Source organism: Streptomyces sp. NPDC058469, assembly GCF_042721125.1.
In the GTDB taxonomy this organism is placed as follows: domain Bacteria; phylum Actinomycetota; class Actinomycetes; order Streptomycetales; family Streptomycetaceae; genus Streptomyces.
Window position 1 is genome coordinate 1 of record NZ_JBHXME010000063.1, and the last position, 55,191, is coordinate 55,191.

Below are 55,191 nucleotides of genomic sequence, written 5' to 3' on the forward strand. Positions count from 1 at the left end.
TGGTTCGGGGTTTTGTCCGCGCCCGCTGCCGGTGGGCGGGGGAGGGGCAGGTTCGACCCCGCGGCCCCCCGCACGGGAATGTCCCGGTCCCTGCAGGGGGCGGCGGGTAAGCGCACCCGCCCCGCGCTTCACTCATCGGTGTTCAGCTACAGGCGGTCAGCCGAGCAGCTTGGTCGCCAGGGTCGCGGCGTTGTACGAACCCCAGCCGCTGGTGAAGTCCCAGCCGGTGGCGGTGGAGTAGGCGCCGTTGCTGCCACTGGTGATGTCGTGGAAGCCGGTGCCCTTCGCCGTGTAGAGCGCGGGGTTGGCGAAGCCGAGGTTGGCCTTGCCGGCCGCCGCGGCCTGCTGGTTGTAGAGCGCGCCGAAGGCCGCCCACTCGGGCGCGGCGGCGCTGGTGCCGCCGACCGTGCCCCAGCTGCCCTGCGAGTAGATCGAGACGCCGGGGCTCGGGTTCGCGAGCGCCGACACGTCGGGGACCTGCCGGTAGCCGCCGCCCGCGGTCTTCTGCACCGCGGTCTGCCAGCTCGGGATCTTGAAGACGGAGGACTTGCCGCCGCCACCGCCCGACCAGGCCGTTTCCTTGCTCCACGCGTTGGCGGAGGTGACGGTCAGCGTCGTACCGCCGACGCCCGTGACGTACGGGTCGCTGGCCGGGTAGTCGACGGTGGTGGTGCCGTCGCCCGCGTCGTCCGATCCGTCGTCGCCGGAGGCCGCGTAGAAGCCGAGGCCCTCGGCCGCGCCCGCCTTGAAGACGGCGTCCACGGCGTTGATGTTGGAGGTGGTGCGCTGGCTCTCGGAGGCACCCCAGCTGATCGAGGTGGTCGGGATGCCGCTGTCGACGATGGCCTGGTAGGTGTCGACCTCACCGGCGTCGGAGTTGGGGCCCTCGAAGACGGTGACGTTCGCCTTCGGGGCGATCGCGTGCAGGACCTCGATGTCGAGCTCGACCTCGACCTGACCGTCACCGAGCGCGCCGGAACCGCCGTCCACCTTCGACACGGTCGGAGTGGGCGAGCCCAGGCTGTAGTTGGTGTCGTACTTGGTGATGTTGGCCTGCTGGAAGCCGTCGAACTCCAGCAGCGCGATCTTCTGCCCGCTGCCGGTGTACGTACCGGAGACGCTGTAGCCGCCCTTGATCTGGGCCGGGGTGTAGCCGCCGCCGGGGCCGTTGTGCGGGTTGACGGCGGAGGACGCCTGGTGGTGCAGCTGGGCGCGGTTGTTGAGGCCGGTCACGTCGCTGACGAGGTCGGCGATGCCGGTCGGCAGGGTCGGCGCGGTCTCGTTGGCGTAGAAGGCGCGGCCCGACTTGGCGTCCTTCCACGTCGACAGCTTGGTGCCGAAGGCCTTCTCCAACTGGGCGGCGGTGCCGCTGGCGTCGACCAGCAGGTTGCCCGAGTGGACCTTGCCGACGGTGAGACCCTGGGCGCGCAGGTACTCCTTGACCTGCTTCACCTCGGCGTCGGTCCGGCCGAACCGGGCCGCGAACTGGGCCTTCGTCAGATAGTGGCCGTAGGAACTCGACCGCGGATTACTGACGTTGGCGACGAAGGTGTCGAGCGTCTTGTCGCTTCTCGGGGTCAGGCTGATGGCCACCGATATGCGCTTGGCGGCGGAGACGGCGCCGGTGCGGGCCGCGTCGTGGTTCAGGCCCTTGAGGACATCTCCCGCGATGGCGGCGCGAGTTGTGTGCGGCTGGGCGGCGGCGTAGGCGCTGGGGACGGCGGCGGCGAGCAGAGCCGGTACGGCGACCAGGCCGACCAGCTTCAGGCGTGACGTCACGGAGATCCTCCGAGGAGTGGGGGGTTGCTGTCCCGGAAGGGAGCGGCTTCACCGTAGGAACATCAGCCCCACCCGCATAAGCGGGGGAACCCTTGCGTTACGTGTTAACTACGCGTGTCACGTGAACCGCGGATTGCATGCAAAACCGCGGACGACAGGTCAGCGGCGGTTGTCGAGCGCGCGGGGAGTCCGCACCCGGCCGGGCTGACTGATCGTCACCGCCTGTGCGGTGAGCTGCTGTTGGTCGTCGTCGCCGACGCTCACGGTCGCCGCGCCGGACGCGATGACGGCGACCGCCATCGCGTGGGCGAGCGCGGTACGCGAGCGGACGCCGACCTTGCGGTAGACCCGCGACAGGGTGCCCTCGACCGTCTTGACGCTGATGAACAGCTCGGCGGCGACCTCCCGGTTGGTGGCCCCGCCGCCGACCAGTTCGGCCACCCGCGCTTCTGTGGGCGTGAGTTCGGGACGCCCCTCACCGTCCCGGTCGCCGGCCTCCAGACGGGCCAGTTCGTCCCCGGCCCGCGCGGCCAGCGGAACGGCGCCGATCCGCGTCGCCGTGTCCCATGCCTCGCCGAGAGCGGTGCGTGCCGCGTTCCGGTGACGGGCCCGGCGTTCGACCGCGCCGAGCGCGATCAGAGTGCGCACCAGGTCTACGGGCAACGGGAGTTGACGCAGTCGGTCCACGGCGGCCCGCAGCCGTACCGCCCCCTCCTTCGCCCGGCCGAGCCCGGCCTCGCGCAGCCCTTCCGCCCGTTCCAGAGCGGCCAGGACACTGCCGGGCGCATCGACGGACACCCGCTTCCGGGCCTCGTCGATCACGGCCCCGGCCGCGTCTGTCTCGCCCAGCACGACCAGGGCCTCGGCCAGATCGCTGTACCAGTGCAGCAGGGGCGGGTCGGCGGCGGACATGGCCGCGCCGAGTTCCTTGGCGCGTTGCAGCGCCTCGACCGCTGCCGCCGCTCCGCGCGGGTCGCCGGCGAGCAACTCGGCCTGCCCCAGCACCGCCAGCGCCCGCAGCAGGAACAGCCGGTCGCCGTCCGCATCCGAGGCCCGCACCGCCTGCCCGGCGAGCTGCCGGGCCTCGTCGGCGGTGCCGCCCGCGGTCGCGGCGAGCGCCGCCGCGTACAGCGCCGGAGCCGTCTGTACGCCCGTCTCGGCCACGGCGCGTGTGCAGCGGGCGGCGGTGTTCAGGGCCTCCCGGCAGTGTCCGGCGCGTACTTGGATCCGGGTCAGGGCCACCAGGGTCGCCATGACCTCCTCGACCCCGGCGAACTCCCCGATCTCCGCGAGGAGTTCGGTGACCCGTTCCTGGGCCTCGGTGACCTTGTCGGAGTCCAGGGCGAGGATCGCCCGCATCCGGATCAGCCCCCAGCTCTCCGGCCCGGCGCCGGCGCCACCGGCCAGCGCGAGCGCCTCCTCCAACGCGACGTCGGCGGCGACCGGTTCACCGCCCAGGGAACGCACCCGGGCGAGAGTGGCGAGCGCCCCGATCCGGGTCTCCGTGTCACCGGCCAAGGCCGCCTGCCGGGCGGCGCGCCGGGCATGCCGGGCCGCGTCCTCCAACTCCCCGCACAGCAGGCCCCGTACGGCTGCCCAGTGGTGCAGCCATGCCTCGGCCTCCGGGTCGCCGGCGGCGTCCCGGAGCCCCTCATCGATCAGGGCATGGGCACCCTTCAACGCCTGCCCGGCATTGCGCAGCAGGACCAGCCGCGCCCGCACCCGCTGTCGTGCGGAGCCCGACCCGGCCAGAACGGTCTCGGCCGCCTGCCCCGCCTCCTCCAACTGCCCGGCGTCACACGCGTATTCGGCCGCCGCCAGCAACCGGTCGGCGCGCTCGGTGAGACGGTCGCCGGGCGTGCGCCGGGCCGCGAGCCCGGCCAGCTCGAAGGCGGCGTCGGGCGCGCCGTCCCGACGGGCGCACTCGGCCGCGGACATCAGCGTGCGGGCCGTGGTCTCGTCCTCGTACGGGTGGGCGAGCGCCAAGTGCCGGGCCTGCTCCACGGGTTCGGCGACCGCACGGGCCAGCAGCGCGTGCGCCTGGCGGCGGTCGTGCTCCGGAGCGTCGGCGTAGACGGCGGCCCGCATCAGCGGATGCCGGAACCGTACGGTCCCGTCGGCGTGGGCCGTCGCGACGCCGAGCCGTTCCGCCTCCGCGAGGTCAGCGGCGGGGTCGTGCAACCCGGCGGCGCGCAGCAGCGTGAGGGTGGGGCGAGCGGCGGCGCTCGTGACGAGGAGGGTGCGGCGCGCGGACTCGGGCAGCGTGCGCACCTGGTCCAGGAGCAGGGTGCGCAGCCGTCGGGGTACGGGCAGTGGCCGGCCGAGGCCGACGGCCGCACCGTCGCGCGGGGCCGCCCGCCCCAACTCCAGTGCGTACCAAGGGTTTCCGGCGGCGGTGTCCTGGACGGCTCGCAGTACCGCCGGTGGCAGGTCGGCGTGCAGAAGCCGCGCCACCTCGTCGTCCGTCAAGGGCGGAACCGGCAGTTCGACGGCGCCGGGCGGGCAGCACTGCGGCCGTTCGGGCTGCTCGTCCTCGGCCACCCGCTCGGCCGCCACCACCCGCACGTCGAGGCCCTCGACACGGCGTACGGCGAAGGCGAGCACCTCGGCGGTCGGCTCGTCGAGCCACTGGAGGCCGTCGAGGACCAGCAGCACGGGGCCGGTGGCGGCGAGGGCGCGCAGCACGTCGAGAACGGCGACGCGGATCGCGAGCCGGTCCCGGTCGCCGTCCGGTTCCAGGCCGTGCAACAGGGCTGCCCGCAACGCGATTCGGGGTTCGGGTGCGAGGGCCGCCAGGCAGCTGTCCGGCACCCGTGCGAACAGGTCGACGAGACCGGCGAACGGGAGCCGGGCGTCCCCCTCGGCGGGGGAGCAGTACAACACCGTTCCGGCAGGCTGGACATGAGCGGCCGAGGACGCCACGAGGGCGGCCACCAGCACGGACTTGCCGATCACGGCGGGACCGTACAGAAGCACTCCGTGACGGATCGTCAACTCTGCCCGGGCGGTGTCGAGCAGCTCGCGGCGCCCGGTCAATGACCGTACTTCCACGACGAGTCCAGGGACGGAGCACAACGGGAGCCGAGGGCGGGGCAGGTGGATCGGTGGGTGAGGCGGGTACGTCGGGGCCCCGGATATTTCGGCATGTGTTCATGACAACCGGTGCGGAATCGGCTTGTCAATGACGGCCGGTGTGTCGCCGGTCAGCGAACGAGCTGCGGCCGCGATCCGACAGTCTGCTTCGTCGACCGCCTGGTGGAGCGCCTGGTCCCGGCGCCGGACCGGGCCCAGCGGGTCGACGGACTGCGCCTGGCGTCCGCCCAGTACGCCGCCACCGGCATCGGCACCGTCCGCGACTGCGCGGTCACCCCCGAGGACTACGCCGTTCTCCTCGCCGCCCGCGAGGCCGGCGCCCTCAGCACCCGGATCCGCGCCCTGATCTCGGCGCTCGGCATGACCAGCGCGGCCCAGGTGGAGGACCTGCTCGACGTCATGGAGGCCTGGCGTGACAGCTCCGATCCGTGGCTGCGGGTGTGGGGCGTGAAGTTCGGGCTCGACGGCGGCCTCGAAGCCGGCGCCACCGAGGAGCCGTACGCCTGTGACCACGCCTTCTCCGGGACGCTGATCTGGGAGCCCGACGCGCTGGTCGAGGCCGTCGAGGCCGTGGTCCGCCGCGGCTGGCGGGTCGGCACCCACGCCTACGGCGACCGCGCGGTCCGCACCCTCCTGGACGTCTACGAGCGCGTCCTCGCCCGCAACCCCGGCCTGCCCGCCGGCACGCTGGTGATGGAGCACGGGGGCCTCGCCGGTCCCGAACAGCGCGCCCGCGCCGTCGAGTTGGGCATCCCCGTCACCATCCAGCAGCCGCTGCTGCACGACACCGCCGAGGTGGAGGAGGGCTTCTGGGGCCCGGAACGCGTCGCCCGCCTCTTCCCCGCCCGCGGCTGGATCGACCTGGGCGCCCAGGTCAGCGCCGGATCGGACTTCCCCGTGGGCCGGTTCGGCGCGATGCGCTCCGTCTACGGCATGACCACCCGTCAGACCGTCATCGGCGTCAAGGGCCCCGAACACGCCATCACCTACGCCGAGGCCCTCACCCTGCACACCGTCAACGCGGCCCGCCTGTGCGGCGATCAGGACCTGCGCGGCGCCCTCGCCCCGGGCCGCCTGGCGGACCTCGCCGTCTGGGACCAGGACCCCGCCGACTGTCCGAGCGACGCCCTGCGCGACCTGAACCCCGTCCACACGATCGTCGGCGGCCGTCTCGTCACCCGGTAGGGGCACCGCACATCGCAGTACGAGGAAACACACGACTCGCCCGGCACGCAGCGACACGGCGTCCGGGCGAGCAAACGTTCCGTCAGGCGGCCGGCATCGTACGGATCGCCGCGATGTCGAACTGGAGCCGCACCTTCTCGCTCACCATCGCACCCCCCTCGGCCAGCCGGGAGTTGTAGGTCAGACCCCAGTCGGAGCGGTCGATGGTGGTGGTGCCGTCGAAGCCGACGCGTTCGACGCCGAACGGGTCGGTGACGTGACCGATATAGGTGAGTTCCAGGACGACGGGACGGGTCGTTTCCTTGATGGTGAGGTCGCCGAGCATGCGGTAGACATCGTTGCCCGCCATTTGCACCGCGGTGCTCGCGAAGCGCATCCGCGGGAAGGTGGCGGAGTCCAGGAAGTCGCGGCCGACCAAGTGGCCGTCGCGTTGTTCCACGCCGGTGTCGACGCTGCCGGTGGACACCACGATCTCGGCTTGCGAACGGGCGGGGTTGCGGCCGTCGAAGTACAGCCGGCTTTTGTATTCGGCGAAAGACCCGCGCACGGTCGTCACCATCGCGTGCCGGACGGAGAAGCCGATCCGGCTGTGCGCGGGGTCGATCATCCACTCTCCGGTCAGCGCCGCCAGGGCGGGATCGGGCAGGCCGGAGGAGGTGAAGGCCGGTGGGGCGGCGGGGCGTTGCGGGGCGGTGGCCGGGGGTGCCGGGCGGCGGAGGGGCGCAGCACGGTTGAACAGGTTCATGTGTCACGTAGTTACTGCACGCCTGATATCGCCGCAAGCCTTCATCGGGAACCGACAGCAGCGCGAATCGGCACTGACACGGTTAAATACCGCCACCTCGCGGGCCGTTACCACATTTCCCACACATATTCGTCACCCGAAAAACGGCGAACGCCAATTCAGCGCACGGTTCAGCGCACAGTTCAATGCACCGTTCAGCGCACCGGGAACCCGAACGAATAGCCCTGCTGCTTCAGCCACGGCAGGATCTCGCGCAGCGCGGCCACGGTCTGCGCGCGGTCGCCGCCGGCGTCGTGGAACAGGATCGTCGGCCCGTTGGACAGTTCGCTCTTGACGGTGGCGATGATGGCGTCCGTGCCCGGGAGTTCGAAGTCCTTGGAGTCGACGTTCCAGCCCAGCGGGCGCATCCCCTGCGAGGCGGCGAGATGCCGGCTGTACGGCGTGAAGGCGCCGCCCGGCGCACGGTAGTACTGCGGCCGGACACCCCCGGACGCCTTGGTGATCATGCTCGCGGCGTTCAGGATCTCCTGCGACTGGTAGGCATCGGACTTCTTGTCCATCGTGGTGTCGTGCGAGACCGTGTGGTCGCACAGCCGGTGCCCGGCCGCCACGACCGCCTTGACCAGGTCGGGGTGGGCCTCGGCCTGCGTGCCCACCATGCAGAAGGTGGCCTTCACGCCGTTCTCCCGCAGGACCTGGAGCACCTCAGGCGTCCAGGTCGGGTCCGGCCCGTCGTCGATGGTGATGTTGACGCCGTGGGCGCCCTTGTCGGAGGCGTGCACGATCTCCTCCGACACGGTGGCCCGGGCGGGGGCCGAACCGGAGGCGGAGGGATGCGCCGCGCCCCGGGCGTCGACGACACCGGCCTGCGCGGTCCACACCGAGGTGGCCGCAGCCACCGCAGTCACCCCAACTGCCGCCGTGAGTACCCGGCCGTACCATCCTCGCCCGCTGTGCCGCGCCATGTCAGCCCTGTTCCTTGTGCTGTTGATCGACTCCGTGCACTCGTCAGGACGGTGTAAAGGCGCGGAAGGATCCGGCTGTTACTGATCACGGACAATTTCGCGGGAGTTCCGAGACGAAGGCTCAACGAGCGGACGCCGCAGAGGTTTCGCTACCGCAGGGCGAGACGCCCGCGGAAACCCTCCGGGACCGGGGCGAAGCGGAGCGCCATCGTGAGCTTCTCGGGGTGCTCGACGGTCAGCCGGTAGCGGGTGCACAACAGATGGCACAGGCCCATCAGTTGGACGGTCCCGATGTTGGCGCCGACGCACTTCTTGGGCGCCCAGCCGAACGGCACATAACAGGTACGGTCCGCCGGCCCGTGCGGCGCGCCCGGCAGGAAACGGTCCGGGTCGAAGACGTCCGGCCGCTTCCAGACCCGTTCGTCACGGTGGATCAGATGCGGGCTCAGCAGATACCAATCGCCGGGCTCCAGGCGGGTCTTGCCGAAGTCGAAGGGGAAGTCGTTCCGTCGGACCAGCAGCAGCGGCGGGCTCCACAGACGCAGCACCTCTTTGACGAACCGGTGGGTCACCGGGGCCGCGTGCGTCGGCGTGGTACGGAACTCCACCGGGTCCACGGCGCCCAGTTCCTCGGTGAGCCGCCGCTGCCAGTCGGGGTGCCGGACGAACTCGTACAGCAGGCTCGCGGCGGCGGTGCCCGGCGGCCCGCCGATCGCGGTCAGCACGGTGGTCACCACGTCGAGCGCGCGGTCCATGCCGAGTTGGGGCAACAGGTCGACGAACGGATCGGCGAGATCCAGCTCACGCCCCCGCTTCCCGTGCGCGCGCTGCCGCAGCACCCGGCGCACCACGAGCCCGGACCGCAGCTGTACGACGACGAACCGCAGGTGGTGCCACGTGCCGGCCGGCTCGGGCGAGACGAGCCGCAGCAGCTTCATCTCCAGGTCACGGCGGACCAGTTCGGACTCGCCGGAGGTGAGACCGGACAGCGCGACCGGCAGCATGGACCGCAGCGCCACGTCCTGGGTGAGCATGACCAGGTCCACGTCCTCGCCGAGCCGCTCGTCGATGATCCGCTCCATGCGGTCGATCAGGCTGCCGTGGTGCTCCGCCGTGGCCAGGGTGTGCAACTGGGTGAGCCAGGCGGAACGGATCTGGCTCCACCGCACCTCGGGACTGCGCCGCCGCCGCAGCATGTCGATCAGCCGGTCGGGCAGGACGAACCTGCGCCAGTTCGTGGCGCTGACCCGGCGTGCCGCCTCCGGCTCGAACACGCCGAGCCGGGTGTCGTCGACCCAGAAGATCCCGTCCTCGGCGGCGCTGCGCGTGCGGATGGCGTGCAGGAAGTCCTCGGGGTGCTGCGGGGTGGTCATGATGAGCGTCCCCTCATGGGGCGCGGGGAGCCGGCCGCTCGGTGGTTCCCCGCGCCGGGCCGGTCAGATGTGGTGGTACAAGTACCAGAATTGTCCGTACGAGCCTCGGATGTTGAGGACGGACTTCGCCTTGAGATACAGGGCGTGCATACGCGTTCACCTCCTTCCAGGACAGCCGGTGCGGGTGCTCAGCACCGCGGTGAAACGCGGTGGAGCGAGCGCCGGGCCCACCTGGGGACCGGTGCCGTCATGGGTGACCGACAACCGCCAGTCACGGGTGATCAGTTCGACGACGTCTTCGAGGAGCCGCATCGTGACGGTCGCCCCGGCGCAGGTGTGCGGCCCGTGCCCGAACGGCAGATACGCCGCGTCCGGCACCGTCTCCGCCCAGCGCTCCGGCACGAACTCGTCCGGCCGCTCCCAGTACCCGGGATGCCGGTGCACCAGGTAGGTGCATACGGCGAGGAGGTCCCGCGGGGTCACCTCCGCCCCGCCGAGCGTCTGCACACGGCTCGGCGTCCGAGCGAACAACCACGCCACCGGCCACAGCCGCAACGTCTCCCGCACCGTCCAACTCGGTTCCGCCGCAAGGGAGTCGGGATGCGTGCCGAGCAGGTACACCGACCAGCCGAGCGCGAAGCCGACCGAGCCGACGGCGGCGAACAGGAAGGACAGATACACCTCGGCGAGATCCTTCGGGTTCGCCCCGGGCTCGCTCTCGTCCACGACGACGTCGAGCAGGTCACGTGCCTCGTGGGTGGGGTCCAACTGCCGCTGCCGGGCGTGTATTTCGGTGTGCAGGAAGCTCAGCGCGCGGCGCCGGAAGAGCAGTCGGGACGGCGGCGAGTGGCGGTGCCGGGCGCCCGCCAGGACCGCCCGATGGACGATCTGCCCGACGGTGGCGTGCAGTTGGGGCGGTGCGTCCCGGTGCAGCAGGACGTCTCGCAGGTGGCGCAGGACGAACAGGTTGCCCGCGTCGGGCCAGACGGCAGTGGGCGCGAGGAGTCCGGCGACCAGACCGGGCAACTCGGCTCGCCGTGCGTCCAGATGACGCCTCATCAGGGCCCGGGCCGAGCGCCCGATCCGGACCTGCGCCGCACGGGGCCCGAAGTCCCCGTGCCGGGTCCGGTAGAAGTCGGACGCCTCGACGACGACGGCGTCCCGGTTGCCGAGCACCGCCCGGGCGGACTCCGGACCGGCCACACACACCGTGCCCGCGGCCGAGCGCCACACGTCGTGCACCCCGTCGAACTCCGCGCTCAGCAGGGCCAACGTGTCGCGGGTGCGGGGACGGACTCCGCGGGGAGTGTGGGCGGCCTCGCCGTGCCCCTGACGTGTCCCGGATGACTCCATGGTGGCCCCCTTCGAGATCACGCAAGCGCGACACCCGTGGTGCGGTACGTGTGACGCCCCGACCGATGGGAACAGCCTGCGGACGGTTCGCCGACGTGTCGCCCGCTGTGCCGGTGAGCGGAACAGCCGGACAGAGCAAGGCGCCGCGATGAGTTTCGGTCGTCCCGGGAGTCTCATCCGATGAGCGCCGTAGTGCGTCGTACGACGCTGCCCGGAACAAGACCTCACGGAGGACCCCATGACGACCCCGCCCGGCACCGCGAACAGCGACCTCCCCGGCAAGCCACCCGTCGTAGACCTGGCCGCCTGGAACGCGGCGCGCGACGAGCTGCTGATCCGCGAGAAGGCGCACACCCGTGAGGGCGACGCGATCGCCGCGGCCCGGCGGCGGCTGCCGATGGTCGAGCTCGACGGGAAGGTCGAGGTCGTCGGGGCAGATGGACCGGTCCCGTTCCTCGACCTGTTCCAGGGGCGCGACGAACTTGTGGTGTACCAGCACATGTGGCACGACCACGCACCGCACCAGGGGCAGTGCGAGGGCTGCACCACCACGGCCTGGCACATGAAGGACGCGGTCTACCTCAACGCCCGCGGCGTCTCGTACGCCGTCCTGACCACGGGCGCGTGGGACGAGGTCGCTCCCTTCGTCGAGTTCATGGGCTACACCGAGCCCTGGTACTCGGTGCGGGGCCTGGACGCGCCGATCGGCGGAGGGATGGGGCACATCATCGCCTTCCTCCGCGACGGCGACCGCCTCTTCCTCACCTACTCCACGACGGGCCGCGGCAACGAGCCCGTCAACGGCTCCCTCGCCCTGCTCGACATGACGCCCCACGGCCGCGGCGAGGCATGGCAGGACAACCCCGAGGGCTACCCGCCCGGCCGGGACGCCTGCTGGTACTGGCGCTCGGACGCCGACGGGAACGCCACCTGGGGCGGGACCAGCCGGCCCGTACCGCAGTGGACCCGCCCCGGCGCCATCCCCGTGGAGACCCTGGGCCGCCACGGCGACTGCCACTGACAGGGAGCGGTCCGCCCTTGACGCCCCTCACCGCCCCGCCTAGCCTCGACTGAACACGTCTAGACAGGTAGGTCGACGATGGCGGATTCCCAGACTTCCCAGTCCCGGCAGCTCCAGGTCGAGACACACGGCCTCGACGTGATCGGCGACGCCGAACGCAAAGGCACTCCACGCACCCTGTTCTGGCCGTGGTTCGGGGCCAACGTCTCGATCCTGGGCCTGAGTTACGGCGCCTTCGCGCTCGGCTTCGGGATCTCCTTCTGGCAGGCGCTCGTCGCCGGTGTGATCGGGATCGTCTTCTCGTTCCTGCTCTGCGGCTTCATCGCGGTCGCCGGCAAGCGCGGCTCCGCGCCGACGATGGTGCTCAGCCGCGCCGCCTACGGCGTGCGCGGCAACCGGCTGCCGTCGGTGATCTCCTGGGTCCTCACCGTCGGCTGGGAGACCGTCCTCACCGCCCTCGCGACGATGGCCACCGCGACCGTGTTCAGCAGGCTCGGCTGGGGCGGCGGCACCGAGACCAAGGTCGTCGCGCTGATCCTGGTCGGCGCGCTGACCGTCGTGGGCGGAGTCATGGGCTTCGACCTGATCATGCGGCTCCAGACCGTGATCACAGTCGTCACCGGCGTCCTCACGATCGTCTACATCGGCCTGGTCGCCGACCACATCCACTGGAGCACGGTCAGCGCCGTACCGGCGGGCTCCGCACAGGAGTTCATCGGCGCGCTGGTGTTCATGATGACCGGCTTCGGCCTCGGTTGGGTCAACGCCGCCGCCGACTACTCCCGTTATCTGCCCCGGAGTTCGTCCGGCAGAGGCGTGATCGGCTGGACCACCTTCGGCGCCTCCGTCGCCCCGCTGCTCCTGCTGGTCTTCGGTCTGCTGCTCGCCGGTTCCTCCAGCACGCTCGACAAGGCGGTCGCCGCCGACCCGATCGGCGCGCTGACGACGATCCTGCCCACCTGGTTCCTGGTCCCGTTCGCCGTGGTGGCCGTCCTCGGCCTGGTCGGCGGCGCGGTCCTCGACATCTACTCCTCCGGCCTGGCCCTGCTGTCGGCCGGCCTCCGGGTGCCGCGCTATCTCGCCGCGCTCGTCGACGGCGTGTTGATGATCGCGGGCTCCGTCTACATCGTGTTCTTCGCCGACAACTTCCTCGGCCAGTTCATGGGCTTCCTCACCACTCTCGGCGTCCCGATCGCCGCCTGGTGCGGCATCATGCTCGCCGACCTCATGCTGCGCCGCCGCGACTACGACGAGGGCGACCTCTACCGCCCGACCGGCCGCTACGGCGACGTCCAGCTCACGCCCCTTCTCCTCACCCTCGCCGCCACCGCGATCGGCTGGGGCCTGGTCACCAACACGGCCGCGAGCTGGCTGAGTTGGCAGGGCTATCTGCTCGACCCGCTCGGCCTCGGCGGCAAGTCCGGCTCCTGGGCCTACGCCAACCTCGGCGTCCTGATCGCCCTCGCCCTCGGCTTCCTCGGCACGCTGGCCCTCGGCCGCGCCCGCGTCCGGCGGCAGGAGGAACAGGCCGCGAGCCCGGAGGCGGTGCCCGCCGTATGACCACCGCGACCGGCCATCTCGCCGTCATCGACATGCAGCGCGTCTTCGCCGAACCCGACAGTCCCTGGGCCACCCCACGCTTCGACGAGGCGGCGGCAGGCGTACGACGACTGCTGCCAGCCTTCGGGGAACACGTCACCTTCACCCGCTTCCTGGCCCCGGAGAAACCCGAGGGCGCCTGGCGCGCCTACTACGACCAGTGGCCCTTCGCCCTCCAGCCCCCGGACGCCCCCCTCTGGGAACTGATCGACGAATTCGCCGCGCGGGCACGGCACTTGGTGGACGCGCCCACCTTCGGCAAGTGGACCCCGGAACTCGCCGAACGCGTCGGCCCCACCGGCCGGCTCGTCCTCGCCGGCGTCAGCACCGACTGCTGTGTCCTGTCCACGGCCCTCGCAGCCGCCGACGCGGGAGCCGAGGTACTGGTCATCGCCGACGCCTGCGCCGGCGTGGACGACGACTCCCACGCCAAGGCTCTGCACGTCATGGACCTCTACCGGCCCCTGATCCGGGTGGTCACCGTCGCCGAGGCGGTCGGGGAGACGCCATGACCGCCGTCCGGCTCAAACACCAGCGGATCACCGAGGTCCTCGCCAAGGAGATCCGCAGCGGCCACCGCCCCGCCGGCGAACAACTCCCCGGCGAACACGCCCTGGCCCAACGCTTCGGAGTCAGCCGTACGACCGTCCGCGCGGCCCTCGCCGAACTCAGCGAGGCCGGCCTCATCGCCACCCACACCGGCAAGGGCTCCTACGTCCTCTTCGACGGCCGCCCCCTGGACGACCGCCTCGGCTGGGCCCACGCGCTGGCCACCCAGGGCATCGACACCCGGGTACGGACCCTCGCCGTGGACGAACGACGGGAAGAACGACTGGCACGCCAACTCGGCCTCGACGCCACCGAGTTCGTGTGCGTGGAGCGGATACGGGAACTGGCCGCGGACGCGGTCGTCGTGTCGTACGAACGCAGCTTTCTGCCGCCCGTACCCGGCGTGCGCGAGCTGCCCTCCCGCGGGCTCGGGCAGGAGTCGCTGACCGAGGTGATGCTGCGGGCGGGCCTGCGGCCCGACCACGGTGAGCAGCGGGTGAGCGGGCGGCGGATCGACGGGCGGGAGGCGGAGCTGCTGCGCCGCGAACCGGGTGACTGGTTCCTCGACACGCGGCGGACCAGCCGGGCGGCCGACGGCTCCTTCGTCGAACATGTCGTGAGCCTCCTCGACCCCGACCACTTCCAACTGACCCTCGAATTCGGCTGACCCCCGCCCCAGCAGCCGACCCTGCCCCGGAAAGTGCCCATGACCCTCCAGAGCCGCGCCACCGGAGCCCTCTACGGGCTCGCCCTCGGAGACGCCCTCGGCATGCCCACCCAGATGCTCTCCCGCCCACAGATCACCGCACGCTACGGCCCGTTCCTCACCGGCTTCCATCCGGCCGACGCCGACCATCCCCTCGCCGCCGGAATGCCGGCCGGTGCGGTGACCGACGACACCGAACAGGCCCTGCTCCTCGCCGAGTTGCTCCTCGACGGCAAGGGCCGCGTCGACCCGGCGGAACTCGCCCGGCGCCTGGTCGCCTGGGAGGACGACATGCGGGCCCGCGGTTCGCTCGACCTCCTCGGACCGTCCACCAAGCGCGCGGTGGAACTGGTCCTGGCGGGCACCCCGGTCGACGAAGTGGGGCGCTACGGCACCACCAACGGCGCGGCGATGCGGATCGCCCCCGTGGGCATCGCGGTGTCGGTCGCCGACCCGGTTGAGTTGGTGGACCGGGTGGTGGAGGCCAGCAGTCTCACCCACAACACCGGGGTCGCGCTCGCCGGTGCAGCGGCCGTGGCCGCCGCCGTGAGCGCGGGACTTGACGGGGCGTCGGTTTCCGGGGCGGTCGAAGTGGCCGTGTCGGCCGCCCGGTTGGCGGCGGGGCGCGGGCACTGGGTGGCCGCCGCCGACGTCGCCGAACGGATCGTATGGGCGACCGGGCTGGTGCGGGGCCTGAACGAGGCCCAACTCTGCGAGCGCGTCTACGCGTTGGTCGGCACCAGCCTCGCCACACAGGAGTCCGTGCCCGCTGCCTTCGCCGTCCTGGCCGCCTGCCCCGACGACCCCTGGCGGGCCGTGCTGCTGGCCGCGTCGGTCGGCGGTGACTGCGACACCATCGCCGCGATCGCGGGGGCTGTCGGCGGCGCCTGCCACGGGGTGGACGCCTTCCCGGCCGACGCGCGGGAGACCCTCGTACGCGTCAACCCGAAGCTCGGCCTGGACGTGACGGCCGCCGCGCTACTTGGGCTGCGGGCGCGGCCGTGAGCGGCAGGCTGTGGCACCTCGGCAACGTCGTCGTCGACCTGGTCCTTGAGGTCCCCGCCCTCCCCGAGCGCGGCGGCGACGTCCTCGCCACCCGCACCGAGCACACACCGGGCGGCGGCTTCAACGTCATGGCCGCCGCCGCCCGCCAGGGACTCCCGGTGACCTACGCCGGAGCACACGGCACCGGCCCCTTCGGCGACCGGGCCCGCGCCGCGCTGCACGCCGAGGGCATCGACGTCCTGCTCACACCGCGCACGGCGCCGGACACCGGCTTCGTGGTCTGCCTGGTGGACGCGGACGGCGAGCGCACCTTCGTCACCAGCCCCGGCGCCGAGGCCACCCTGACCACATCAGACCTGGCCGAACTCCGGCCTGGGGCGGGCGACTTGGTGTACGTCACCGGATACAGCCTGCTCTACGAGAGCAACTGTGCTGCCCTGCTCGACCTCCTGCCGCGACTCGACCCGGCGGTCACGCTGGTCACCGACCCGGGGCCGCTGGTCCGCGAAATCCCCGCTGAGGCGGTGGAGTTGCTGCTCGCCCGCTCGGACTGGTGGAGCTGCAACGTTTGCGAGGCCACGCTGCTCACGGGCGTCGACGACCCGGCCGAAGCCGCCCGTGCCCTCCGATCCCGTCTGGGGCGAGGCTCGGTGCTCGTCCGGACCGGCCCCGACGGTTGTCTCCTGCACCACGGCGGACGCCTTGTCACCGTGCCAGGGTTCGCCGTGGACGCCGTCGACCTCAACGGCGCGGGCGACGCGCACACCGGGGTTTTCATGGCCGCCCTGGCCCAGGGCCTCGACCCGGTGGCCGCCGCCCACCGGGCCAACGCTGGCGCCGCCCTGGCCGTCACCGCGCCGGGCCCGGCGACGGCGCCGGACGCGGCACGACTGGACGCGTTCCTGAACTAGCCCTGTGCCTCGGTCAGTTGCCGTCCCGGCGGGAGACCTCGACGTTCTCCAGGATGCCGATCGCGTCCGGCACCAGGACCGCCGCCGAGAAGTAGGTGCTCACCAGGTAGGAGATGATCGCCTGTTCGTTGATGCCCATGAACCGTACGTTGAGGCCCGGTTCGAGTTCGTCCGGGATGCCTGTCTGGTAGAGGCCGATCACGCCCTGGTCGTCCTCGCCGGTGCGCATCGCGATGATCGACGACGTGCGGGACGCGCTGACCGGGATCTTGCCGCACGGCAGCAGCGGCACCCCGCGCCAGGCGGGCAGATGGTGACCGCCGACGTCGATGCCGCTGAAGTAGACCCCCCGCTTGTTGCACTCTCGGCCGAAGGCGGCGATAGCGCGCGGATGGGCGAACAGGAAGCGGGTGTCGCGCCGCATGCTGAGGAGTTCGTCGAGGTCGTCGGGGGTCGGCGGCCCGGAGTGGGTGGAGATCCGCTGGTCGTAGTCGGCGTTGTGCAGCAGCCCGAAGTCCCGGTTGTTGACCAGCTCGTTCTCCTGCCGCTCGCGCAACGCCTCGACGGTGAGCCGGAGTTGCTGCTGGGTCTGGTTCATCGGCTGGTTGTAGAGGTCGGTGACGCGGCTGTGCACCTTCAACACGGTCTGGGCGACGCTGAGTTCGTACTCGCGCGGGGCGAGGTCGTAGTCCACGAACGTGCCCGGCAGATCCGGCTCGCCGACGTGTCCGGCGCTGAGGGCGATCGCCGCCTCGCCGAACGGGTTGACCGGGCCGTGCTCGTCCGAGCCGAGCGCCTCGACGTGCGCGCTCAGCTCCGGGTGCCGTTCCGCGACGGCCTGGTACGCCGAGAGCGGCAGCGCCAGCACCGTGGTGGCCGTCGCCGCGCGGGCCGTGAACTCCCAGGTGCCGTCGGGGTCGGCGAGCACCTGACCGCCGAAGGTGTCGCCGTCGGCCAGCAGACCGGCGACCGCCTCGTCGCCGTAGGGGCCCTCCCCGAGCTGCTCCACCTAGCCGTCCGCGATCAGGAACACCTGGTCGGCGGGGCGGCCCGCCTCCACGATCAACTGGCCCGGCGCGAACTCCCGTTGCTCGAACCGGTCGGCCAGCGCGCCGAGCGCGTCGGCGTCCGTGAAGCCGCGCAGCGGCGGGAGTTCGCTCAACTCCGCCGGGACGACCCGCACTTGTGCGCCGGTCTGTACGAACGTCACCCGTCCGTCGCCCCGCGTGTAGGACAGCCGGCGGTTGACGCGGTAGGTGCCGCCGGGCACGTTCACCCAGGGCAGCATGCGGGTCAGCCAGCGTGAACTGATGCCCTGCATCTGGGGTTCGGACTTGGTCGTGGTCGCCAGAGTGCGTGCCGCGGCGGTACCGAGGCTCTGCTGTTCCCGCTCCTCGGCGCCCGCCTCGGGCGCGGTACCGGTGTCGACCGACATGGTGCCTTCTCTCCTGTCGCACGAATGACGGGACGACTGCCGTCCGTCACATTCCGTGCGTAGAGCTACCCCTCGTCGGTCACGACGAGTGATGACTTCGGACGGCGGTCGAGGCACATGCCAACCGCACGTGCTCCCGCACCACCCCCGGATCACTCGGCCTCACCCGTTCGGCGGTATCCGGTCCGGGGCGCCTCAAAGGGTCTTGCCGGGGTTGAGGATGCCCCGGGGATCGAACGCCTCCTTCAGCCGCCGCTGCAACGCGTGGGCGGTGGGCCCGAGTTCGTCCGCCACCCACTGCCGCTTCAGCACGCCCACGCCGTGCTCACCGGTCAGCGTCCCGCCCAGCCGCAGCGCCAGCGCGAAGATCTCGCCGGCCGCCTCCCAGGCCGCGTCCGGCAGCCGGTCCAGGGCCGGATCGACCACGATGATCGGATGGAGGTTGCCGTCCGCGGCGTGCGCGAGCGTGTAGACCGGCACGTCGTGCCGGGCGGAGATGGCGCGGATCTCGCGGACCGCCTCCGCGAGCCGCGAGCGCGGCACGGCGATGTCCTCGATCAGCGGCCGGCCCAGCCGCTCCAGCGCGGGCAGGGCGAGCCGGCGGGCCGCCAGGAGGGCCTCCGCCTCGACCGGGTCCGCGGTGGTCTCCACGGTCGTGGCCGTCGGCGCGAGCACCCGCGCGACCTGCTCCGCCTCGACCGTCGCCCCCGCCCCGTCGCACTGCACCAGCAGCAGCGCCGACCCGCGCTCGCCCAGCGCCGGATCGACGGCACGCAGCACCGGCCCGTCGAGCAGCTCCGCGAGCGCCGGCACGACCCCGGCCCGCCCGATCGCGTACGACGCCTCGGCCGCCGCCTCGAACGAGTCGAAGTAGGCGGCCAGCGTCGCGGTCGCCACCGGCACCGGACGCAGCCGCAGCGTCGCCGACGTGATGACGGCGAGGGTGCCCTCGGAGCCGGTCAGCAGCGCGGTGAGGTCGTAACCGGTGACCCCTTTGACGGTACGGCGGCCGGTCGTGACCACCGTCCCGTCGGCGAGGACGGCTTCCAGACCGAGCACGCTGTCCCGCGTCACCCCGTACTTCGCGCACCGCAGCCCGCCCGCGTTGGTCGCGATGTTCCCGCCGATCGTCGAGATCGCCGCACTCGCCGGATCGGGCGCGTACCGCAGTCCGTGCTCACCAGCCGCCCGGTCCAACTCGGCGGTGATCACGCCCGGTTCGACCACCGCGAGCTGGTCGTCGGCCGACAGTTCGAGGATGCGGTTCATCCCGGACAGGTCCAGTACGAGCACGCCCTCACCGGCCGACGCCCCGCCCGACAGACCGGTGCCCGCACCGCGCGGCACCACCGGCACGCGCAGCGCGTTCGCGTGCCGGAGCGTGACGGTCACGTCCTCGGTGCGCCGCGCGTGCACCACGGCGAGCGGGACGCCGTCCGGGCGGGTGCCCGAACGGTCCGTGGTGTGCGCGGCCAGCGTGCGTGGATCCGTGGCCAGTTGGTCCGGCGGCAGATCCCGGGCGAGCAGACCGAGGAGCCGGGCGGCGGCGGTGGGGGTGGTGGGGGGAGCTGTGGTCACCGGTTCCGTACCTTCACTGTGCGTGCCGTCATCGGTTCAACCCTTCACTGTGCGTGCGCTGTTACGGGTTCAACGCCTTCGTTCCGATCGCGAGCAGGGAGATGTCCTCCTGGGGTGCGTGCACGGGCGCGCACTGGATGTCCCGGAAGTGCCGCTCCAGCGGGTTGCCGCGCGCGAGCCCGGGATTGCCGAGCAGCCGTACGGCGAGTTCGACCGCCCGCACTCCGTGCCGGTCTGCCAACACCCGTGCCCCCAGGGCCTGTTCGGGGGTGTACGAGGAGTCGCCGGAGTCCACCCGGGCGGCCCCGCCGAACACCAGCTGCTCGGCGGCGGTCAGCAGCACCTCGATCTCCCCGGCGGTCCTGCGGAAGCGTTCCGTACGGGCCACAGGGTGACCGAGGTTGGCGGGCACCCGTGCGTGGGCGAACGTGTGGAAAAAGGACTGCGCCGCCCGCGCCACCCCCAAGTACAGGGCGGCAAGGGGGAGATGGAGAGACGCGCCCGCCCGGTTGTCCTGCTCGGCCGACGCGCCGTAGGGGCCGATGCCGATGACGTGCTCGTACGGGATCTCCACGCCCTGGAACGTCACGTCGTGGCTGCCGCTGGCCCGCAGCCCCAACTGGTCCCAGCGGCCGGTGATCTCGATACCGGGGGAGGCGCCCGGCACCAGGAACGTGCCGACGCGCGGCTCCGGTTCGTCGGTGGTGGCCCACACCAGGAACCAGTCCAGGCCCTCCGCGCCGGTCACGAAGCGTTTGGTGCCGCTCAGCGACCAGCCGTCCGGGGTGCGCCGGGCGAGCGTCGAGGGGAGCCCGCCGCGTGCTGGGGAGCCCAACTCGGGTTCCACGCGGGCATGGTTGACGAGCACCGGCCGTTCGAAGGACTCCTTGACGATCCGCGCGTACAGCTCCTCGGGCCAGTGCGGTTGCGCGGCCTGCCGCGCGTGCGTGTTCAGGGTCATCGCCGCGATCAGGGCGACGGACGGGTCGCCCTGCCCGATCCGGTGGAGGATGCGCGCGCTCTCCTCGACCCGGGCGCCCTGGCCGCCGTAGGACTCGCCGATGGTCGCGGTGAGGAGCCCGGCCTCGTGGGCGATCCGGAGGGAGTCGGCGGGGAAGGCGCCCGACTGGTCGTAGCCGGCGGCCAGTTCGGCGATGCGGGCGGTCACAGGGCCTTCTTCAGGTCGGAGTTGAGTTCGGTGGTCCAGAAGGACTTCACGTCCAAGTGCTTCTTGAGCGCGCCGAGTTCGGTGAAGGCGTCGGCCACCTTCTGCTGGGAGGCGATGGTGTCGGCGCCGACGGTCCTGGCCTGGGTGGGACGTTGCTTCTGCGCGGCGACCAGGTCCGACTTGGCCTGGGCCAGCGGCTGGTGGGTGGCGTCGGCGGTGACCTTCGCGAAGCCGTCCTCGTGGCCGTCGCGGACGTAGGCGTACGCCTTGGTGATCCGGGCGATCAGGTCGGCCGCGGCGGCCCGTTGGGCTGGGCTCTTGAGGACGCTGTCGCGGGCGGACCAGAGGAAGTTGCCGGAGAGGATGTCCGCGCCGGAGCCGACCGTCGTCGCGCCCTGCTGGTGGGCGGTGATGATCGACGTGCCGTAGGAGGCGAAGGCGTCGATGGAGCCGCCGTTCAGGGCCGCGAGGCCGTCGTTGGGGAGCAGCGGCTTGGCGTCGATGTCCGACCACGTCAACCCGGCCTGCTTCAGCAACTCGTAGAGGAAGTAGTGGGCGGTGGTGTTCTGGACGTAGCCGACCTTCTTGCCCTTCAGGCCGGCGATGTCGGTCACCTTCGAGCCCTTGGGGACGACGACTTCCTGGTTGAGGGTCGAACCGCGCTGTACAGCCACGACCTTGAAGTTCGGCTTGCCGTCGGCGGCCGAGAAGATGGGCGGGATCTCGCTGGAGGAGGCCAGGTCAAGTGCTCCGGCGCGCATGGCCTGGAGTTGCAGGTCGCCGCCCTGGAAGAGGTTCCACTTCACCTTGTACGGGGTGTCGTCGAGATGGGCGTACTTGAGGACGGCCTCGCCGACCTTCCAGCCGGTGTCGCCGACCCGCAGGGTCACGGAGGAGACGTCGGACGAGGACTCGGCCGTCGCGCTGCCTCCGCAGGCGGCGGCGAAGGGGAGCAGGAGGGCGATGGCGGCGGCGGACGCGCGCAGGGAATGGCGGAACAACACGGGGTCTCCATAGGGGAGTTCGCAATCAGGGAAGGGGACGGATCAGGCGGCTTGTGAGGTCGTCGCGCGGTGGGCGAGTTCCTGGCGGACCAGCGGCAGGACGTGCCGGGCGTAGTCGATCGCGTCGTTGAGCGGGTCGTAGCCGCGGATCGACAGGAGGTCGCAGCCGATGTCGACGTAGTCGAGCAGCGCCTGCGCGACCGTCTCGGGCGTACCGACCAGGGCAGTTGACGCGCCCGCGGCATTGGTGGCGACGGCGGGGGCGGTCCACAGGCAGCGGTCCTGGACCTCGCCGCGCTCGGCGATGTCGAGGAGGCGCTGCGAGCCGACGTTCGCCGGGCGGCCGGTGGTGCGGTAGTGGCGGAGCAACTCGGTGTTCTTCGCCTGGTCCTTGAGGACGCCGAGGGTGCGGTGGGCCTTTTCCCAGGCCAGTTCCTCGGTGGGCGCGATGATCGGGCGGAACGACACCCAGATACGGGGATGCGGGCGCCCGGCGGCATCCGCGACCGCGTTGACGGCGGCGATCTGCTCGGCCGTCTCCTTCAACGGCTCGCCCCACAGCCCGAAGATGTCGCCCTGCTGCCCGCCCACCCGGTACGCGTCCTGCGAGGAGCCGCCGACCGAGATCGGGACGAGCCCGTTCACCGGCTTCACGTCGGAGTAGTAGCCCTCGAACGTGAAGTACTTGCCCTCGTGCGAGACGGGCCCCTGGGCCTCCCACACCTTGCGCAGGATCTGGATGTACTCGTCCGAACGCTCGTATCGCTCCGCCTTGTTGAGGTAGTCGCCCTCCCGGCGCTGCTCCTCGTCGCTGCCGCCGGAGATGATGTGCAGCGTCAGCCGGCCGTTGCTGATCTGATCCAGCGTGGCCAGGGCGCGGGCCGCGTGCGTGGGGAAGATGACGCCGGGCCGGTGCGCGAGGATCGGGCGGATGCGCTCGGTGTGGGTGGCGACGAACTGGGCGACCTGGAACGCGTCGGGCGAGGCCGAGTGGTAGGCGACCAGGGTGTGGTCGAAGCCGCCGTCGTCCAACGCGCGGGCGTACTTGCGCAGATGGTCGACGTCGAAGCCGGTACGGCTCGATGCGGCGGGACCCGAGGCCCCGGAGTCGGTGTGGACGGCACTGATGAACTCGACAGGCATGAGCGAACTCCTAAGACGGGAAGGTCACTTGAGCAGGGTGGCGCCCGTGGTCACTTGAGCAGGGAGGTGTCGGCGGACTTGGCCACGTCCACGTTGGGGTCGAGGACCCCGATGCTGTTCATGAGGTCGGCCACCTGCTGGACGGTCGTGTCGACGTCCGAGGTGATCGGCAGCACCTGGCTGTAGGCGGCCGAGGCGAGGGTCTTCGCGACCGTGGCGTCGGCGCCGTTGCGCTGCTCGATGGCCTTCGCGTACGCGTCCTGGTGGGTGCTGGTCCACTTCAGTGCCGTGCTCAGGCGCTTGAGGAAGTCGCTCAGGGCGGTCTTCTTCGCGGAGTCGGCGAGGGCCTTCTCGGAGGCGTTGATGAATCCGTAGCCGCTGACCCGGCCGTCCGCGCCGTCGACGAGGAGCTTGCCGCCCTGTTCCAGACCGACGGCCTGGTAGACGCCGAAGGTCGCCCAGATCTTGACCTTCCCGGAGGCGAACGCGGCCTGCGCGTCGGTCGGCAGCAGGTACTGCACCTTGACGTCCTTGTAGTTGAGCCCGTTCTGCTTGAGGACGTTGGCCAGCAGATACTCCGAGATGCTGCCCTTCGCCGAGGACACCACGACCTTCTGGCCCTTGAGGTCCTTCACGCTGTTGATGCCGGAGTCCTTGCGGACGACGATCCCCACGTGCGTGCCGTCGTTCTTGAGGGCGGCGACGTTCTTGATCTTGACGCCGCCGCTGAGCGCCTGGAGCGCGGGCAGGTCGGCGGAGTACCCGGTGTCGGCGGCGTCCGCCTGCACGGCCTGGTAGAGCGGGGCCGCACCCTGGAACTCGGCCCACTTCACCTTGTACTTGGCGCCCTTGAGCGCGTCCGACGCGGCGATGATCGTCTGGAGCGTCTTGGCCTGGTCGCCGATGGTGAGGGTGACCTGCCCGCCGGCGGAGGTGTCCGCCGAGGAGTCGGCGCCGCAGGCGCTCAGCGCCAGCAGGGCGGTCATGCTCAGGGTGGCGGCGGCGATTCTGCGGATCACGAGGGGGTTCCTTCCAAAGTGTGGGTCACGCCGAGCCAGTTCAGGAGGCGGGCGCGCAGGGTCACGAACTCGGGGGCGGTCAGATCACGCGGGCGGGGCAGGTCGACGGTCACCTCGTGGGCGATACGGCCCTCGTCCATCACCAGGACCCGGTCGGCGAGCAGCAGCGCCTCCTCCACGTCATGGGTGACCAGGAGGATCGCGCACCCGTGCAGCCGCCACAGCTCGGCGACGAGCGCCTGCACCTTGCCCCGGGTGAGCGCGTCCAGGGCGCCGAACGGCTCGTCCAGCAGCAGGAGTTCGGGCTCACGGACCAGGGCACGGGCCAGTGAGACCCGCTGGGCCTGACCGCCGGACAGCGTCTTGGGCCATACGGTCGCCCGTTCCGCGATGCCGACCTCGTCGAGGGCCTTGAGCGCGAGCGCCCGGTCCGGACGCCCGGGCAGCCCGAGCACCACGTTGCGCCACACCTTCAACCAGGGGAGCAGCCTGGGCGACTGGAAGGCCGCGCTGCGCCGCGCGGGCACGGTCACCTCGCCGCCGATCTCGTCGTCGAGCCCGGCGAGAATCCGCAGCAGCGTCGACTTGCCGCAGCCGCTGTGCCCGAGCAGGGCCACGAACTCGCCCTCACGGATGTCGAGATCGAGGTCGTGCAGGACGGTGTTGCCGTCGAAGGCCCGTGAAAGCCCGCGTATCTCAACGGAGTTGGCCATGTCTACGCCTCACCCTCGAAGTTGGCCCGCCAGGTCAGCAGGCGGCGCGACAGGATCCGTACGGCGAAGTCGCAGGCGAGGCCGAGCAGCGCGTACACGACGAGGCACAGCACGATGACGTCCGTACGGAAGTACTGCTGGGCGTTGCTCATCAGATAGCCGAGCCCCGCGTCCGCGTTGACCTGCTCGGCGAAGACGAGCGCCAGCCACGCGGTGGACAGCGCGTACCGCAGGCCCACGAGTGCCCCGGGCAGCGCGCTCGGCAGGATCACGTACTTGATCAGCCCGAACCGGCCGAGCCCCATCATCCGTGCGGCCTCGACGAGTTGGGCGTCGGTGGAGCGGATACCGCCGTAGATGTTGAAGTACAGCGGATACGTCACCCCGAGCGCGACCAGCGCGATCTTCGGGGTCTCCTCGATGCCGAACCAGACGATGAACAGCGGGATCAGGCCCACCCAGGGGATCGCCCGGAACATGCCCATCGAGGAGTCGATGACGTCCTCACCGAGCCGGAACAGCCCGGCCAGCAGCGACAGGATCAGTGCGACGGTCGCGCCGATGAGGAACCCGATGGCGGCACGGCGGCCCGACGCGGCGATGGCGTGGGGGAGTTCGCCGTTCTTCGTCAGATCCACCGCCTGACGCAGGACGTCTACGGGAGAGGCCAGCACGGATTCGGGGAGCACTCCGGTGGCGGAGGTCAGGAACCAGAGCAGGACGAGGCCGACGGGTCCGGCGGCGCGGCGCACCGAACGGGGCACGGTGAAACGGCGGTTGACCTTCGCGGTGCCGCGGATGGTGACCCGGGCGGCCGGTGCGGGCGCGACTTCCTTCTGCTGCGGGAGCACCGCCGCGTCCAGTGGTTTCGTCGTCATGGCCGGTCCCCCTTCGCGGCCGGGCGCGCGGGATCGGCGGACCAGGCGGACCAGGAACCGGGGAACAGCGTCGCCTGGAACCCGGCGATCTCCAGCGCCGCGATCTGATGGGCGGCGGTGACCCCGGACCCGCAGTACACGCCGATGCGCGCCGTGTCCCCGGCCCCCCGCTCCTCGAACCGCTTGCGCAGCAACTCGGGCGCCAGGAAGGTCCCGTCCGCCGCGAGGTTCTCCCCGGTCGGCGCGGACACGGCCCCCGGAATGTGTCCCGCACGCGGATCCACCGGCTCGACCTCGCCCCGGTAGCGCTCACCGGCACGCGCGTCCAACAGCAGTCCCGATACGGCGAGTTCGGCGGCCCCGTCGGCATCGGTGACCGGTAGCGCACCAGCGCGGAGCACGACGTCACCCGGCGCCGGATCGGCGGGAATCCCGGATTCCAGTGGCAGCCCCGCCGTCCGCCAGGCGCCCAACGCCCCGTCCAGCAGGGTCACTTCGGCGACGCCCGCGTACCGCAGCAGCCACCACGCGCGTGCCGCCGCTGTGTTGCCCAGGTCGTCGTAGACGACGACGGGTCGGCCGTCGCCGATGCCCCAACGGCGGGCGGATTCCTGCAGTTCGGTGAAGTCGGGGAGCGGATGCCTGCCGCCCTCGGCGCTCGCCGGTGCGGCCAGCTCGGTGTCCAGGTCGACGTAGACCGCGCCGGGGATGTGGCCGTCCGCGTAGTGGTCGCGGCCGTGGGGATCGCCGAGGGCCCAGCGGACGTCGAGCAGCACGGGCGGCCGCTCGGAGCCGAGGAGTCCGGTCAGCTCGGCGACCGTGGTCGTCACGCGGCTGCTCATGTCAACTCCTCGGCGATCAGGGGAAGTTCGCGGACTTCGGGTACCTCGGGTGTGTTGGTGGTCTCGGGGGACAGCCGGAGCCGTTCGAGGAAGAGGACGACCGTGGCGGCGGCGGTGCGGTGCAGGGCGTCGTTGAGGACGTCATGTCGGCCGCCGTGGAAGACCACGGTGTGGACGCCCGGGTGACCGTCGTAGACGTTCAGCGCCCGGTCGAGCGGGCTGATCGTGTCGTCCTTGCCGTGCAGGGCCAGGACCGGGACACGCACCAGGTCCAGGCGCGGTTCGGGCAGGTCAGGGGTGTCGTCGATGGCGCCCCGGCGGAATTCGGGATCGTTGGTGAGACGGCCCTGATGGGTCGGGCAGGCGGTGCGCGCGGCGGCCTCCTCCTCCCAACTGCCCGCTGTCCAGGCACCGGTGGGCAGCCCGGCCAGGATCAGCGCGCCGACGCCCGCGGTCTGCTCGGCGGCGAGCTGAAGGGCGTAGCGCGCGCCCGTGTCGGAACCGACCAGCACCTTCGGGCCGGGGAGCGACTCGTCGGCGAGCAGCTTGGCGGCCTGCTCCAGTACGGCGGGGTCGGCGGTCGGGTCGCCGAGGGCGCGGACGCGGTAGGCGTCGTAGCCGAGCCGGCGGCCGAACCGCTCGTAGACACCGCCGTGTTCGCCCCGCCCGGCCAGCACGATCAACGTGCCGCGCGCGGCGAGACCTTCGGGTTCGTCCCAGGACGAGACGGAGGAAGAGGGCATGGGGTGACAGCTCCCAACGAGGGGAAAGAGGAGGGGAATTGAGCAAGAGGGAGGAAGTGAGCAGGCCGGAGCCGCCGTCACGTGTCAGTGCGCAGGGCGGACGTGATCAGCGAGAACTCGGGAAGGGTGCCGGAGAGCGGCGGTAGGTCAACGACAGCGCGCGCTGCACGCCACGCCGAAGTCGATGACTCGGCGCTGCGTCAGAAGGGCAGCGAAAGCGGTCGTGTGCAGCATGCGCCCATCATGACCGGCCGCGGCCGATCGCGTCCAACGATGATTCCGCATCGAAATCGATCAGGGATCGCGATCGATGCCCGAAACAGGCTACCGTCACCGGCATGCCCCAACCTGTCCTCGACATCGTGGCCCTGCGCAGCCTGACCACGATCGCCGACTGCGGCGGCTTCCACCGCGCGGCCCGGGCCCTCGCCCTGAGCCAGTCCGCGGTCAGCCAGCATGTGCGCAGGCTGGAGAAGACGCTGGGCCGGCCGATCGTCGAGCGGGAAGGGCGGGGCACCCGGTTCACCCCCGAGGGGCGGCTGCTCCTGGAACAGGCCCGCCGCATCCTCGCCGTGCACGACGAGGCCGTACGCACACTGCTCGACGTGGACGGCGACACCGTCACGATCGGCTCCACCGAACACGCGGCCGACCAGTTCCTGCCACGGCTGACCGCGGCCGTCCAGGAGGTGCGGCCCGGCTGCCGGGTCCGCTTTCGCATCGACCGCTCGGCCCGCCTCGTCGAGGCCGTGGAACGCGGCAGCGTCGACGTCGCGGTGTACGTCACCGAGGCCGCCGCCACCGAGGGCACACCGGTCGGCGGCCTCCCGCTCACCTGGCACGCCACGCCCGGCTGGCAGCCACCGGCCGCGCCCGCGCCCGTCCCGCTGGTCGCCATCGAGGACCCGTGCGCGATCCGCCGCCGCGCCATCTCCACCCTCGCCGCGCACGGCGTACCCGCGGCGGTGGTCGGCGACGCCGGCTATCTCGCCGGCGTCCTCGACATCGCCCGCACCGGACAGGGCGTCGCCCTGCTCGCCGCGGTCGGTACGGCTCCGGACGGCCTGACCCCCTACGACGGCCTGCCCTCCGTCACCCCGATCCCCATGAGCGCGCTCGCCCGGCAGGGCGCCGACCCGGCGACGGTGGAGGCGGCGTTCGCGGCTGTGCGGGATCTGTTGCGCTGAGGCGCGTGAGGTGGGGTGGCATGGGGGCGCGGTCGTCGTGAGGGTCGTCCTGCTCGGTACCGCCGCCGGTGGCGGTTTCCCGCAGTGGAACCGTGCCTGCGCGCTGTGCGGTGCCCGTTGCTCGACGCGGGTTCGGCGGCGCGGGCGCAGGTGAACGGGGTGGGGGTCGAAGTGCTCATGGATAGGGCGGAGTTCGTGGTGTGAGGCGAGCGCGGAGGGGGCTCTGCTAGTCCTCTGTGTCGTCCAACATCCGCGCCAGGACGCCCCGTTGGAGCGGGAGCACCTCCGCGTGCAGGTCACGCCCCTTCCGCGTGAGCGCGACCCAGACTCCGCGTCGGTCCTCGATGCACATGGAGCGTTCCACGAGGCCGTCCTTCTCCAGGCGCCCGATGAGACGGGAGAGAGCGCTTTGGCTGAGATGGACCCGTCCGACCAGGTTCTGCACCCGGCACTGGTCGCCCTCCTCGGGCGCCTCGGACGCGAGCATGTCGAGTACCTCGAAGTCGCTCGCGCCCAGGCCGTGCGGGTGCAGTACGCGGTCGATCTCGCACATAGTGCGCGCGTGCACGGACAGGATGTCCCGCCACTGTTCCTCTAGCTGCCGGGCACCGGCCGACTTCACTGCCATACCCGCACGGTACACCGATCCGGCCATTTATTGAGCACGCAACTAGTGCACGTGCAAGTAGCTGGGGTGGCGCGGCACAGGTGTCGGGCGGCCGGTCGGCGGTGTGTGTCAGGCGGCCGGATTCTGGGTGAGCCCGACGAAGTTGCCGTCCGCGTCCTTCACGAACGCGATGAGCTTGCCGCCGCCGACGTCCTGGACGTCCTGCACCAGCTCGGCCCCCGCCTCCACCATGGCCGCGAGCCGCGTCCTGATGTCGTCCACGGTCCAGTACGGCACCGGTCCGGTCATGCCCTTGGCGTGCCCGTTCGGGTCGAGACCGACGTCCTGCCCGGCGGCCTTGTAGCCGACGTAGTACGGCTCGTCCGCGTACGGTTCCACCCCCAGCAGGGCGCCGAACAGGGCCTTGGCGCCGTCGAGGTCCTTGACGGGGTAGATGATCGTGTTCAGTCCGTCGGTCATGGCGAGCTCCTCCGTGAAGCGTGGTCCGACGGATTTCGCCGGTGAATTCAGGCTAGGGCGGGGGAGGGGGCGGGGGCTTCTTCAATCCTGATCGAGTGGCATTGGATGGCACTCGATGGCACCGGGTGGGGTGGGTGCGGTCGGCGTCCGTGACCGGCTGCCCTGTGTCGTACGGCCGTGGCACCCTGTCCTGACGAAATCCGGACTTCGCAGCGGGCATGAGGGGGAGCAGCATGGCGGACCGTCGTGCGCCGTGGTGGTTCTGGACCTACTTGGTGGCGTCGTTCGTCATCGGAGTCGGCGCGATCGTGGCTTCCCTGTCGGACCCTGATCCATGGTGGTCCTGGTTGCCGCACCTGCTGCAGGCGGTGAGCCTGGTCGCCTTCGCCCTTTTCTTCGTGGCTGTCGGCCCCCTCCCTCGCCGCCGTCGACAGAGATTGAAGAAGCGCAGCCTTCCACCGCTGTAGGTGGCTGGCGGCGTACCGATACCGATTCCGATACCGATACCGATCAAGAAAACGGTAAGAACCACCCGCCCCACGCCCCCCACCTACAACCTTCCACCCCGGCACCCCGTCCAACTCCCGCCCGGTGTTGGTCACTTGCCGGGGTCTCTTCTGTCCCAGCTGGGGGATTTCATGAGTTCTGTCTCCGTCGGACGTGTGCTGCGTCGCGGGGCATGTGCCGGAGCCGTCGGGGCGTTGGCCGTCGCCGGTCTCGGGAGTGGGGCGGCGGTCGCCGACGACGTACCGCAGACCGATTCGCTGGCGATCCAGTCGCCGTACGACGTGGCGGCGACCGTCGCTCCTGACGGTGGTGTCGCGCAGTACCGGCCGCTGGCGCTGGGTCTGACGCACAGCAATGCCGGCTTCACCGTGACCGACGGACGGCTGACCGTCGATGCCTCCGGGCTCGCGGGGGTCGCCGAGGTGGCCTGGCCCGACAACTGCACGCCGGAGGACAGCGGCACCGTCGCCGTGTGCGACACCGGGGACGTGCCGATCCGCTACAGCGCGCAGGTGCGGTTGAAGGTGCGGGCCGTCGCCGGCGCCGCCATCGGAGCCCAGGGCGCGGTCAAGTACTCCGCCGAGGCCACCGGCGGCCCCGACGGCACGCTCGTCGCCCTGCGCAGCGACGACACCACCGTCACCGTCGGCTCCGGCGTGGACCTCGGGATCAGCGCCCCGCAGGACGCCACCGGCGTCGAGCCCGGCACCAGCCTCACCGCGCCGTACGCGATCACCAACACCGGCAACGAGACCGCCCACGGATTCAGCCTGAGCATGTGGGCGACGTACGGCCTCGACATCACCACCCGCTACCCGCAGTGCACCTACACCGAGCCGGACGTCAACGGCACCCTCATGCCCATGACGTACGCAACCTGCTCCTTCGACACCGATGTCGCCCCCGGCGCCACCGTGGAACTGCCGGAGCCGCTCCTTCTCGCCGTCACCTCTCGCGCGCTCTACGACCGGTTCGACGACGACGTCGAGCCCCTCGGCGATGTCACCGACCTCGACAGCTCCGACAACAGCCGCTCGTGGCACATCAACGCGGACAACACCGCCGACTTCGCCGTGTACGGCACCGAGGCGAGCGGCGCGGCCGGTGACACCGTCACCTCCGGCTTCCGCTTCGCCAACCACGGGCCTGCCTGGGCAGGCGACGTCAGCGCCGGCGACCCGATCACCACGATCGACTTCTACCTCCCGGAGGGCACCACCGCCACGTCCGTCCCCAAGACCTGCCACACCGCCTGGACCTCCGGCGACGACCCGACCATCGGCCACTACGCGTGCACCCTGCCGACCTGGGCCAAGCCGGACCTGGACGTCAGCTTCCCGTTCCAGCTCCGCGTCGACCGGGTCGTCCCGGATGCGACGGGCCACGTCGTCACCCAGCCCTACGCGGGCACGTCCTTCCCCTTCGACCCGAACACCGAGAACAACTCGGCCGAGGTGATCGTCAACCCGTCCGCCTGACGGCGACGAAGAGGGGGCGAGCGCGCAGCTCGCCCCCTCAACTCCCCACGCTCACCGAGCCGTTAGGTCAACTCCCCCTGAGAGCCCGCCCGTTCACGTCGACTCCCGCTTCACCAACTCCGTGGGCAGTATCACCGCCGCCGTGTCCTCGCCCCCGATCTGCGCCAGCAGCACCCGCACCATCTCCGCGCTGATCCGGTCGAACGGCTGCCGCATCGTGGTGAGTTCGGGGCTGGACGCCAGCGCGGCGGGGGAGTCGTCGAAGCCGCCGACCGCCACGTCCTCCGGTACCCGTCGCCCGGCCCGTTCCAGCGTGGTCAGTACGCCCCGTGCCATCAGGTCCGAGGCGACGAACACGGCGTCCAGGTCCGGGACTTGCGCGAGCAGCCGCTCGGCGCCCCGCTCGCCGCTGAGCCGGCTGTAGTCGCCGGAGACGACGAGGTGCTCGTCCACCTCGATGCCCGCCTCGGCGAGCACCTCCTTGTAGCCGGCGAGGCGCTCGACGCCGCCCGGGGTGTCCAGCGGACCGGTGACCGTGCCGATGCGGCGGCGGCCGAGGGAGAGCAGGTGCCGGGTCATGTCGCGGGCGCCGTCCCGGTCGTCGGCGGCGACGTAACTCACCTTGGAGCCCAGCCCGATCGGCTTGCCGCACGCGACCAGCGGTACGCCCGCATCGCTCAGCTCCTCCGCCACCGGGTTCCCGGAGTGACTGGAGACCAGCAGCACCCCGTCCACGTGCCCGGAGGTGATGTACCGCGTGAGGCGCCGCCGTTCGTCCTCGGTGCCGGCCAGCATCAGCAGCAGCGGGATGTCGTGCGCGGCCAGCGCCTGCGTGCAGCCGCGCAGCAGGACGTTGAAGTTGGGGTCCTCGAAGAACTTCTCCTGCGGTTCCGTCAGCAGGAAGCCGACCGAGTCCGAGCGCCCGGTGATCAGTGAACGGGCGTGCCGGTTCACGACGTAACCCGTCCTGCGGATGGCCGCGTTGACGGCCTCCTGCGCGGCCGGGCTCACATAGTGCCCGCCGTTGAGGACACGCGACACCGTGCCCCGCGAGACGCCGGCCTCGCGCGCCACGTCATGGATCGTCGGCGGCCTGCGCCGACCCCCCGTATTGCTCATGGTCAAGACTCTACGGCTCCCGGGCCCGTGGCCAGAAGCACGGATATGGGAGCGTTCACAGCAGAGAAACATCAAGGACACTTGTCACCGGTCGCGGGCGTGCGGTTATGTTGGGGCAGCGCCCTCGGGCGTGCTGTGTGCACGTTCCCAAATGATCGACTACGGGAGAGATCCATGCCGGCGACCACCCCTAAGGGCCTCACCAGGCTCGCCTTCGGTGGGGACTACAACCCCGAGCAGTGGCCGGAGAGCGTCTGGCAGGAGGACGTCCGGCTGATGCGGGAGGCCGGCGTCACCATGGTGAGCGTCGGGATCTTCTCCTGGGCACTGCTGGAACCCGAGCAGGGTGTGTACGACTTCGGCTGGCTGGACCGGATCATCGGCCTGCTGCACGAGAACGGCATACGCGTCGACCTCGGCACGCCCACGGTCTCCCCGCCCGCCTGGTTCTACCGCGCCCACCCCGAGGCCCTGCCCGTCACCGCCGACGGCACCCGCTACGAGTTCGGCTCACGCGGCGCGATCTGCCACAGCAACGCCGACTACCGCGCCGCCGCCGCGACCATCACCACCCAGCTCGCCGAGCGCTACGGCGACCACCCCGCCCTCGCGATGTGGCACGTCTTCAACGAGTACGGCGTCCCCGTCTCCGCCTGCTACTGCGACTCCTGCGCCGCCCACTTCCGCCGCTGGCTGACCACGACGTACCAGACCGTCGACGGGGTCAACGAGGCCTGGGGCACCGCCTTTTGGGGCCAGCGCTACGGAGACCTCGGCCAGATCAACCCGCCGCGCCTCACCCCGACCGCCGTCAACCCGGCCCAGGCGCTGGACTACACGCGGTTCGCCGACGCCACGATGCGCGAGAACTTCGTGGCGGAACGGGACATCCTGCACCGCCTCGCGCCCGGCATCCCGGTCACCACCAACTTCATGGCCGCCCTCAGCCAGTGCGAGTCCGTCGACTACTGGGCCTGGGGCCGCGAGGTCGACCTCGTCACCAACGACCACTACCTGATCACCGACGGCCGCCGCACCCACGTCAACCTCGCGATGGCCGCCGACCTCACCCGCTCCGTCGCCGGCGGCGCCCCCTGGCTGCTCCTCGAACACTCCACCTCGGGCGTCAACTGGCAGCCCCGCAACCCCGCCAAGGCCCCCGGCCAGATGGCCCGCAACGCCCTCTCCCACGTGGCACGCGGATCGGACGGCGCGATGTTCTTCCAGTGGCGCCAGTCCCGGCGCGGCGCCGAGAAGTTCCACTCCGCGATGCTCCCGCACGGCGGCACCGGGACCCGCGTCTGGCGCGAGGTCGCCCAACTCGGCGCCTCCGTCGACGCGTTGACCCCGCTCCGCGGCACCCGCACACAAGCCGACGTGGCCGTCGTATGGGACTGGCAGTCGTGGTGGGCGCAGAAACTGGAGTGGCGCCCCAGCGAGGACCACGACGCCCGCGAGCGCGCCGACGCCTTCTACGAGGCCCTCTACGACCGCCACCTCACAGTCGACTTCGCCCACCCGGAAGCCGACTTGTCGGCCTATCCCCTTGTCGTCGTGCCTGCCCTCTATCTGATGACGGAGGCGGCCGGGCGCAACCTCCAGCGGTACGTCGAGAACGGCGGCACCCTCGTCGTCTCCTACTTCTCCGGCATCGTCGACGAGCACGACGCCGTCCACGAGGGCGCCTGTCCGGGCGCGCTGCGGGACGTACTCGGCCTGACCGTCGAGGAGTTCTCGCCGCTCCTGGCCGACCAGCGGGTGCGCATCACCGGACCCGACGGCTCCGAACTCACCGGCGACGTATGGACCGAGTTCGTGGTCCCGAACGGCGCCGAGACCGTGTGGACGTACGCCGAAGGCCTCACCGCCGACCACCCGGCCGTCACCCGGCACCGCCTCGGCGAGGGCACCGCCTGGTACGTGTCGACCCGTCTCGACGCCCACGGCCTGGACGCCCTGCTCGGCTGGGCCACCGAGGACGCCCGGATCGCGCCGCGCGCCGACCTGCCGTACGACGTCGAAGTCGTGCGCAGGGAAGGCGAGTCGGGCAGTTTCCTCTTCGCGATCAACCACAGCGCCTCGGACGTCAAGGTGCCGCTCGGCGCCGAGGGCACCGAGCTGCTGACCGGCGAACCGGCCGCGGGCGGCCTCGCGGTCCCCGCCGGAGCCGTCCGGGTCGTACGACTCGACGGCTGAGCCGACTCCCCTCCGCCCGCGCGAGCCGCGAGCCGCGGGTGGAGGGGGACGTCCTCCTTCCGGGCGGGCGGTCTTCCGGGCGTGCGGTTCTGTTCGGCTACGGCGGTGTGGTTCGGCCAACACCGGCCTCGGGAGCCGACGCCGGGTCACGTCGGTGTGGCCGCGCCCCGCCCGTGGCCCCGTGCCCCAGGGCCGATCGGGCCCTCGAACAGGACCGGACGGTCCCGGACAAGGGTCACCGAGTCCGGGACGCGGCGGACCGTGCTGCGGGAGAGTGGAAGGGCGCGGCAAGCGGCGCGCAGAACGGAGGGTCACGAGATGCTGAGGACTCCGACAAGTCAGCGACGGTTGGACATCCTGGAGTGGCTGAGAGATCCGGCCACCCACTTCCCGGACCATCGGTGTGTCCCCGAGGCCGGTGTCACCTCGGAGGCCGTGGCGGCCAAGCTCGGCGTGTCCCGCCAGGTCGCCGACACCCACCTCGAACTCCTCGTGGATCTGGGCCTGTTGCGTACGCGGCGGATCCGGCTGCGCACCTACTACCGGCGCGACGAGGTCCGTATCGCCGAGGTGGCCCGGATGTTCGAGAAGGGCTGGTAGCGACGCCTCACACCGTGTCCTGCTGGGAGCGCGTCGGCGGCTCCTCCTGCTCCGCGCCCGCTGCGCCTACTGCGTCCGGGGCTTCCGGTTCCGTGCGGAACGCCGCGTCGGGATCCCCGAACCGCTCGCACAGCAGCCTGCCCACCAGCGCGCCGCCGTAGAGCACGAAGCCCACGCCGACCAGCCAGGACTCCACCACCAGGACCGTGCCGACCGGGCCGTAGCTGACCGCGTTGGTGACCAGCAGCGGGGTGAACACCAGGTACGAGAACCAGCGCAGGCCGACCAGGCCCGCCATCGTGGCGAGGGCGCCCGGGAGCAGATAGCGCCAGGGGACCCGGTGGTTGAGCAGGAAGTGCGGGCCCCACCAGAAGAACAGCAGGCCGGCCGCCATGCTGAGCAGGATGCGGGGCGTGCCCTGGAGGACGTTGCGGGTCTGCACCTGCGCGTACAGGTAGCCCATCAGCATGACCAGCCAGATGAGTTGGCGCCAGATGCGGTTCCACGGGGCACCGGTCGGGAGCCACACATGCTCGTAGCCGCTCTGCACACTCGACGCGAAGGACAGGCCGAACAGCGCGAGCAGCGCCATGCTCCACGCGCTGGTGGCGCCGATGACCTTGCGGGGCGGGGTGAAGACGTCGATGAGCGCGCGGGCGGACCGGCCGGACAGGTCCATGCCGTCCACCAGCCACAGCGCGAACCCGCCGTGCCCCAGCGGATCGGCCGCGGCCACCACGATGAGCAGGGGTGCGAGGGTGACCAGGGCGAGCGTCGCGAATCCCATCGCCCGGTGCAGCAGCTCCAACTCCCGCCCGCGCCGGTTGAGTTCGGCGAACCCCAGCCCCTGCCACGCCGCGCGCACCCGTCTCACCGCGGACGTTCCGCACGCTGGGTGGCCGACCGTGACATGAGGGCCCCCTTCTCGCCGACGGGCAGCGGGATCCGGGTCACCAGCAATATCCTCGGCAAACGTGACCGGTGCCGCGACGACCGGGAAGAGAAGCAGATGACCGGGAAGAGAAGCAAGCGTACGCGCGCCGGCCCGAACCGCGGAGGCTTTCATGGACCGACCCGAGGCACTGCTCGTCCGCCGCTACGTCGCGATCGGCGGCCACGGTCCGGAGGACGTGGTCGCCGATGCCCGCGGCCGGGTGCTGACCGGCGTCGACGACGGCCGCATCCTCCGCCTCGACGGACTGATCGACCCCGAGGCGGTGCGGGTGGAGACCCTCGCCGACACCGGCGGCAGACCGCTCGGCCTCGAACTCCTCCCGGACAACGGCCTGTTGGTGTGCGACGCGGAACGCGGACTGCTGCGGATCGACCTGGACGACCGCGACCGCACCGTCCGCGTCCTCGCCGACTCGGTGGCGGGGGAGCCGCTGCGGTTCTGCAGCAACGTGGTCGCCCTGTCCGACGGCAGCGTGTACTTCACCGTCTCCAGTCGCCGCTATCCACTCCACCAGTGGATCGGCGACATCGTCGAACACACCGGCACAGGACGGCTGTTGCGCCTCGCGCCCGACAGTGACACCCCCGAAGTCCTCCTGGAGGGGCTCCAGTTCGCCAACGGCCTTGCTCCCAGCGCCGATGAGTCCTTCCTGGTGATCGCCGAGACCGGCGCCCACCGCCTCACCCGCTACTGGCTCACCGGACAGCGGGCGGGCCGTGGCGAACCCTTCGTCGAGGATCTCCCCGGCATGCCCGACAACATCTGGCGTGCGGGCCCCGACGGACCGCTCTGGGTGGCCCTGGCCGGACCCCGGGTGCCCCCGCTCGACCGCCTCCACCGCGCCCCGGTCGCCGTACGGCACACCGCCGCCCGGATCGCCGTACGCGCGCCCTACCGCCCAACGGGCACCATCGGGGCTCTCGCGGTCGACGACGAAGGGCGTGTCGTCCACCACCTCGTCGGGCGCGGCTCGCCCTTCCGCATGGTCACCGGCGTCTGCGAGGCGGCCGGCCACCTCGTGCTGGGCAGCCTGCGCGAACGCGGTGTCGCGCTGTGCGAGCCGCCCGCCCCGAAGTGACCCCGGCACGCCCCCGGCGTTACCCTGATGCCCGGCCGCGATCAGCTCTCGCGGCGCGGCGGTGGGGCCCGCCGTACCCGAACCGCGGCAGCTGCCGCCAACGGTCCCTACTTGTGACGGCGTGCGCCCACAGGGCCCCCGACGAGTAGGAGACGTACGGCCATGACAGCTCCCGAAGCCGAGAGTCTGCGTGCCCGGGCCAAGGCCCCGCGCCGGTCCGTCTGGCGCGGTCAGGGGCCCGTCGTCGCGGTGGTCGCGCTCGGCGGTGCGATCGGGGCCGTGGCCCGGTACGCGGCTTCGCTGTGGTGGCCCGCGCAGAGCGGCGGGTTTCCCTGGACGACGTTCGGGATCAATGTCGTCGGGTGTGCCGTGATCGGTGTGTTCATGGTGGTCATCACCGATGTGTGGGCCGCCCACAGGCTGGTGCGACCGTTCTTCGGTACCGGTGTGCTCGGCGGTTTCACCACGTTCTCGACGTACGCCGTCGACATCCAGAAGCTGGTCGACGCGGGCCATCCCCGCACCGCGCTGGCCTATCTCGCCGCGACCCTGATCGCGGCCCTCGCGGCGGTCTGGCTCGCGGTGACGGCGGCCCGGCGCGTCCTGAAGTGGAGGCAGCGATGACCAGACTGACCGGCAGCGCCCTGCGCGTGACCGTCTTCATCGGCGAGAACGACACCTGGCACCACAAGCCCCTCTACACGGAGATCGTCCACCGCGCCCACGCGGCCGGGCTGGCCGGTGCCAGCGTGTTCCGGGGCATCGAGGGCTTCGGCGCCTCCTCCCTGATCCACACCTCACGGCTGCTGTCGCTGAGTGAGGACCTGCCGGTGGCGATCGTGATCGTGGACACCGAGGAGCGCGTACGGGCGTTCCTGCCGCAGCTCGACGAACTCGTCGGCGAGGGACTCGTGATCCTCGACGACTGCGAGGTCATCCGGTATGTCGGCCGCGCGGAGGACTCCGGAGAAACGGGTGCGAAGGGTAAGAGGTCGTTGTGAACTGGGTGTTGGTCGTCGCGGGAGCCATGGTCGGTGCCCCGCTCCGGTATCTCACCGACCGCGCGGTGCAGACCGGACACGACTCCGTTTTCCCGTGGGGCACCTTCGCGGTGAACGTCACCGGCTGTCTGATTCTCGGTGTGCTGACCGGTGCGGTGTCCGCGGGCGCCGCGGGTTCGCATCTCCAACTCCTCGTCGGGACGGGCCTGTGCGGGGCCCTGACGACGTACTCGACCTTCTCGTACGAGACACTGCGGCTGACCGAGACAGGGGCGGGGCTCTACGCTGCCGCCAACGTCGTCGGCAGCGTGACGGCGGGCCTCGGTGCGGCATTTGTCGGGGTGTCCATCGCGCAGGCCCTGTGGACGTAAGGGCTCGGGCGTCTCCCGTGCCCGAGCCGGACCGTCCCCGGCGCTATTGTCTACAGCACTGTCGACCAACTCCCAGAACTGGATCTCATGAGCGTCATCAGCGTCGGTCAGGCCGCCGTCCTCGGAGTCGTCGAGGGGGTGACCGAGTTCCTGCCGGTCTCCTCCACGGGTCATCTGAAGATCGTCGAAGGGCTGATGAAGATCCCCGTCGACGACAACGCCGTCGTCGGGTTCTCGGCCGTCATCCAGGTCGGCGCCATCGCCGCCGTGCTCGTGTACTTCTTCAAGGACATCGTGCGGATCGTGACCGCGTGGGGCCGTGGCCTGCGCAATCGCGAGGAGCGCTATCACCACGACTACAAGTTCGCCTGGTGGGTGATCTACGCGACGATCCCCATCGTGCTCGTGGGCCTGGCCGCGAAGCCGCTCATCGACGGGCCGCTCGGCTCGCTGTGGGTGGTCGCCGCCTCGCTGATCGTCGGCAGTGGTGTCATGTGGGTGGCCGACCAGATGGGCCGGCACAAGCGCGGTGAGGACGACACCACGTTCAAGGACGCGATGCTGGTGGGCAGTTCGCAGATCCTGGCGCTGCTCTTCCCCGGTTTCTCGCGCTCCGGCGCCACCATGTCCACCGGCCTCATCCTCGACCTGGACCGCGTCGCCGCCACCCGGCTCTCCTTCTTCCTCGGCATCCCCGCGCTGACCGGCGCCGGCATCTACGAGCTGAAGGACGCCCTGGGGACGGGCGTGGGCGCCGCCCCGCTGGCCGTCGGCACGATCGTGTCGTTCGTGGTGGCCTACGGCTCCATCGCCTGGCTGCTGAAGTTCGTCGCGAAGCACTCCTTCAACGCGTTCGTGATCTACCGGATCATCATCGGCGTCCTGCTGTTCGGGCTGCTCGGCACGGGTGTGCTCGACAGCTGACAGCGGCCGACACCGGGCGGACGATCATCGCAGCGGGCGTGAAGCCGGATTTTCAGGCTTCACGCCCGCTGAATTTTTCCTTTCCGATCGCTTGACAGCACTGTCCCGTCACCCGCAGGATCACGTCCGTGAACCTGTCAGACAGCCAGACAGGTGGAGTCGGGCCGCGGCGCGTCAGCGCCATGGAAGCGGTGCTTGTCCACCTCCGCGGCGCCATCGAGCGCGGCGACTACGCCATCGGCGACAAGCTCCCCTCCGAGGCGGAGCTGTGCCGCACCCTGGAGATCAGCAGGCCCGTGCTCCGCGAGGCCCTGCGGGCCCTGCAGACCATGGGGCTGACCGTCTCCAAGACCGGCAAGGGCACCTTCGTGGTCGCCAACGCCGTGGAGGACCCCACCTTCGGCGACTACGCGGCCAGTGACCTCCTCGAAGTGCGCCGCCACATCGAGATCCCGGTCGCCGGGTACGCGGCACTGCGCCGCACCCCGGAGAACCTGGACCACCTGGCCCACCTCCTGGACCGCATGGAGCGGGAGACGGACACCACCGCGTGGGTCGCGATGGACACGCTCTTCCACCTCGCCGTGGCGGAGGCCGCCCAGAACCCGGTGTTCCGCCGGGTCATCGAGGAGATCCGCGACGCGCTGGCCCGCCAGTCCGCGTTCCTCAACGAACTCGGCGGCCGACGCGAGCAGTCCAACCGCGAGCACCGGGCGATCGTCGAGGCGCTGATCGACGGCAGCGAGCCGGACGCCGTCGAGGCCATGTCCCACCACCTCGACCGGGTCGAGACGACCCTCACCGACATCGTGCGCCCCACGCGCACGAAGACCCCCACGGAAGGCGAACCCGAGGCGTGAGCGAGCAGTCCCTGCACGACAGCGTGCAGAAACGATCCGGCCATGTAGACGCCGGCGACGCGGGCTACAGCAAGTCCCTGAAGTCCCGGCACGTCAACATGATCGCCATCGGCGGCGCGATAGGCACCGGCCTCTTCCTCGGCGCCGGCGGCCGCCTCGCCGACGCAGGCCCCTCACTGTTCATCGCGTACGCGGTCTGCGGACTCTTCGCCTTCCTCGTCGTACGCGCGCTGGGCGAACTCGTCCTGTACCGGCCCTCGTCCGGCGCCTTCGTGTCGTACGCCCGCGAGTTCCTCGGCGAGAAGGGGGCCTACGTAGCGGGCTGGATGTACTTCCTGAACTGGGCCACCACCGGCATCGCCGACATCACCGCCGTGGCCGTCTACACCCACTACTGGAGCATGTTCTCCGACATCCCCCAGTGGGTGATCGCACTCATCGCCCTCGCCGTGGTCCTCACGGTGAACCTGATCTCGGTGAGGATGTTCGGCGAGCTGGAGTTCTGGTTCGCGATCATCAAGGTCAGCGCGCTCGTCGTCTTCATGCTCATCGGCATCTTCCTGCTGGTCACCCAGCACCAGGTCGACGGTTCGACCCCCGGCCCGTCCCTGATCACCGACAACGGCGGCATCTTCCCCAACGGCCTGCTGCCCATGCTCCTGATCATCCAGGGCGTCGTCTTCGCCTACGCCTCGGTCGAGTTGGTCGGCGTCGCCGCCGGCGAGACCGAGAACCCCGAGAAGATCATGCCGAAGGCGATCAACTCGATCATGTGGCGCGTCGGCCTCTTCTACGTCGGCTCGGTCGTCCTGCTGTCGATGCTGCTGCCCTGGAACAAGTACACCTCCGGCCAGAGCCCGTTCGTCACGGTCCTCTCCCAGATCGGCATCCCGGCGGCGGGCGGGGTCATGAACCTCGTCGTCCTCACCGCGGCCATGTCCTCGCTCAACTCCGGCCTCTACTCCACCGGCCGCATCCTCCGCTCCATGGCGATGTCCGGCTCCGCCCCCAAGTTCACCTCGGTCATGAGCCGCAGCCAGGTCCCCTACGGCGGCATCCTGCTCACCAGCGGAATCTGCGTCCTCGGCGTCGGCCTCAACTTCGTGGTGCCGGCGGACGCGTTCGAGATCGTCCTCAACTTCGCGGCGATCGGCATCCTCGCCACCTGGGGCATGATCATGCTCTGTCACTTCCTCTTCTGGCAGAAGACCGAGAAGGGCGAACTGACCCGGCCCGGCTACCGGTTGCCGGGTTCCCCCTGGACCGAACTCGTGACGCTGGCCTTCCTCGCCTCCGTCCTGGTCCTCATGTACGCCGACGGCGGCGCCGGACGCACCACCGTGCTGTGCCTGCCGCTGATCGCCGCCGCGCTGGTCGCCGGATGGTTCGCCGTCCGCCGCCGCGTGGCGAGCACGTCCTCCACCGCACCCGACGCGTGAGACCCACGTCGTCCTGACCCTGACAGGCAGTGATGTACAGCAGTTCCCTCGCGGACCCACCCCTCATCCGTGAACCCCTCCACGCACCCGTCGCCCACCTCATACGCGGCGGAGTGATCGAGGGCATCCACTACGGCTCCGTCGTCGTCCTCGACGCCGACGGCCAGGTCCAGCTCCAGATCGGCGACATCGAGGCGGCGTTCTATCCGCGCTCGGCGATCAAGCCCGTCCAGGCCGTCGCCATGGTGCGGGCCGGGCTGCCACTCGACGGCGAGCTGCTCTCGCTCGCCGCCGCCAGCCACTCCGGCGAGGAACGCCACCTCGCCGGGACCCGGCGCATCCTCGAACTCGCCGGGCTCACCGAGGACTCTCTGCGCAACGTCCCTGATGTGCCCTACGACCCGGTCGTCCGCGATGCCTGGGTGCGTGAGGGGCGGCTGCCGTCGCGGCTCGCCCAGAACTGTTCCGGGAAGCACGCGGCCATGCTGTACGTGTCGAAGCTCAATGGTTGGTCGCTCGATGACTATCTCGATCCCGCGCATCCGCTTCAGCAGGCGATCGCGGAGATCGTCGAGGACCTCACCGGGCAGCGGATCGCTCGGGTGAGCGTCGACGGGTGCGGGGCTCCTTTGTTCTCCATCTCCCTGCACGGGCTTGCTCGGGCCGTCGCTCGGATCACTACAGCTGCGCCTGGTACGCCTGAGGCTCGGGTCGCCGATGCGATGCGTGAGCATGCGGAGATGGCGTCCGGGTCGGGGCGGGATGTGGCCGCGTTGATGCGGGCCGTTCCCGGGCTGCTGGCCAAGGACGGGTTCGAAGGGGTTCAGGTTGCTGCGTTGCCTGATGGGCGGGCTGTTGCTGTGAAGGTGTCTGACGGGGCGAATCGGGCGCGGGTGCCTGTGGCGGCCGCAGGTCTTGTGCGGGCCGGGGTTTCTCCTTCGTTGCTTGGCGAGTTCGCGGGGGAGTCGTTGCTCGGTGGCGGCGAGCCGGTGGGTTGTGTTCGGCCTGTGCGGGCTTTGGACCCTGTGTCGCCGTTGTCCGCGTGTGCCTAGATCGGTTGTGGGGATCTGCGGGCCGGTGGGGGCTGGTCGCGCAGTTCCCCGCGCCCCTGAAAAGCAGGGCGTTGTCCCTTGACCTCTTTGGAAGGTGACCCTCATGACCGTTGCTGTTCGTCGCGAGCATGATCTGCTCGGGGATCGGGATGTACCCGGCGATGCCTACTGGGGTGTTCACACCCTGCGGGCCACGGAGAACTTCCCTATCACCGGGACGCCTATCTCCACCTATCCGCACTTGATCGATGCGCTCGCTGCCGTCAAGGAAGCTGCTGCTCTCGCCAATGAGGAGCTTGGGCTGTTGGCGCCTGAAAAGGCGGGCGTGATTGTCGCCGCCTGTCAGGAGATCCGGGCCGGGAAGCTGCACGACCAGTTCGTCGTGGACGTGGTTCAGGGCGGGGCCGGTACCTCGACCAACATGAACGCCAACGAGGTTGTCGCCAACCGAGCGTTGGAGTTGCTCGGGCATGGCAAGGGGGAGTACCGGTACCTGCACCCCAACGAGGACGTCAACCTGGGGCAGTCGACCAATGACGTGTATCCGACCGCGGTCAAGATAGCGACCGTCTTCGCCGTGCATGGACTGCTCAAGGCGATGGCTGTACTGCAGGACGCCTTTGCCCGTAAGGCTGTTGAGTTCCGTGACGTGCTCAAGATGGGCCGTACACAGTTGCAGGACGCGGTGCCGATGACGCTCGGTCAAGAGTTCTCGGCGTATGCGGTCATGATTGACGAGGATCGTCAACGTCTCGACGAGGCTGTCCAGTTGATCCATGAGATCAACCTCGGGGCCACGGCCATCGGGACCGGACTCAATGCACCTGCTGGCTATGCGGAGTCGGCCCGGCGGCATCTCTCGGAGATCACCGGGCTGCCGTTGGTGACGGCGGCCAACCTGGTCGAAGCCACGCAGGACTGCGGGGCGTTCGTCCAGATGTCGGGTGTGCTGAAGCGGGTCGCGGTCAAGCTCTCCAAGAGCTGCAACGACCTGCGGCTGCTGTCCTCGGGGCCGCGCGCGGGGCTCGGCGAGATCAACCTGCCGCCGGTGCAGGCCGGTTCGAGCATCATGCCCGGCAAGGTGAACCCGGTGATCCCCGAGGTCGTCAACCAGGTCGCCTTCGAGGTGATCGGCAACGACGTCACGATCACGATGGCCGCCGAGGCCGGGCAGCTCCAGCTCAACGCGTTCGAGCCGATCATCCTGCACTCGCTGTCGGAGTCCATCACGCATCTGCGCGCCGCCTGCCTCACCCTCGCCGAGCGCTGTGTGGACGGCATCACCGCCAACACCGAGGCGCTGCGCGCGAGCGTGGAGAACTCGATCGGTCTGGTGACCGCGTTGAACCCGCACATCGGGTACACGGCCGCCACCGACATCGCCAAGGAGGCCCTCGCCACCGGCCGGGGCGTGGCCGAACTCGTCCTGGAGAAGGGCCTGTTGCCCGCCGAGACGCTCGCCGCCCTGCTGCGGCCCGAGGTCCTGGCCGGCAGCGGCCCCGTGGCGGTCTGAGCCGCGGACGCGCACCAGAACCGGCCCGGAGGCACAATGGTGATCATGTCCCCATCGATGGCTTTCCAGCCGGTCCTGGAGCGCATCGCCGGTGAGATCGAGCGGACCCCCGGCCGCGGCCGGCCCGCCGACTACATCCCGGCGCTCGCGGCCTGCGACCCGCGCCGCTTCGGCATGGCCGTCGCGGAACTGGACGGCACGGTGTACGGAGTGGGGGACTGGCGGCAGCCGTTCTCCACGCAGTCCATCACCAAGGTCTTCACCCTCGCCCTCGACCTGGCCCGCGAGGGCGACGAACTCTGGGAACACGTGGGGCGCGAGCCCTCCGGCAACCCCTTCAACTCCCTTGTCCAGCTGGAGTACGAGAGCGGCATCCCGCGCAACCCGTTCATCAACGCGGGCGCGCTCGTCGTCACCGACCGCCTCCAGACCCGTACCGGAGACGCGGCCGGCGAACTGCTCACCTTCCTGCGCACCGAGAGCGGCAACCCCTCCCTCGGTTTCGACAAGGAGGTCGCCGCCTCCGAGTCGGCGAACGGTGACCGCAACGCGGCCCTCGCGCACTTCATGAAGTCCTACGGGAACATCGACAACGAGGTGCCCGTCCTCCTGGACCAGTACTTCCGGCAGTGCTCGATCGAGGCGTCCTGCGCCGACCTCGCGCTCGCCGCCGGGTTCCTGGCCCGGCACGGCAGTCGCGCCGACGGCAGCCGGCTGCTCACCCTCACCCAGGCCAAGCAGGTCAACGCGGTGATGCTGACGTGCGGGACGTACGACGCCGCGGGTGAGTTCGCCTACCGGGTGGGGCTGCCCGGCAAGAGCGGGGTGGGCGGCGGGATCATCGCGATCGTCCCGGGCCGGTGCACCCTCGCCGTGTGGGGCCCCGGGCTCGACGAGCGCGGGAACTCGGTGGCCGGCGTCGCCGCCCTCGACCGCTTCACGACACTGACCGGTGTGTCCGTGTTCTGACCGCCGTCAGGCCAGGAACTCGGTGATCAGTGGCAACAGCACCTTCCGCCGCATGAGTTCCATGTGCGTGGTGCCGGGCAGCACGGCGAGTTGCGCATCGGGGATCAGCCGCTGCATCTCGGCGAGGTGCTCGACGTGGAAGAAGTCCGTGTCGCCGATCACGAGGAGCGTGGGCGCGGTCACCGTGCGCAGGTCGTCGGCCGTCCAGGGCAGCGGGGCGTTCGCCGCCGCCGAGGTCTTGGCGAAGAAGTCCTGGAAGTGCTCGGGGTGCGGTGCGACGGCCGCGTAGGCGTCGGCCATCTCCTGGAAGTCGGCCTTACTGGGCAGCCGCGGTGAGCTGAAGTCGGGGGTGCGGACCTCGTTGTGGAAGCCGTCCTGGGAGTACGCGATGGCGGCCGGCACGAGCCGTCCGACCCGCTCCGGGTGCCGGACCGCGATCTCCAGGGCGACCAGTCCACCGAGGCTGAACCCGATGAAGTCGGCCTGCCGGACGCCGAGTTCGTCGAGCAGCGCCACCACGTCGGAGGCCAGGTCCGGCACCGTCAGTTCCCGGTCGGTGTCGGCGGTGTGGCCGTGGCCCTGGAGTTCGGGGGCGATCACGTACCGCTCGGCGGACAGCGCGGGCAGCATCGTCCCGAAGGTGAGACCGACGGTCTGGACACCGCCGTGCAGCAGCACCAGCGGGCGCCGGTCCTCGTGTTCGACGCCATGGATCTCGTAGTACATCTCCTGGCCGTTCACCTTGGCGTGGGCGGAGCTGTTCGGCACGGTCATCACGTCCGTTCTGTAGAGGCCGGTCATCAGGGAGACTGGTCGCGGACGGGGAACTCATCGGTACCGAGGGCGGATCACACGGAGGTCATGCGCAGGTCTCCGTGCGGAGAGCGGCAGGTCGCTTTCCCGCCATCCGGCGTTGACACGCTTGGCGAGTGTTGGCCATGGCTTTTCCCGTCGATCTCCGCCGCTGCCAGGTGCTCGGTCTGGCCGGTACCGCCGTCCTGGCGCTGGGCGGTGAGACGGCCGGAGCGCTCCCGGCCGCCGACCTCTTCTCCCCGGCCTCCGCGCAGGCGGCGCTCGGGCTGGTCGGGGTCTACTTCGGTGTCGTCCTGCTGATAGCGGCCTGGCTGCTGCTGGGCAAGCTGATCCGCGGCGCCGAACCGCCCACCCCGCGCTCCCTGTTCCTGGTCCTCGCCGTGTGGGCGGCCCCGCTGCTGCTCGCGCCGCCGCTGTTCAGCCGGGACGTGTACAGCTATCTCGCGCAGGGCGCCATGGTCGACGCCCACATGGACGTCTACGCGCACGGCCCCGCCACGCTCGGCGGTCCCCTCGCCGACGAGGTCGCCCCGCTGTGGCAGCACACCGGCGCGCCGTACGGCCCGGTGTTCCTCGCCCTCGCCTCGGGGTTGTCCGGACTGACCCGAGGCGAGCTCCCCGCCGGGCTCTTCGGGATGCGGCTCGTCGCCCTCCTCGGGGTGGGTCTGATGGCCGCCGCGCTGCCCCGGCTCGCCCGGCACAGCGGCGCCGACCCGGCCGCCGCGCTCTGGCTGGGCGCCCTCAACCCGCTCGTGCTTCTGCACCTCGTCGCGGGCGCCCACAACGACGCGATCATGCTCGGGCTGCTCGGCGTCGGCCTGGTTGCCGCCCTCGGCCGCTGGCCGGTCCTGGGCGCCGTACTCGTCACGCTCGCCGCCCTGGTCAAGGCACCGGCCGCGCTCGGGCTCGCCGCGGTCGTCCTGCTCCAGATCCGCGCGGGCCACCGCCCGGCCAAGGCCGTCACGACGACCGTCGTCGCGTCCGCGGCCACCACGGTCGCCGCGACCGCGATCGCGGGCACGGGCTACGGCTGGATAGGCGCCCTCGACACGCCCGTCTCGGCGCACAACTGGGCCCTCACCAGTCTCCTCGGCCGCGCCACCGGCGCCCTGCTGGAACACCTCGGCAGCGATCTCGCGCCCTTCGCCGTCCCGGCCTGGCACGCCCTCGGACTCGCGGTCACCGGCGCGGCCATCCTCGCCATATGGCTGCGCCTGCGGCCGAGCCCGGTCTACGCGCTCGGCCTGAGCCTGGCGGTCGTGGCCGCCTTCGGCCCGGCGATCCGCCCCTGGTACGCCCTGTGGGGTCTCTTCCTCATCGCCGCCGCCGCGCCCAGCACGTCCGTACGGCACCGGGTGGCCGCCGTGACGGGAGTCCTCGCCCTCGCGGTCCTGCCCAGCGGCGGCCCCGCCGACATCGGACAACTCGTGCTGGCCGTCTCCGGCGGCGTCCTCGCGATCGTCGTCCTCTGGCAGGCCCGCCAGGCGGCACAGGCACCGGCACCGGCCCTGGGACGTACGGCATGAGAACACCCCGCACCGACCGCGGCAGACTCCTCCTGGTGCTGGCCCTCGCCGTCGTCGTCGCCGTCTTCACGGCGACCGTCCCGCTGCTGCGCGACTGGTTCGACCTGCGCGTCTACTACGGCACCGTCCACACCTGGCTCCACCACGGCGGCCGGATCTACGACTACCGGGTGCCCGGGACGACGTACGGCTTCACCTACCCGCCGTTCGCGGCCGTCAGCATGGCCCCGATGGCGTACCTCGGCCTCGGCACCGCGATCGGGGCGGGGCTGGTCCTCAACCTGGCGGCTCTCGCCGTCGTGCTGCGCATCCTGGCCGGGCCCGGGTGGCGGCGGTACGGCTGGTTCGGGTGGGCGCTGGTGGCCTGTGGGCTGGCGCTGTTCGAGCCGTTGCGCGACACCTTCAGCTTCGGGCAGGTGAACCTCCTGCTGCTGGCCCTCGTCCTCGGCGACGGCTGGCTGCTGTCCACCGGCCGGGGCCGCTGGGCGGGCGCCGGCATCGGACTCGCGGCGGCGATCAAGCTCACGCCGGCCCTGTTCATCGGCCTGTTGCTGCTGGCCAGACGCTGGAAAGCCGCCGCGGTGGCGACGGCTGTGGCGCTCGGGGCGACCGGGCTCGCGGCCCTGGTGGTCCCGGACGCCTCGCGGTTCTACTGGACCCAGGCGATGTGGGACACCACCCGGGTGGGCCGCCTCGACTACGTCTCCAACCAGTCCCTGCAAGGAGTCCTGGCCCGGCTCGGCGAACCGGGCCGCCCGCTGTGGGCGACGGTCGTGGTGCTCGTGCTGGCCGTGTGGGCGGTGCGGGCGCGCCGCGCGGTCGGCGCGGGGGACTGGACGGCCGCGTTCGCGCTGACCGGGCTGACCGCGTGTCTGATCAGCCCGATCACCTGGGTGCACCATCTCGTGTGGCTGCTGCCGTCCTTCGCCGTGCTGGTCCGCGCCGGGCATCCGCGGATCGCGGGCGCCCTCTACGCGGTGATGTGCACGAGTGTCGTGTGGCTGTGGTTCGACGACTCCTCGGGCATCGACGGCTTCCTCGGCAGCAACACGTACACCTGGATCACGCTCGGCCTGCTGCTGTGGCTGCCGACGGGTCAGGCCGGGGGAAGCCGCTGGCCCCTGAGCCGCAACGCCGCCACCACCGCGCCCGCGCCCAGCACCACGGCGGCCGCGATCGCCGCCGTCTCGGCCCAGCCCGGACCCTCGTCCGGCACGACCGCCGCGGCCACCGGCACGGCCACCGGCACGGCCACGGGCCCCGACCTCGGCCTGGCCCGCAACGCGTCCAGCGACCCCACCGGATCGACCCGCCCGGCCGCCGCGAACCCCCAGTCGAGCAACTCGCGCGCCTCCTCGTACACGGTGAAACCACCGCCTGCCTGAGGGTTCATCACGGTGACGACGAGCGCCCGCCCGCCCCGACGCGCCGCCGCGACAAGGGTGTTGCCGGCGTTCGTGGTGTAGCCGTTCTTCACCCCGATGAGCCCCGGATACCGCTCGACGCCGTCGTTGCCGGTCAGCAGCCGATTCGTGTTCTGGATGCCGTACGACGATCCCTCACCGGGGAACTCGGCCTCGGCGGTGGAGCAGTACCGCGCGAAGTCCTCGTTGCGCAGCCCGGCCCGCCCGAACACCGCGAGGTCGAAGGCGGAGGACACCTGGCCGTCGGTGTCGTAGCCGTCCGGCGAGACGACATGGGTGTCGAGGGCGCCCAGAGCGCGGGCCTTGGCCTGCATCCGTGTGGCCGTGGTCTGCCAGCCGCCGTTGAGGGAGGCCAGCACGTGCACGGCGTCGTTCCCGGAATTGAGGAAGACCCCGCGCCACAGGTCGGCGACGCGGTACGTGTGGCCCTCCTCGACCCCGACCAGGCTGCTGCCCTCGCCGATGCCTGCCAGGTCCTTCTCGCTGACGCGGTGCTGGATGCCGCCGGGGAGCACGGGCAGGACGGTCAGGGCGAACAGTGTCTTCAGGGTGCTCGCGGGCGGGAGCCTGCGGTGCGCGTCGTGCGCGGCGAGGACCTCGCCGGTGCGGGTGTCTGCGACCAGCCAGGACAGGGCGGAGACATCCGGGATCTGGGGGGCGCCGGGGTGCGGGCGGACCTGGGTGTCGGGGCGGTTCAGGAGTGCGGGTGGCGGTGTCGCTGTGCCGGGATCCGACCCGGTGTGGGCTGCCGCCGCGACGGGGGTGAACGCGAGGACGCCCGCGAGGCAGAGGGCGCAGGCCGACACGGTGATCCGGGGTGGGAATCCGATTGTCATACCGCAAACGTAGAAACGGACCTGCGGTAGAGGGTGATGGCCGGGCCGAACGGGGTGAGTCAGCACCCGGATGCGCTAGTGATTCGTCCGCGGGCCCGGTGGGGGCTGGTCGCGCCCACGCGGCGGAGCCGCGCATCGATACAGCCCCGCATCCCTGAAAGAGGAGGCCCAGGTCAGTTTGAAGGCAGTGTGGGCTGGATGTGGCGTAGGAACGTTGCGTTGTTCGGGGTGTTTCGCATGCGCTCCAGCAGGGTTTCCGTGCTGCCCTGGCCGTCCCTCGACTGGAGGGCCCTGCGCAAGCCCCGTACTGCCGTCAACTCGGCCGGGGTGAGGAGGAGTTCCTCTCGGCGGGTGCCGGACGGGTTGATCTCGACGGCCGGGAAGACCCGGCGGGAGGCCAGCTCGCGGCTGAGGCGGAGCTCCATGTTGCCGGTGCTCTTCAGCTCCTCGAAGTAGAAGTCGTCGGCACGGGAGCCGGTCTCTACCAGTGCGGTGGCGAGGATGGTGAGCGAGCCGCCCTCCTCGGCGAGGCGTGCGGCGCCGAAGAACTTCTTCGGGCCGATCAGCGCGGTCGCGTCGACACCGCCGCTGAGGGTACGGCCGCCGGACGCGGCCGCGTTGTTGTGCGCCCGGCACAGCCGGGTCAGCGAGTCGAGGAGGATCACGACGTCCTCGCCCGCCTCGACGAGCCGCTTGGCCCGCTCGATCACGAGCTCGGCCAGCGCGATGTGCTGCCTGGGGGCCTTGTCGAAGGTGGAGGCGTACACCTCGCCGCGCACGGAGCGCCGCATGTCGGTAACCTCCTCGGGACGTTCGTCGAGCAGGACGACCATGAGGCGGGCCTCGGGGTGGTTGCCGGCGACGGCGGCCGCGATCTGCTGGAGCAGCACGGTCTTGCCGGTCTTGGGCGGGGCCACGATCAGCCCGCGCTGGCCCTTGCCGACGGGGGCGATCAGGTCGGCGACGCGTCCGGTCAGGCCGGCCGCCGGGTGTTCGAGGTGGAGCCGCTCACGCGGGTGCAGCGGGGTGAGGTCATGGAAGTGGCGTCGGCCGCGCAGTTCGCCGGGCGTGTGCCCGTTGACGAACGCGACCTCGGTCAGGGCGCGCTGCCCGCCGCGGACGCCTTCCACGAGGTCGCCCTTGCGCAGGCCGTGACGGCGGATCAGCGCGGGGGAGACCTGGAGGTCGGTGGGCGAGGGCTGGCAGTCCAGCGCCCGCAGGTGCCCCTTCCCGTTGCCGTCGATGTCGAGGACACCGGTGGCGATCTGGGTGCGGGGCTGTTCCTGTACTGGGGGTTCGAGTGTGGTGGTCATGATGGGTGGTCCTTTCAAGGACGGATGCATGTGTCATGCGGAAAGAAGGAAGGGGGGAGAAGCCGCAGGTGGAGGGCGAACTGGCGCTCCTCGGGGCGGCGGGGAAACATCACCTCGGGTACGGCGGAAAACGCCGGTCACGAGCTGGTGTGGAGAAGCCGATGCACCGGTCGGAATCGACGGGCTGTTCGGCGAAGGAGAAGTGGATCTGGCACCGGCGCCCGGAACGGGGCGTACACAAGTGCTGACCGCACCGTAGCACACCCGGTGTGACTCTGGCTGTGAAGTACGGCTCAGCGGCTCGCCAGCAGGCCGTAGAGGAGGGGAATCCGGGGCTCGGCCAGTCGCCACCAGCCGGTCGGGGTCCGGACCATCTGCGGCCAGCGCGGCCACGGCAGTTCGTCGCTCTCGCGAAGGCGCCGGATGTTCAGTCCTGCTGCCGTCAACGCGTTGATGACCTCGTCTATTCCGTGCATCCACTCGTAACTGTCGGTCGCGCCCGCCACGGCCGGGCCGTCGGTGTACGTGAACGTCGCGTTCCGGTGCACCGGACCTGCGCCGCCCAGGTAATCGTGGCGCAGGAGCAGTTCGGGTCCCTCGCCCGGAGCCGGCTTCGGGCCGAGCGAATTGAGCAGGGGATGAAACTCGACCAGGTACAACAGGCCGCCGGGACGCAGGAGTTGGGCGACCGTGTCCGCCCAGCGCGGCAGATCGGGCAGGTAGCACAGGGCGCCCTTGCCGGTGTACACGACGTCGAACTGCCGTTGCCCCAGGGCCGCCACGGCGTCGTACACGTTCGCCTGTACGTAGCCGACGTCGAGGCCCGCCTTCGCCGCGATGCCGCTCGCGGCCGCGACGGACGCCTCGGAGAAGTCGAGGCCCGTGGCACGCGCCCCGCGCCGCGCGAACGCGAGGGTCTCGGTGCCGAGGTGGCACTGGAGATGCAGTACGTCACGGCCGGTCAGGTCACCGAGGTCGTCCCACTCGAAGGCGGCGAACCAGCGGTCCGGGTCCGGGTCCCCGTTGAGGCCGTAGAACCGGCTGGCGAGATGGACGGGGGTGCGGGCGTCCCAGTTCGCCTGGTTGGCCCGCATCAGGCGCGCGTGGTCGTCGGTGCTCATGAGGACATCCTCCCGTGAACCTGTGAGGAGTTCCCGGCTCCGCGCCTCATACCAGCCATACGAACCCCCGATGGCCCTTCGCTGACCCATTTCTTGTTCTCGCCAATGGCCGTACCTACGCTGCCACCACCGCACCACGGCGGTACGGGACAAGGGACTTGGCAATCATGGGTCGACTGGCCGGGAAAATCGCTTTCATCAGTGGAACGGGGGCGGGAATAGGGCGGGCCGCGGCGCTGGTATTCGCGGCGGAGGGCGCCGAGGTCTTCGGCTGTGACATCGACGAGGACAGTGCGGCCGAGACCGTGGAAATCGTCGAAAAGGCCGGCGGAATCATGCGCTCCCTCGCCCCCGTGGATCTCTCCACCCAGGACGGCGCCCGGGAGTGGATCGAGGCCGGGATAGCGGCCTTCGGCGGGATCGACATCCTCTACAACAACGCCTCCGCGCTGCGGAACGGCCCGTTCGAGACCATGCCCGCCGAGGACTGGTACTTCACCATCAAGAACGAGCTGGACATCCCCTACTTCTGCACCCAGGCCGCCTGGCCGCACCTGATCGCGCGGGGTGGCGGGGCCGTTCTCAACGTGGCCTCCGTGGCCGCCGTGCGCGGGGCGCCGTTCATGCCGATGGTGCCTCACGGGGCCGCCAAGGGCGGGGTGTTGGCGATGAGCCTGCACCTGTGCGCGGCCGGCGCACCGCATCACATCCGGGTCAACACCATCGCGCCCGGCATGACCCGCACCTCCGCGACCGCGCCCTTCCTGGACGATCCGGACGGCCCCAAGGCCCAGTTGGAGGCGCGCATCCCGGTCGGGCGGGTGGGACAGCCCGAGGACATCGCACGGGCCGCCGCCTTCCTCTGCTCCGACGAGGCGGCCTTCGTCAACGGCGCCAACCTCATGGTCGACGGCGGCGACAGCGCGATGGCGGGCTGAGCCGCCGTGACCACCCGACTCGACCACGTGGGCGTCAACGTACGGGATCTCGCGGCCCAAACCGCTTGGTACCAGGGCGCGTTCGGGCTGAGGACCGTCTTCGAGTTCCACCTCGAAGGGCCCGGTCTGCGAGGCGTTGTCCTGGAGCATCCGCGGGGCTGGCGCATCGAGTTGCTCGCCAGACCCGGCTCCGCCCCCGGCCTGCGCGCGCCGGACCCGCTGACCGCAGCCCTCACCGAGGGATACGGGCACTTCGCGGTCACCACCCCCGAACTCGACCCCGTCCACGGCGCGTTGGTGGCCCGTGGCGCGGGCGAGGTCATGGCACCCGGGCCGTCCCCCGAACCCGGAGTGCGTATGGCCTGGGTCAGTGACCCCGAGGGAAATCTCATCGAACTCATAGAGAAAAACGCAGAGTGAGGGCACGCACGATGACGGATTCGACCTCCTTGAAAAGACTGGACCCCGGAACGCTCATAGCGTGCTGTCTCGCGGTCGCGGCGGCACAGTTGTGCATTACCGTTCCCTCGCCCATCAACGGAGAAATTCAGGCCGCATTCGGCGCGTCGGGTTCTCAAGTCGCCTGGGTGACCTCCGCCTTCATTCTCCCCACCGCGATTCTGGAACTGAATTTCGGTGTGGTGGGCGATCTCTTCGGACGCAAGCGCCTGTTGGTGCTCGGCGGGCTGGTCCTGGCGCTCGGTGAACTCCTCAACTCGACCTCGCAGAACATCACCATGATGTGGACCGGGCAGGCTCTCGCCGGCATCGGTGCCGCCGCGCTCTTCCCCAGCTCCCTCGCGGTCATCGCGGCGGCCACACCCGACGGCAAGGACCGGGCCAGGGCGGTCTCCACCTGGGCGCTGTCGATCTCGCTGGCCTCCGCGCTCGGCCCGCTGTCCTCCGGGATCCTCGCCACGGTCGCCGACTTCCGCTGGGCGTTCGTGCCGCCGGTCGTCCTCGGTCTCGTCGTCGCGGTCACCTCCTGGAAGCTCGTCACCGACTCGAAGGCGCCCGAGGGCCGAGCGCTGGACTGGCCGGGACAGATCACCATCGCCGTCGGTCTGACCGCCCTGCTCTGGGGCATCATCGAGGGCGGCGACCGCGGCTGGGGCAGCGCGGCGATCGTGGGCTCGCTGACCCTGGCTGCCGTGGCGCTCGTCGGGTTCGTCCTCGCGGAGACCCGCGCGGCCTCGCCGATGTTCAACCTCGGCCTGCTGAAGATCCCGTCGTTCGCGGCGGCGGCCGTCGTCGCGCTGGCCGGCATGTTCGGCTTCATCGGCACCGCGTACTGCGTCTCGATCCGCCTCGGCGTGGTGATGCACCTGAGCGCGCTGCGGGCCGGCATGCCCTTCGTGATCCTGCAGTTGATCCCGCTGCTGCTGGCGCCGGTGCTGAGCCGGATGCTCACCAGGATCGACGCCCGCTGGCTCCTGATGGGCGGCTTGCTGCCCATGGCCGCCGGACAGTTCTGGATCGCCGCGCTGCCCATCACCACCACCTCCCTCGCCGCCTTCATCGGCCCGGTGCTGCTGCTCGGCATCGGCTTCATCTGCGTGGTCTCCTCGCTGACCTCCGCCGCCGTGAACGCCGTACCGATCGAGATGACCGGCATGGCCAGCGGCGCGACCAGCCTGGTCCGCGAGTTCGGCCAGGGCCTCGGCCCGGCCGTGATCAGCACCATCGCGATGAGCGCCGCGTCCTCCGCCCTCGTCGGCAAGCTCAGCGGGGCCGACGCGGGCATGGAGAAGGCGGCCGGACCGCTCGCCGTCGTCAACGCGGGCAGCGCCCAGGCCAAGGCCGCCGCGCAGACCGCCCTCGGCCACGGCATGGCCCTCGGCGTGGTGATCTGCGGCTGCGCCTCGCTGCTGGGCGCGGTGGTCACCCTGCTCTTGGTGCGCAAGAACACCGAGCGCTCGACCTTGGGGGCGGGGGAGCCGACGGTGCAGGCGGCCACCGCGTAACCGAAGGACGTATCCGGAGAGGCCGGGGCCGGGGACGGTCCCCTGCCCGGACTGCCGGCGCTGGAGCAGGTGGTGGTGCTGGCGGACGACGCGCCCGCCGACTTCCGTACCTG

49 protein-coding genes and 2 pseudogenes are annotated in these 55,191 nt (G+C 70.9%); 27 read left to right on the forward strand and 24 right to left on the reverse strand.

Going from position 1 to position 55,191, the window contains the following annotated elements:
- Positions 1-156 precede the first annotated feature (156 nt).
- On the reverse strand, positions 157-1,779 hold the full coding sequence (locus ACFWP5_RS25620; RefSeq protein WP_384160952.1) for a protease pro-enzyme activation domain-containing protein: 1,623 nt from the start codon (positions 1,777-1,779) through the stop codon (positions 157-159).
- Positions 1,780-1,938: 159 nt separating this feature from the next.
- The gene (locus ACFWP5_RS25625) at positions 1,939-4,830 is read right to left on the reverse strand and encodes an AAA family ATPase (protein ID WP_384160955.1); all 2,892 of its coding nucleotides are present in this window, start codon (positions 4,828-4,830) and stop codon (positions 1,939-1,941) included.
- A 204-nt stretch (positions 4,831-5,034) separates the two neighbouring features.
- On the opposite strand from ACFWP5_RS25625, the gene ACFWP5_RS25630 reads away from it, so the two are divergent.
- Entirely contained in the window at positions 5,035-6,057 is a 1,023-nt protein-coding gene (locus ACFWP5_RS25630; protein WP_384160958.1) for an amidohydrolase, read from the forward strand.
- Between the two features lie 82 nt (positions 6,058-6,139).
- On the opposite strand, the gene ACFWP5_RS25635 is transcribed toward ACFWP5_RS25630, so the two are convergent.
- The 4 genes from ACFWP5_RS25635 to ACFWP5_RS25650 all read right to left on the reverse strand — a co-directional run bounded on the left by ACFWP5_RS25635 (position 6,140) and on the right by ACFWP5_RS25650 (position 10,493).
- Entirely contained in the window at positions 6,140-6,802 is a 663-nt protein-coding gene (locus tag ACFWP5_RS25635; protein ID WP_384160961.1) for a YceI family protein, read from the reverse strand.
- 194 nt (positions 6,803-6,996) lie between these two features.
- Positions 6,997-7,767 (reverse strand): polysaccharide deacetylase family protein, encoded by a 771-nt coding sequence (locus ACFWP5_RS25640; protein ID WP_384160964.1) that lies wholly within the window; start codon positions 7,765-7,767, stop codon positions 6,997-6,999.
- Positions 7,768-7,916: 149 nt separating this feature from the next.
- Complete coding sequence (locus ACFWP5_RS25645; RefSeq protein ID WP_384160968.1) at positions 7,917-9,140, reverse strand: cytochrome P450; 1,224 nt, start codon at positions 9,138-9,140, stop codon at positions 7,917-7,919.
- A 156-nt stretch (positions 9,141-9,296) separates the two neighbouring features.
- On the reverse strand, positions 9,297-10,493 hold the full coding sequence (locus ACFWP5_RS25650; RefSeq protein ID WP_384160971.1) for a cytochrome P450: 1,197 nt from the start codon (positions 10,491-10,493) through the stop codon (positions 9,297-9,299).
- Between the two features lie 238 nt (positions 10,494-10,731).
- On the opposite strand from ACFWP5_RS25650, the gene ACFWP5_RS25655 reads away from it, so the two are divergent.
- The 6 genes from ACFWP5_RS25655 to ACFWP5_RS25680 all read left to right on the forward strand — a co-directional run bounded on the left by ACFWP5_RS25655 (position 10,732) and on the right by ACFWP5_RS25680 (position 16,284).
- Complete coding sequence (locus ACFWP5_RS25655; protein ID WP_384160974.1) at positions 10,732-11,514, forward strand: DUF899 family protein; 783 nt, start codon at positions 10,732-10,734, stop codon at positions 11,512-11,514.
- Between the two features lie 78 nt (positions 11,515-11,592).
- Entirely contained in the window at positions 11,593-13,074 is a 1,482-nt protein-coding gene (locus tag ACFWP5_RS25660; protein ID WP_384160977.1) for a purine-cytosine permease family protein, read from the forward strand.
- Positions 13,071-13,625, forward strand: a complete 555-nt coding sequence (locus ACFWP5_RS25665; protein ID WP_384160979.1) for a cysteine hydrolase family protein — start codon at positions 13,071-13,073, stop codon at positions 13,623-13,625. The genes ACFWP5_RS25660 and ACFWP5_RS25665 overlap by 4 nt, the downstream gene beginning before the upstream one ends.
- A complete protein-coding gene (locus ACFWP5_RS25670; protein WP_384160982.1) occupies positions 13,622-14,329 on the forward strand; it encodes a GntR family transcriptional regulator in 708 nt (235 codons plus the stop codon). The genes ACFWP5_RS25665 and ACFWP5_RS25670 overlap by 4 nt, the downstream gene beginning before the upstream one ends.
- 39 nt (positions 14,330-14,368) lie before the next feature.
- Positions 14,369-15,373 carry an ADP-ribosylglycohydrolase family protein gene (locus tag ACFWP5_RS25675; protein ID WP_384160985.1) on the forward strand — a complete coding sequence of 335 codons (1,005 nt, stop codon included), beginning with the start codon at positions 14,369-14,371 and terminating at the stop codon, positions 15,371-15,373.
- On the forward strand, positions 15,370-16,284 hold the full coding sequence (locus tag ACFWP5_RS25680) for a PfkB family carbohydrate kinase (RefSeq protein ID WP_384160988.1): 915 nt from the start codon (positions 15,370-15,372) through the stop codon (positions 16,282-16,284). The genes ACFWP5_RS25675 and ACFWP5_RS25680 overlap by 4 nt, the downstream gene beginning before the upstream one ends.
- 13 nt (positions 16,285-16,297) lie before the next feature.
- Here ACFWP5_RS25680 and ACFWP5_RS25685 read toward each other — a convergent pair.
- The 10 genes and pseudogenes from ACFWP5_RS25685 to ACFWP5_RS25730 all read right to left on the reverse strand — a co-directional run bounded on the left by ACFWP5_RS25685 (position 16,298) and on the right by ACFWP5_RS25730 (position 26,807).
- Positions 16,298-17,719: pseudogene (locus ACFWP5_RS25685) on the reverse strand (family 2B encapsulin nanocompartment shell protein).
- A 195-nt stretch (positions 17,720-17,914) separates the two neighbouring features.
- A complete protein-coding gene (locus ACFWP5_RS25690; RefSeq protein ID WP_384160991.1) occupies positions 17,915-19,297 on the reverse strand; it encodes an FAD-binding oxidoreductase in 1,383 nt (460 codons plus the stop codon).
- 61 nt (positions 19,298-19,358) lie between these two features.
- On the reverse strand, positions 19,359-20,465 hold the full coding sequence (locus tag ACFWP5_RS25695; protein ID WP_384160994.1) for an acyl-CoA dehydrogenase family protein: 1,107 nt from the start codon (positions 20,463-20,465) through the stop codon (positions 19,359-19,361).
- Complete coding sequence (locus ACFWP5_RS25700; protein ID WP_384160997.1) at positions 20,462-21,469, reverse strand: ABC transporter substrate-binding protein; 1,008 nt, start codon at positions 21,467-21,469, stop codon at positions 20,462-20,464. Before ACFWP5_RS25700 ends, ACFWP5_RS25695 begins: the two co-directional genes overlap by 4 nt.
- 42 nt (positions 21,470-21,511) lie before the next feature.
- Positions 21,512-22,612 carry an LLM class flavin-dependent oxidoreductase gene (locus ACFWP5_RS25705; RefSeq protein WP_384160999.1) on the reverse strand — a complete coding sequence of 367 codons (1,101 nt, stop codon included), beginning with the start codon at positions 22,610-22,612 and terminating at the stop codon, positions 21,512-21,514.
- A gap of 50 nt (positions 22,613-22,662) precedes the next feature.
- Entirely contained in the window at positions 22,663-23,631 is a 969-nt protein-coding gene (locus ACFWP5_RS25710; RefSeq protein ID WP_384161002.1) for an ABC transporter substrate-binding protein, read from the reverse strand.
- A complete protein-coding gene (locus tag ACFWP5_RS25715; RefSeq protein ID WP_384161005.1) occupies positions 23,628-24,344 on the reverse strand; it encodes an ABC transporter ATP-binding protein in 717 nt (238 codons plus the stop codon). The genes ACFWP5_RS25710 and ACFWP5_RS25715 overlap by 4 nt, the downstream gene beginning before the upstream one ends.
- 2 nt (positions 24,345-24,346) lie before the next feature.
- Positions 24,347-25,222: an ABC transporter permease gene (locus ACFWP5_RS25720; RefSeq protein WP_384161007.1), complete on the reverse strand. Its 876-nt coding sequence runs from the start codon at positions 25,220-25,222 to the stop codon at positions 24,347-24,349.
- Positions 25,219-26,064 (reverse strand): sulfurtransferase, encoded by an 846-nt coding sequence (locus ACFWP5_RS25725; protein ID WP_384161010.1) that lies wholly within the window; start codon positions 26,062-26,064, stop codon positions 25,219-25,221. Before ACFWP5_RS25725 ends, ACFWP5_RS25720 begins: the two co-directional genes overlap by 4 nt.
- Positions 26,061-26,807: an alpha/beta hydrolase gene (locus ACFWP5_RS25730; protein WP_384161013.1), complete on the reverse strand. Its 747-nt coding sequence runs from the start codon at positions 26,805-26,807 to the stop codon at positions 26,061-26,063. The genes ACFWP5_RS25725 and ACFWP5_RS25730 overlap by 4 nt, the downstream gene beginning before the upstream one ends.
- Before the next feature lie 338 nt (positions 26,808-27,145).
- On the opposite strand from ACFWP5_RS25730, the gene ACFWP5_RS25735 reads away from it, so the two are divergent.
- Complete coding sequence (locus ACFWP5_RS25735) at positions 27,146-27,994, forward strand: LysR family transcriptional regulator (RefSeq protein WP_384161015.1); 849 nt, start codon at positions 27,146-27,148, stop codon at positions 27,992-27,994.
- 226 nt (positions 27,995-28,220) lie between these two features.
- On the opposite strand, the gene ACFWP5_RS25740 is transcribed toward ACFWP5_RS25735, so the two are convergent.
- Both ACFWP5_RS25740 and ACFWP5_RS25745 read right to left on the reverse strand, forming a co-directional pair.
- Positions 28,221-28,622 carry a MarR family winged helix-turn-helix transcriptional regulator gene (locus tag ACFWP5_RS25740; RefSeq protein ID WP_384161018.1) on the reverse strand — a complete coding sequence of 134 codons (402 nt, stop codon included), beginning with the start codon at positions 28,620-28,622 and terminating at the stop codon, positions 28,221-28,223.
- A gap of 108 nt (positions 28,623-28,730) precedes the next feature.
- Positions 28,731-29,081, reverse strand: coding sequence for a VOC family protein (locus tag ACFWP5_RS25745; RefSeq protein WP_327406061.1), 351 nt, complete (start codon positions 29,079-29,081; stop codon positions 28,731-28,733).
- A gap of 233 nt (positions 29,082-29,314) precedes the next feature.
- Between ACFWP5_RS25745 and ACFWP5_RS25750 the strand changes: the two genes are divergently transcribed.
- Both ACFWP5_RS25750 and ACFWP5_RS25755 read left to right on the forward strand, forming a co-directional pair.
- Entirely contained in the window at positions 29,315-29,548 is a 234-nt protein-coding gene (locus ACFWP5_RS25750) for a hypothetical protein (protein ID WP_384161022.1), read from the forward strand.
- Positions 29,549-29,719: 171 nt separating this feature from the next.
- Positions 29,720-31,066, forward strand: coding sequence for a hypothetical protein (locus ACFWP5_RS25755; RefSeq protein ID WP_384161025.1), 1,347 nt, complete (start codon positions 29,720-29,722; stop codon positions 31,064-31,066).
- 93 nt (positions 31,067-31,159) lie between these two features.
- Here ACFWP5_RS25755 and ACFWP5_RS25760 read toward each other — a convergent pair whose 3' ends face one another.
- Positions 31,160-32,191 carry a LacI family DNA-binding transcriptional regulator gene (locus ACFWP5_RS25760; protein WP_384161028.1) on the reverse strand — a complete coding sequence of 344 codons (1,032 nt, stop codon included), beginning with the start codon at positions 32,189-32,191 and terminating at the stop codon, positions 31,160-31,162.
- Positions 32,192-32,359: 168 nt separating this feature from the next.
- Between ACFWP5_RS25760 and ACFWP5_RS25765 the strand changes: the two genes are divergently transcribed.
- Positions 32,360-34,381: a beta-galactosidase gene (locus ACFWP5_RS25765; RefSeq protein WP_384161030.1), complete on the forward strand. Its 2,022-nt coding sequence runs from the start codon at positions 32,360-32,362 to the stop codon at positions 34,379-34,381.
- 318 nt (positions 34,382-34,699) lie between these two features.
- Positions 34,700-34,981, forward strand: coding sequence for an ArsR family transcriptional regulator (locus ACFWP5_RS25770; RefSeq protein ID WP_384161033.1), 282 nt, complete (start codon positions 34,700-34,702; stop codon positions 34,979-34,981).
- Positions 34,982-34,988: 7 nt separating this feature from the next.
- On the opposite strand, the gene ACFWP5_RS25775 is transcribed toward ACFWP5_RS25770, so the two are convergent.
- Positions 34,989-35,855: a ribonuclease BN gene (locus ACFWP5_RS25775; RefSeq protein WP_384161036.1), complete on the reverse strand. Its 867-nt coding sequence runs from the start codon at positions 35,853-35,855 to the stop codon at positions 34,989-34,991.
- A 190-nt stretch (positions 35,856-36,045) separates the two neighbouring features.
- Between ACFWP5_RS25775 and ACFWP5_RS25780 the strand changes: the two genes are divergently transcribed.
- The 10 genes from ACFWP5_RS25780 (at position 36,046) to ACFWP5_RS25825 (ending at position 45,143) form a co-directional block, all read left to right on the forward strand.
- Complete coding sequence (locus tag ACFWP5_RS25780) at positions 36,046-37,014, forward strand: SMP-30/gluconolactonase/LRE family protein (RefSeq protein ID WP_384161038.1); 969 nt, start codon at positions 36,046-36,048, stop codon at positions 37,012-37,014.
- 162 nt (positions 37,015-37,176) lie between these two features.
- Positions 37,177-37,638: a fluoride efflux transporter CrcB gene (crcB, locus tag ACFWP5_RS25785; protein ID WP_384161041.1), complete on the forward strand. Its 462-nt coding sequence runs from the start codon at positions 37,177-37,179 to the stop codon at positions 37,636-37,638.
- Positions 37,635-38,015, forward strand: a complete 381-nt coding sequence (locus ACFWP5_RS25790) for a DUF190 domain-containing protein (RefSeq protein WP_384161044.1) — start codon at positions 37,635-37,637, stop codon at positions 38,013-38,015. The genes crcB (ACFWP5_RS25785) and ACFWP5_RS25790 overlap by 4 nt, the downstream gene beginning before the upstream one ends.
- Positions 38,012-38,386 (forward strand): fluoride efflux transporter CrcB, encoded by a 375-nt coding sequence (gene crcB, locus ACFWP5_RS25795; protein WP_384161047.1) that lies wholly within the window; start codon positions 38,012-38,014, stop codon positions 38,384-38,386. Before ACFWP5_RS25790 ends, crcB (ACFWP5_RS25795) begins: the two co-directional genes overlap by 4 nt.
- Positions 38,387-38,473: 87 nt before the next feature.
- Complete coding sequence (locus tag ACFWP5_RS25800; RefSeq protein ID WP_384161049.1) at positions 38,474-39,310, forward strand: undecaprenyl-diphosphate phosphatase; 837 nt, start codon at positions 38,474-38,476, stop codon at positions 39,308-39,310.
- 182 nt (positions 39,311-39,492) lie between these two features.
- Positions 39,493-40,170: a FadR/GntR family transcriptional regulator gene (locus ACFWP5_RS25805; protein WP_384161088.1), complete on the forward strand. Its 678-nt coding sequence runs from the start codon at positions 39,493-39,495 to the stop codon at positions 40,168-40,170.
- A complete protein-coding gene (locus ACFWP5_RS25810) occupies positions 40,167-41,609 on the forward strand; it encodes an amino acid permease (protein WP_384161052.1) in 1,443 nt (480 codons plus the stop codon). Before ACFWP5_RS25805 ends, ACFWP5_RS25810 begins: the two co-directional genes overlap by 4 nt.
- A gap of 32 nt (positions 41,610-41,641) precedes the next feature.
- Positions 41,642-42,661: an asparaginase gene (locus tag ACFWP5_RS25815; RefSeq protein ID WP_384161055.1), complete on the forward strand. Its 1,020-nt coding sequence runs from the start codon at positions 41,642-41,644 to the stop codon at positions 42,659-42,661.
- A gap of 103 nt (positions 42,662-42,764) precedes the next feature.
- The gene (aspA, locus tag ACFWP5_RS25820) at positions 42,765-44,174 is read left to right on the forward strand and encodes an aspartate ammonia-lyase (RefSeq protein WP_384161059.1); all 1,410 of its coding nucleotides are present in this window, start codon (positions 42,765-42,767) and stop codon (positions 44,172-44,174) included.
- Positions 44,175-44,210: 36 nt separating this feature from the next.
- A complete protein-coding gene (locus tag ACFWP5_RS25825) occupies positions 44,211-45,143 on the forward strand; it encodes a glutaminase (RefSeq protein WP_384161061.1) in 933 nt (310 codons plus the stop codon).
- A 6-nt stretch (positions 45,144-45,149) separates the two neighbouring features.
- On the opposite strand, the gene ACFWP5_RS25830 is transcribed toward ACFWP5_RS25825, so the two are convergent.
- Positions 45,150-45,944, reverse strand: coding sequence for an alpha/beta fold hydrolase (locus ACFWP5_RS25830; protein ID WP_384161064.1), 795 nt, complete (start codon positions 45,942-45,944; stop codon positions 45,150-45,152).
- 137 nt (positions 45,945-46,081) lie between these two features.
- Between ACFWP5_RS25830 and mptB the strand changes: the two genes are divergently transcribed.
- Complete coding sequence (gene mptB, locus ACFWP5_RS25835) at positions 46,082-47,482, forward strand: polyprenol phosphomannose-dependent alpha 1,6 mannosyltransferase MptB (protein WP_384161067.1); 1,401 nt, start codon at positions 46,082-46,084, stop codon at positions 47,480-47,482.
- Positions 47,479-48,867 carry a glycosyltransferase 87 family protein gene (locus ACFWP5_RS25840; RefSeq protein WP_384161070.1) on the forward strand — a complete coding sequence of 463 codons (1,389 nt, stop codon included), beginning with the start codon at positions 47,479-47,481 and terminating at the stop codon, positions 48,865-48,867. The genes mptB and ACFWP5_RS25840 overlap by 4 nt, the downstream gene beginning before the upstream one ends.
- Before the next feature lie 59 nt (positions 48,868-48,926).
- Here the strand turns inward: ACFWP5_RS25840 and ACFWP5_RS25845 are convergent.
- From ACFWP5_RS25845 to ACFWP5_RS25855, 3 genes and pseudogenes are all read right to left on the reverse strand, one after another.
- A pseudogene (locus ACFWP5_RS25845) lies at positions 48,927-49,742 on the reverse strand (D-alanyl-D-alanine carboxypeptidase family protein); the annotation flags it as partial.
- Positions 49,743-49,915: 173 nt separating this feature from the next.
- Positions 49,916-51,055: a transcription termination factor Rho gene (gene rho / locus ACFWP5_RS25850; protein WP_384161073.1), complete on the reverse strand. Its 1,140-nt coding sequence runs from the start codon at positions 51,053-51,055 to the stop codon at positions 49,916-49,918.
- 293 nt (positions 51,056-51,348) lie between these two features.
- Positions 51,349-52,176 carry a class I SAM-dependent methyltransferase gene (locus tag ACFWP5_RS25855; RefSeq protein WP_384161076.1) on the reverse strand — a complete coding sequence of 276 codons (828 nt, stop codon included), beginning with the start codon at positions 52,174-52,176 and terminating at the stop codon, positions 51,349-51,351.
- Positions 52,177-52,343: 167 nt separating this feature from the next.
- Here ACFWP5_RS25855 and ACFWP5_RS25860 point away from each other — a divergent pair, with 167 nt between their 5' ends.
- Genes ACFWP5_RS25860 through ACFWP5_RS25870 form a run of 3 tightly spaced genes read left to right on the forward strand, consistent with a single transcriptional unit; the run spans position 52,344 to position 55,078 of the window.
- On the forward strand, positions 52,344-53,114 hold the full coding sequence (locus tag ACFWP5_RS25860) for an SDR family NAD(P)-dependent oxidoreductase (protein WP_384161079.1): 771 nt from the start codon (positions 52,344-52,346) through the stop codon (positions 53,112-53,114).
- Positions 53,115-53,120: 6 nt separating this feature from the next.
- Positions 53,121-53,534 (forward strand): VOC family protein, encoded by a 414-nt coding sequence (locus tag ACFWP5_RS25865; protein WP_384161082.1) that lies wholly within the window; start codon positions 53,121-53,123, stop codon positions 53,532-53,534.
- 11 nt (positions 53,535-53,545) lie between these two features.
- Positions 53,546-55,078 (forward strand): MFS transporter, encoded by a 1,533-nt coding sequence (locus tag ACFWP5_RS25870; RefSeq protein ID WP_384161085.1) that lies wholly within the window; start codon positions 53,546-53,548, stop codon positions 55,076-55,078.
- Positions 55,079-55,191 lie beyond the last annotated feature (113 nt).

Coding starts and splice junctions, on each gene's coding strand:
- ACFWP5_RS25750 (WP_384161022.1), top strand. CDS start 29,315: ATGGCGGACCGTCGTGCGCCGTGGTGGTTCTGGACCTACTTGGTGGCG.
- ACFWP5_RS25780 (WP_384161038.1), top strand. CDS start 36,046: ATGGACCGACCCGAGGCACTGCTCGTCCGCCGCTACGTCGCGATCGGC.
- rho (WP_384161073.1), bottom strand. CDS start 51,055: ATGACCACCACACTCGAACCCCCAGTACAGGAACAGCCCCGCACCCAG.
- ACFWP5_RS25730 (WP_384161013.1), bottom strand. CDS start 26,807: ATGCCCTCTTCCTCCGTCTCGTCCTGGGACGAACCCGAAGGTCTCGCC.
- ACFWP5_RS25825 (WP_384161061.1), top strand. CDS start 44,211: ATGGTGATCATGTCCCCATCGATGGCTTTCCAGCCGGTCCTGGAGCGC.
- ACFWP5_RS25670 (WP_384160982.1), top strand. CDS start 13,622: ATGACCGCCGTCCGGCTCAAACACCAGCGGATCACCGAGGTCCTCGCC.
- ACFWP5_RS25665 (WP_384160979.1), top strand. CDS start 13,071: ATGACCACCGCGACCGGCCATCTCGCCGTCATCGACATGCAGCGCGTC.
- ACFWP5_RS25870 (WP_384161085.1), top strand. CDS start 53,546: ATGACGGATTCGACCTCCTTGAAAAGACTGGACCCCGGAACGCTCATA.
- ACFWP5_RS25745 (WP_327406061.1), bottom strand. CDS start 29,081: ATGACCGACGGACTGAACACGATCATCTACCCCGTCAAGGACCTCGAC.
- ACFWP5_RS25800 (WP_384161049.1), top strand. CDS start 38,474: ATGAGCGTCATCAGCGTCGGTCAGGCCGCCGTCCTCGGAGTCGTCGAG.
- ACFWP5_RS25725 (WP_384161010.1), bottom strand. CDS start 26,064: ATGAGCAGCCGCGTGACGACCACGGTCGCCGAGCTGACCGGACTCCTC.
- ACFWP5_RS25715 (WP_384161005.1), bottom strand. CDS start 24,344: ATGGCCAACTCCGTTGAGATACGCGGGCTTTCACGGGCCTTCGACGGC.
- ACFWP5_RS25770 (WP_384161033.1), top strand. CDS start 34,700: ATGCTGAGGACTCCGACAAGTCAGCGACGGTTGGACATCCTGGAGTGG.
- ACFWP5_RS25650 (WP_384160971.1), bottom strand. CDS start 10,493: ATGGAGTCATCCGGGACACGTCAGGGGCACGGCGAGGCCGCCCACACT.
- ACFWP5_RS25765 (WP_384161030.1), top strand. CDS start 32,360: ATGCCGGCGACCACCCCTAAGGGCCTCACCAGGCTCGCCTTCGGTGGG.
- aspA (WP_384161059.1), top strand. CDS start 42,765: ATGACCGTTGCTGTTCGTCGCGAGCATGATCTGCTCGGGGATCGGGAT.
- ACFWP5_RS25815 (WP_384161055.1), top strand. CDS start 41,642: ATGTACAGCAGTTCCCTCGCGGACCCACCCCTCATCCGTGAACCCCTC.
- ACFWP5_RS25705 (WP_384160999.1), bottom strand. CDS start 22,612: ATGCCTGTCGAGTTCATCAGTGCCGTCCACACCGACTCCGGGGCCTCG.
- ACFWP5_RS25790 (WP_384161044.1), top strand. CDS start 37,635: ATGACCAGACTGACCGGCAGCGCCCTGCGCGTGACCGTCTTCATCGGC.
- ACFWP5_RS25640 (WP_384160964.1), bottom strand. CDS start 7,767: ATGGCGCGGCACAGCGGGCGAGGATGGTACGGCCGGGTACTCACGGCG.
- ACFWP5_RS25805 (WP_384161088.1), top strand. CDS start 39,493: ATGGAAGCGGTGCTTGTCCACCTCCGCGGCGCCATCGAGCGCGGCGAC.
- ACFWP5_RS25720 (WP_384161007.1), bottom strand. CDS start 25,222: ATGACGACGAAACCACTGGACGCGGCGGTGCTCCCGCAGCAGAAGGAA.
- ACFWP5_RS25735 (WP_384161015.1), top strand. CDS start 27,146: ATGCCCCAACCTGTCCTCGACATCGTGGCCCTGCGCAGCCTGACCACG.
- ACFWP5_RS25660 (WP_384160977.1), top strand. CDS start 11,593: ATGGCGGATTCCCAGACTTCCCAGTCCCGGCAGCTCCAGGTCGAGACA.
- crcB (WP_384161041.1), top strand. CDS start 37,177: ATGACAGCTCCCGAAGCCGAGAGTCTGCGTGCCCGGGCCAAGGCCCCG.
- ACFWP5_RS25755 (WP_384161025.1), top strand. CDS start 29,720: ATGAGTTCTGTCTCCGTCGGACGTGTGCTGCGTCGCGGGGCATGTGCC.
- mptB (WP_384161067.1), top strand. CDS start 46,082: ATGGCTTTTCCCGTCGATCTCCGCCGCTGCCAGGTGCTCGGTCTGGCC.
- ACFWP5_RS25740 (WP_384161018.1), bottom strand. CDS start 28,622: ATGGCAGTGAAGTCGGCCGGTGCCCGGCAGCTAGAGGAACAGTGGCGG.
- ACFWP5_RS25855 (WP_384161076.1), bottom strand. CDS start 52,176: ATGAGCACCGACGACCACGCGCGCCTGATGCGGGCCAACCAGGCGAAC.
- ACFWP5_RS25675 (WP_384160985.1), top strand. CDS start 14,369: ATGACCCTCCAGAGCCGCGCCACCGGAGCCCTCTACGGGCTCGCCCTC.
- ACFWP5_RS25860 (WP_384161079.1), top strand. CDS start 52,344: ATGGGTCGACTGGCCGGGAAAATCGCTTTCATCAGTGGAACGGGGGCG.
- ACFWP5_RS25840 (WP_384161070.1), top strand. CDS start 47,479: ATGAGAACACCCCGCACCGACCGCGGCAGACTCCTCCTGGTGCTGGCC.
- ACFWP5_RS25635 (WP_384160961.1), bottom strand. CDS start 6,802: ATGAACCTGTTCAACCGTGCTGCGCCCCTCCGCCGCCCGGCACCCCCG.
- ACFWP5_RS25830 (WP_384161064.1), bottom strand. CDS start 45,944: ATGACCGGCCTCTACAGAACGGACGTGATGACCGTGCCGAACAGCTCC.
- ACFWP5_RS25655 (WP_384160974.1), top strand. CDS start 10,732: ATGACGACCCCGCCCGGCACCGCGAACAGCGACCTCCCCGGCAAGCCA.
- ACFWP5_RS25645 (WP_384160968.1), bottom strand. CDS start 9,140: ATGACCACCCCGCAGCACCCCGAGGACTTCCTGCACGCCATCCGCACG.